General features: G+C 61.4%; 55 protein-coding genes (2 of these 55 cut by a window edge). 25 read left to right on the top strand and 30 right to left on the bottom strand.

From position 1 onward, the window contains the following. Together V9T28_RS14905 and V9T28_RS14900 are read left to right on the top strand one after the other, a co-directional pair. Positions 1–1,281 carry the 3' portion of a DUF1800 domain-containing protein gene (locus V9T28_RS14905; RefSeq protein WP_116399694.1) on the top strand. The gene continues 309 nt to the left of window position 1, outside the view, so 1,281 of the gene's 1,590 nt are visible here — the last part of the coding sequence; its start codon lies off the left edge, out of view; its stop codon occupies positions 1,279–1,281. 2 nt (positions 1,282–1,283) lie between these two features. Beyond that, positions 1,284–2,522 (top strand): DUF1501 domain-containing protein, encoded by a 1,239-nt coding sequence (locus V9T28_RS14900; protein WP_116399693.1) that lies wholly within the window; start codon positions 1,284–1,286, stop codon positions 2,520–2,522. Positions 2,523–2,559: 37 nt separating this feature from the next. Here the strand turns inward: V9T28_RS14900 and V9T28_RS14895 are convergent, their stop codons facing one another. The 5 genes from V9T28_RS14895 to V9T28_RS14875 all read right to left on the bottom strand — a co-directional run bounded on the left by V9T28_RS14895 (position 2,560) and on the right by V9T28_RS14875 (position 6,721). Continuing rightward, complete coding sequence (locus V9T28_RS14895) at positions 2,560–2,898, bottom strand: hypothetical protein (RefSeq protein WP_116399692.1); 339 nt, start codon at positions 2,896–2,898, stop codon at positions 2,560–2,562. A 295-nt stretch (positions 2,899–3,193) separates the two neighbouring features. Beyond that, complete coding sequence (locus tag V9T28_RS14890) at positions 3,194–3,688, bottom strand: GNAT family N-acetyltransferase (protein ID WP_116399691.1); 495 nt, start codon at positions 3,686–3,688, stop codon at positions 3,194–3,196. A gap of 11 nt (positions 3,689–3,699) precedes the next feature. Beyond that, entirely contained in the window at positions 3,700–4,824 is a 1,125-nt protein-coding gene (locus V9T28_RS14885) for an ABC transporter permease (RefSeq protein ID WP_116399690.1), read from the bottom strand. Next, complete coding sequence (locus tag V9T28_RS14880; RefSeq protein ID WP_116399689.1) at positions 4,821–5,738, bottom strand: ABC transporter ATP-binding protein; 918 nt, start codon at positions 5,736–5,738, stop codon at positions 4,821–4,823. The genes V9T28_RS14885 and V9T28_RS14880 overlap by 4 nt, the downstream gene beginning before the upstream one ends. Continuing rightward, the gene (locus tag V9T28_RS14875) at positions 5,735–6,721 is read right to left on the bottom strand and encodes an HlyD family secretion protein (RefSeq protein ID WP_116399688.1); all 987 of its coding nucleotides are present in this window, start codon (positions 6,719–6,721) and stop codon (positions 5,735–5,737) included. Before V9T28_RS14875 ends, V9T28_RS14880 begins: the two co-directional genes overlap by 4 nt. 264 nt (positions 6,722–6,985) lie before the next feature. On the opposite strand from V9T28_RS14875, the gene V9T28_RS14870 reads away from it, so the two are divergent. After that, the gene (locus V9T28_RS14870; protein ID WP_339071770.1) at positions 6,986–7,633 is read left to right on the top strand and encodes a DUF3053 family protein; all 648 of its coding nucleotides are present in this window, start codon (positions 6,986–6,988) and stop codon (positions 7,631–7,633) included. Between the two features lie 16 nt (positions 7,634–7,649). On the opposite strand, the gene V9T28_RS14865 is transcribed toward V9T28_RS14870, so the two are convergent. Then, entirely contained in the window at positions 7,650–7,802 is a 153-nt protein-coding gene (locus V9T28_RS14865; protein ID WP_158554735.1) for a hypothetical protein, read from the bottom strand. Between the two features lie 315 nt (positions 7,803–8,117). On the opposite strand from V9T28_RS14865, the gene V9T28_RS14860 reads away from it, so the two are divergent. After that, positions 8,118–9,320: a pyridoxal phosphate-dependent aminotransferase gene (locus V9T28_RS14860; RefSeq protein ID WP_116399686.1), complete on the top strand. Its 1,203-nt coding sequence runs from the start codon at positions 8,118–8,120 to the stop codon at positions 9,318–9,320. A 204-nt stretch (positions 9,321–9,524) separates the two neighbouring features. On the opposite strand, the gene V9T28_RS14855 is transcribed toward V9T28_RS14860, so the two are convergent. From V9T28_RS14855 to V9T28_RS14845, 3 genes are all read right to left on the bottom strand, one after another. Continuing rightward, complete coding sequence (locus V9T28_RS14855) at positions 9,525–10,001, bottom strand: hypothetical protein (RefSeq protein ID WP_116399685.1); 477 nt, start codon at positions 9,999–10,001, stop codon at positions 9,525–9,527. A 15-nt stretch (positions 10,002–10,016) separates the two neighbouring features. After that, positions 10,017–10,634, bottom strand: a complete 618-nt coding sequence (locus tag V9T28_RS14850) for a glutathione S-transferase family protein (protein WP_116399684.1) — start codon at positions 10,632–10,634, stop codon at positions 10,017–10,019. A gap of 84 nt (positions 10,635–10,718) precedes the next feature. Further along, entirely contained in the window at positions 10,719–11,084 is a 366-nt protein-coding gene (locus tag V9T28_RS14845; RefSeq protein WP_116399683.1) for a hypothetical protein, read from the bottom strand. 76 nt (positions 11,085–11,160) lie between these two features. Between V9T28_RS14845 and V9T28_RS14840 the strand changes: the two genes are divergently transcribed. From V9T28_RS14840 to msrP, 3 genes are all read left to right on the top strand, one after another. Further along, positions 11,161–11,607 carry a MarR family winged helix-turn-helix transcriptional regulator gene (locus V9T28_RS14840; protein ID WP_116399682.1) on the top strand — a complete coding sequence of 149 codons (447 nt, stop codon included), beginning with the start codon at positions 11,161–11,163 and terminating at the stop codon, positions 11,605–11,607. A gap of 248 nt (positions 11,608–11,855) precedes the next feature. Further along, positions 11,856–13,931, top strand: a complete 2,076-nt coding sequence (locus V9T28_RS14835) for an elongation factor G (protein ID WP_116399681.1) — start codon at positions 11,856–11,858, stop codon at positions 13,929–13,931. A gap of 120 nt (positions 13,932–14,051) precedes the next feature. Then, positions 14,052–15,005 (top strand): protein-methionine-sulfoxide reductase catalytic subunit MsrP, encoded by a 954-nt coding sequence (gene msrP, locus V9T28_RS14830; RefSeq protein ID WP_116399680.1) that lies wholly within the window; start codon positions 14,052–14,054, stop codon positions 15,003–15,005. Between the two features lie 280 nt (positions 15,006–15,285). Here msrP and V9T28_RS14825 read toward each other — a convergent pair whose 3' ends face one another. Both V9T28_RS14825 and trxB read right to left on the bottom strand, forming a co-directional pair. Further along, positions 15,286–16,176 (bottom strand): LysR family transcriptional regulator, encoded by an 891-nt coding sequence (locus V9T28_RS14825; RefSeq protein ID WP_116399679.1) that lies wholly within the window; start codon positions 16,174–16,176, stop codon positions 15,286–15,288. A gap of 94 nt (positions 16,177–16,270) precedes the next feature. After that, entirely contained in the window at positions 16,271–17,233 is a 963-nt protein-coding gene (gene trxB / locus V9T28_RS14820; RefSeq protein ID WP_116399678.1) for a thioredoxin-disulfide reductase, read from the bottom strand. 289 nt (positions 17,234–17,522) lie between these two features. Here trxB and V9T28_RS14815 point away from each other — a divergent pair, with 289 nt between their 5' ends. Next, positions 17,523–18,188, top strand: a complete 666-nt coding sequence (locus V9T28_RS14815) for a 2OG-Fe(II) oxygenase (RefSeq protein ID WP_116399677.1) — start codon at positions 17,523–17,525, stop codon at positions 18,186–18,188. Positions 18,189–18,292: 104 nt separating this feature from the next. Here V9T28_RS14815 and V9T28_RS14810 read toward each other — a convergent pair whose 3' ends face one another. Beyond that, positions 18,293–19,309: a mitochondrial fission ELM1 family protein gene (locus V9T28_RS14810; RefSeq protein WP_339071769.1), complete on the bottom strand. Its 1,017-nt coding sequence runs from the start codon at positions 19,307–19,309 to the stop codon at positions 18,293–18,295. Positions 19,310–19,447: 138 nt separating this feature from the next. Here V9T28_RS14810 and V9T28_RS14805 point away from each other — a divergent pair, with 138 nt between their 5' ends. Next, a complete protein-coding gene (locus V9T28_RS14805) occupies positions 19,448–19,924 on the top strand; it encodes an Lrp/AsnC family transcriptional regulator (RefSeq protein ID WP_281024233.1) in 477 nt (158 codons plus the stop codon). A 159-nt stretch (positions 19,925–20,083) separates the two neighbouring features. Beyond that, positions 20,084–22,204 (top strand): hypothetical protein, encoded by a 2,121-nt coding sequence (locus V9T28_RS14800; protein ID WP_116399675.1) that lies wholly within the window; start codon positions 20,084–20,086, stop codon positions 22,202–22,204. Between the two features lie 194 nt (positions 22,205–22,398). Here V9T28_RS14800 and V9T28_RS14795 read toward each other — a convergent pair whose 3' ends face one another. After that, entirely contained in the window at positions 22,399–22,959 is a 561-nt protein-coding gene (locus V9T28_RS14795; protein ID WP_116399674.1) for a hypothetical protein, read from the bottom strand. A 90-nt stretch (positions 22,960–23,049) separates the two neighbouring features. Beyond that, positions 23,050–23,523 (bottom strand): transcription elongation factor GreA, encoded by a 474-nt coding sequence (greA, locus tag V9T28_RS14790; protein WP_116399673.1) that lies wholly within the window; start codon positions 23,521–23,523, stop codon positions 23,050–23,052. A 348-nt stretch (positions 23,524–23,871) separates the two neighbouring features. Between greA and V9T28_RS14785 the strand changes: the two genes are divergently transcribed. Beyond that, positions 23,872–24,237 (top strand): SPW repeat protein, encoded by a 366-nt coding sequence (locus V9T28_RS14785; protein ID WP_116399672.1) that lies wholly within the window; start codon positions 23,872–23,874, stop codon positions 24,235–24,237. Positions 24,238–24,345: 108 nt separating this feature from the next. Here V9T28_RS14785 and V9T28_RS14780 read toward each other — a convergent pair whose 3' ends face one another. After that, a complete protein-coding gene (locus V9T28_RS14780; protein ID WP_116399671.1) occupies positions 24,346–25,545 on the bottom strand; it encodes a YeeE/YedE family protein in 1,200 nt (399 codons plus the stop codon). Between the two features lie 190 nt (positions 25,546–25,735). Between V9T28_RS14780 and V9T28_RS14775 the strand changes: the two genes are divergently transcribed. Continuing rightward, positions 25,736–26,368, top strand: a complete 633-nt coding sequence (locus V9T28_RS14775) for a LysE family translocator (RefSeq protein ID WP_116399670.1) — start codon at positions 25,736–25,738, stop codon at positions 26,366–26,368. 109 nt (positions 26,369–26,477) lie between these two features. Here V9T28_RS14775 and V9T28_RS14770 read toward each other — a convergent pair whose 3' ends face one another. The 3 genes from V9T28_RS14770 to carB all read right to left on the bottom strand — a co-directional run bounded on the left by V9T28_RS14770 (position 26,478) and on the right by carB (position 31,694). Continuing rightward, entirely contained in the window at positions 26,478–27,239 is a 762-nt protein-coding gene (locus V9T28_RS14770) for an ABC transporter permease (RefSeq protein ID WP_199500043.1), read from the bottom strand. Between the two features lie 11 nt (positions 27,240–27,250). Next, a complete protein-coding gene (locus V9T28_RS14765; protein ID WP_116399668.1) occupies positions 27,251–28,177 on the bottom strand; it encodes an ABC transporter ATP-binding protein in 927 nt (308 codons plus the stop codon). Positions 28,178–28,370: 193 nt separating this feature from the next. Continuing rightward, complete coding sequence (carB, locus tag V9T28_RS14760) at positions 28,371–31,694, bottom strand: carbamoyl-phosphate synthase large subunit (protein ID WP_116399888.1); 3,324 nt, start codon at positions 31,692–31,694, stop codon at positions 28,371–28,373. A 323-nt stretch (positions 31,695–32,017) separates the two neighbouring features. Here carB and V9T28_RS14755 point away from each other — a divergent pair, with 323 nt between their 5' ends. Genes V9T28_RS14755 through V9T28_RS14745 form a run of 3 tightly spaced genes read left to right on the top strand, consistent with a single transcriptional unit; the run spans position 32,018 to position 33,110 of the window. Continuing rightward, a complete protein-coding gene (locus V9T28_RS14755; protein WP_116399887.1) occupies positions 32,018–32,266 on the top strand; it encodes a FitA-like ribbon-helix-helix domain-containing protein in 249 nt (82 codons plus the stop codon). Next, entirely contained in the window at positions 32,263–32,682 is a 420-nt protein-coding gene (locus tag V9T28_RS14750; protein ID WP_116399667.1) for a type II toxin-antitoxin system VapC family toxin, read from the top strand. Before V9T28_RS14755 ends, V9T28_RS14750 begins: the two co-directional genes overlap by 4 nt. A gap of 23 nt (positions 32,683–32,705) precedes the next feature. Next, positions 32,706–33,110 carry a GtrA family protein gene (locus tag V9T28_RS14745; protein WP_116399666.1) on the top strand — a complete coding sequence of 135 codons (405 nt, stop codon included), beginning with the start codon at positions 32,706–32,708 and terminating at the stop codon, positions 33,108–33,110. Here the strand turns inward: V9T28_RS14745 and hemF are convergent. The 3 genes from hemF to V9T28_RS14730 all read right to left on the bottom strand — a co-directional run bounded on the left by hemF (position 33,107) and on the right by V9T28_RS14730 (position 35,163). Next, positions 33,107–34,033, bottom strand: coding sequence for an oxygen-dependent coproporphyrinogen oxidase (gene hemF / locus V9T28_RS14740; protein WP_445242130.1), 927 nt, complete (start codon positions 34,031–34,033; stop codon positions 33,107–33,109). The genes V9T28_RS14745 and hemF overlap by 4 nt on opposite strands. 81 nt (positions 34,034–34,114) lie before the next feature. Then, positions 34,115–34,612 (bottom strand): GNAT family N-acetyltransferase, encoded by a 498-nt coding sequence (locus V9T28_RS14735; RefSeq protein ID WP_116399665.1) that lies wholly within the window; start codon positions 34,610–34,612, stop codon positions 34,115–34,117. Positions 34,613–34,671: 59 nt separating this feature from the next. After that, complete coding sequence (locus V9T28_RS14730; RefSeq protein ID WP_116399664.1) at positions 34,672–35,163, bottom strand: tRNA (cytidine(34)-2'-O)-methyltransferase; 492 nt, start codon at positions 35,161–35,163, stop codon at positions 34,672–34,674. A gap of 249 nt (positions 35,164–35,412) precedes the next feature. On the opposite strand from V9T28_RS14730, the gene petA reads away from it, so the two are divergent. From petA to V9T28_RS14700, 6 genes are all read left to right on the top strand, one after another. Continuing rightward, positions 35,413–35,958, top strand: coding sequence for a ubiquinol-cytochrome c reductase iron-sulfur subunit (gene petA / locus V9T28_RS14725; protein ID WP_116399663.1), 546 nt, complete (start codon positions 35,413–35,415; stop codon positions 35,956–35,958). A gap of 51 nt (positions 35,959–36,009) precedes the next feature. Then, positions 36,010–37,287, top strand: a complete 1,278-nt coding sequence (locus V9T28_RS14720) for a cytochrome b (protein ID WP_116399662.1) — start codon at positions 36,010–36,012, stop codon at positions 37,285–37,287. Between the two features lie 10 nt (positions 37,288–37,297). Beyond that, on the top strand, positions 37,298–38,149 hold the full coding sequence (locus V9T28_RS14715; RefSeq protein ID WP_245423942.1) for a cytochrome c1: 852 nt from the start codon (positions 37,298–37,300) through the stop codon (positions 38,147–38,149). Positions 38,150–38,198: 49 nt separating this feature from the next. Beyond that, positions 38,199–38,831 (top strand): Uma2 family endonuclease, encoded by a 633-nt coding sequence (locus V9T28_RS14710; protein ID WP_147306399.1) that lies wholly within the window; start codon positions 38,199–38,201, stop codon positions 38,829–38,831. 73 nt (positions 38,832–38,904) lie between these two features. Then, positions 38,905–39,786, top strand: a complete 882-nt coding sequence (locus tag V9T28_RS14705) for an S-methyl-5'-thioadenosine phosphorylase (protein ID WP_116399660.1) — start codon at positions 38,905–38,907, stop codon at positions 39,784–39,786. A 327-nt stretch (positions 39,787–40,113) separates the two neighbouring features. Next, on the top strand, positions 40,114–42,402 hold the full coding sequence (locus tag V9T28_RS14700; RefSeq protein WP_116399659.1) for a glycoside hydrolase family 3 N-terminal domain-containing protein: 2,289 nt from the start codon (positions 40,114–40,116) through the stop codon (positions 42,400–42,402). Between the two features lie 7 nt (positions 42,403–42,409). Here the strand turns inward: V9T28_RS14700 and V9T28_RS14695 are convergent, their stop codons facing one another. The 5 genes from V9T28_RS14695 to V9T28_RS14675 all read right to left on the bottom strand — a co-directional run bounded on the left by V9T28_RS14695 (position 42,410) and on the right by V9T28_RS14675 (position 46,976). Continuing rightward, positions 42,410–43,399, bottom strand: coding sequence for a MaoC/PaaZ C-terminal domain-containing protein (locus V9T28_RS14695; RefSeq protein WP_116399658.1), 990 nt, complete (start codon positions 43,397–43,399; stop codon positions 42,410–42,412). 145 nt (positions 43,400–43,544) lie between these two features. Next, positions 43,545–44,642, bottom strand: coding sequence for a redox-regulated ATPase YchF (gene ychF, locus V9T28_RS14690; RefSeq protein ID WP_116399657.1), 1,098 nt, complete (start codon positions 44,640–44,642; stop codon positions 43,545–43,547). Positions 44,643–44,756: 114 nt separating this feature from the next. Then, positions 44,757–45,347, bottom strand: coding sequence for an aminoacyl-tRNA hydrolase (gene pth, locus V9T28_RS14685; protein WP_116399656.1), 591 nt, complete (start codon positions 45,345–45,347; stop codon positions 44,757–44,759). 73 nt (positions 45,348–45,420) lie between these two features. Beyond that, the gene (locus V9T28_RS14680; RefSeq protein WP_116399655.1) at positions 45,421–46,077 is read right to left on the bottom strand and encodes a 50S ribosomal protein L25/general stress protein Ctc; all 657 of its coding nucleotides are present in this window, start codon (positions 46,075–46,077) and stop codon (positions 45,421–45,423) included. A gap of 239 nt (positions 46,078–46,316) precedes the next feature. Next, positions 46,317–46,976, bottom strand: a complete 660-nt coding sequence (locus V9T28_RS14675; RefSeq protein WP_116399654.1) for a hypothetical protein — start codon at positions 46,974–46,976, stop codon at positions 46,317–46,319. A 112-nt stretch (positions 46,977–47,088) separates the two neighbouring features. On the opposite strand from V9T28_RS14675, the gene V9T28_RS14670 reads away from it, so the two are divergent. After that, positions 47,089–47,517, top strand: a complete 429-nt coding sequence (locus tag V9T28_RS14670) for a DsrE family protein (RefSeq protein WP_445242171.1) — start codon at positions 47,089–47,091, stop codon at positions 47,515–47,517. Here the strand turns inward: V9T28_RS14670 and V9T28_RS14665 are convergent. Beyond that, entirely contained in the window at positions 47,514–48,356 is an 843-nt protein-coding gene (locus V9T28_RS14665; protein ID WP_116399652.1) for an oxidoreductase, read from the bottom strand. The genes V9T28_RS14670 and V9T28_RS14665 overlap by 4 nt on opposite strands. Positions 48,357–48,458: 102 nt before the next feature. Here V9T28_RS14665 and V9T28_RS14660 point away from each other — a divergent pair, with 102 nt between their 5' ends. The 3 genes from V9T28_RS14660 to V9T28_RS14650 all read left to right on the top strand — a co-directional run bounded on the left by V9T28_RS14660 (position 48,459) and on the right by V9T28_RS14650 (position 51,599). Then, positions 48,459–49,361 (top strand): LysR substrate-binding domain-containing protein, encoded by a 903-nt coding sequence (locus tag V9T28_RS14660; protein WP_116399651.1) that lies wholly within the window; start codon positions 48,459–48,461, stop codon positions 49,359–49,361. Between the two features lie 42 nt (positions 49,362–49,403). Continuing rightward, entirely contained in the window at positions 49,404–49,790 is a 387-nt protein-coding gene (locus tag V9T28_RS14655) for a VOC family protein (protein ID WP_116399650.1), read from the top strand. A gap of 333 nt (positions 49,791–50,123) precedes the next feature. Then, a complete protein-coding gene (locus V9T28_RS14650) occupies positions 50,124–51,599 on the top strand; it encodes a hypothetical protein (RefSeq protein WP_116399649.1) in 1,476 nt (491 codons plus the stop codon). 108 nt (positions 51,600–51,707) lie between these two features. Here V9T28_RS14650 and V9T28_RS14645 read toward each other — a convergent pair whose 3' ends face one another. The 3 genes from V9T28_RS14645 to zwf form a co-directional block, all read right to left on the bottom strand. Next, positions 51,708–53,858, bottom strand: coding sequence for a hypothetical protein (locus V9T28_RS14645; protein ID WP_116399648.1), 2,151 nt, complete (start codon positions 53,856–53,858; stop codon positions 51,708–51,710). Positions 53,859–54,022: 164 nt separating this feature from the next. Then, on the bottom strand, positions 54,023–55,834 hold the full coding sequence (gene edd, locus V9T28_RS14640) for a phosphogluconate dehydratase (RefSeq protein WP_116399647.1): 1,812 nt from the start codon (positions 55,832–55,834) through the stop codon (positions 54,023–54,025). Between the two features lie 212 nt (positions 55,835–56,046). Beyond that, a protein-coding gene (gene zwf, locus V9T28_RS14635; RefSeq protein WP_116399646.1) for a glucose-6-phosphate dehydrogenase crosses the window boundary here: on the bottom strand, positions 56,047–56,248 show its 3' end. The gene runs 1,280 nt beyond the window's last position; the window shows 202 of its 1,482 coding nt (coding positions 1,281–1,482); its start codon lies off the right edge, out of view; the stop codon is at positions 56,047–56,049.

The raw sequence follows: 56,248 nt of genomic DNA, 5'->3' as shown, positions 1-56,248 counted from the left end.
GCGGCGCCCGCCAATTCTGCATCGGCGCAACCCAAGCCGGACACCCCGCCGGCCAATCCCACCACGATGCAGATGCAAGCGGGCGCGGCAGCCATGACGCCGCCCTCGGCGGGCGCCGCGCCCATGATGGCGCCTTCGTCCGATGCCAAGCCGAAGCCGCCCGAACCGCCGATCGAGCAAAAGATCTTCCGGGCCGAGGCGCTGGCGCGGTTCGCGCAACAGATCGCTGCGGACGCCGGTTTTGCCGAGCGGATGGTGGCGTTCTGGTCGAACCATTTTGCGGTGTCGGTGGCTAAGGGCCAGTTCGTGCGCGTTGCGGCCGGCTCGTTCGAGCGCGAGGCGATCCGTCCCTACGTGTTCGGCCGCTTCGCCGATATGCTGAAAGCGGTCGAACAGCATCCCACCATGCTGTTTTATCTCGACAACCAGCAATCGATCGGCCCCAATTCCAAGGCCGGGCAAAGTCAACACAAGGGCCTGAACGAAAATCTCGCCCGCGAGACGATGGAACTGCACACGCTCGGCGTCGGCGGCGGCTATAGTCAGGCCGATGTCACCTCGCTCGCCGCCATGATCACCGGCTGGACATTCGCCGGCCGCGAAGGGCGGATCGGCGAGCCGGGAACCTTCGCCTTCATTCCGAACTGGCACGAGCCGGGACCGAAGATTCTGCTCGGTAAAAGCTACGACCAGGACGGCCTCGCGCAGGGCGAGGCGGCGCTGAGCGATCTTGCGCGCCATCCCTCGACCGCGACCCATATCGCGACCAAGCTCGCGCGCCATTTCGTCGCCGACAATCCGCCGCCCGCTCTGGTCGCGAAGCTCGCCAAGGCGTTTCACGATTCGGATGGCGATCTGAAAATCGTGTCGGCGGCGCTGATCGAGGACGACGGCGCGTGGAAGGCGCCGCTCACCAAGATCCGCAATCCCAGCGATTTCCTGATCGCCGCCGCTCGCGCGCTCGATTACAAGGCGAGCGATCCCAATCCCATCCTTGGCGGCCTCAATGCGCTTGGCATGGGCCTGTGGCAGCCGCCGGGGCCGAACGGCTATCCCGATGTCAGCGAAGCATGGGCCTCGCCCGAGGCGATGAAGGTGCGCCTCGACATTTCCTGGCAAATTGCCCAGCGGGTCAGGGACATGGGCAACCCGCTCTCCGTGCTCGACACGGCCGCCGGCCTCGCAACCTCGCGCGAGACGCGCGAAGCGATCTCCCGCGCCGAGACGCGCCAGCAGGCGCTCGCCATTCTGTTCATGTCACCCGAATTCCAGCGGAGATAGAGATGGCCTTTTTGTGCGAAACCCCTTCGCCGTCGCGCCGTGCCTTGCTGCTCACCGGCGGCGCCATGGTCGCCTGGGCTTACCTGCCGAAATTCGCCCGCGCGGCGGACGGGCGCGATCCGCGCCTTATCGTCATCATCCTGCGCGGCGCGCTCGACGGGCTTTCCGCGCTCGCGCCGGTGGGGGACCCCGATTATGCCCGCCTGCACGGCGACATCGCTCTGTCGCTGACGGGCACCAATGCGGCCTTGCCGCTCGACTCGTTCTTCGCACTCAATCCGTCCATGCCGACCTTCGCCCGGCTCTACAAGGACGGCCAGGCGCTTGCCGTGCATGCGGTGGCAACGAGCTATCGCGAACGCTCGCATTTCGACGGGCAGGATGTGCTGGAGAGCGGCTATCCGGGGCCGGGCCGCGTGGACTCCGGCTGGCTCAACCGGGCGATCGCCAATCTGCCCGCCGGCGACAAGGTGCGGCCGGTGCGCGGCCTCGGCGTCGGCGCCGTCGCGCCGCTGGTGATGCGCGGCCATGCGCCCGTGCTCGGCTGGGCGCCGCAGAACCTGCCGACCGCCGGCGACGATCTCGCCGCGCGCGTGCTCGATCTTTACAAACACCGCGATCCGATGCTGGAACAGGCTCTGCGCGAGGGCCTCGACACCGACAAGATGGCGACCGCCGGCGGCCTCAGCGGCGACATGGCGCGGTCGCGCGGCGCGATGGACCAGCCCGCCGGCATGCGCCAGGCGGCGATGGGCGCGGCGAAATTGATCGTCGAGGACGACGGCCCGCGGGTCGCCGCGCTCGAATTCGACGGTTGGGACACCCATGCCAATGAAGGCGGCGCGACCGGCCAATTGGCCAACCGGCTCTCGGGTCTCGATGGCGCGTTCGACGAGTTTCAAAAGGGTCTTGGCGACAAGTGGAAGGACACGGCCATTGTCGCGATCACCGAATTCGGCCGCACGGCGAGGATCAACGGCACGGTCGGCACCGATCACGGCACCGGGACGGTGGCCTTCCTCGCCGGCGGCGCGGTCAAGGGCGGCCGCATGATCGCCGATTGGCCGGGGCTGAAGGACAACCAACTCTACCAGAACCGCGACCTCGCGCCGACGACGGATTTGCGCGGCGTGCTGAAGGGGCTGCTCGCCGATCAGTTCGGCCTGTCGGCCGCGGTGCTGGGCGACAAGGTGTTTCCGGAGTCGGGCGCGGTGAAACCGATGCAGGGTTTGATCGCGTAGGGCGTCTTCCTTTCACCTTCTGCATGCGCGTGATCGGCTACCATGGCCGCCATAGCGTCATCACCAATCCGCCTGTGAAGATCAACGCGCCGCCGACGAGAATGGACAGATCCGGCTTGACGCCGAACATCGCGAAATTGAGCACTTGGGCGACGACAAAGAACAGCGTTACGTAAACGCCGAGAAGGCGCCCGAAATCCCACGGCGGTGCGTTCACGCAGAGGCCGTAGAGGAACAGCACGGCAGCTCCGGCGAGGAACAGCCCGATCCGCGCCGCGCCCTGATGGCTGTGCAGACCGAGCCTGACAAGCGCGTCGCCGCCCGCCTCGAGGCAGGCGGCAATGAGAAGAAGACCATAGGCAAGGGGTGTTCCCATGTTCGTCCGTTTCATGGCGAAAGAGATAAGTTCAACGAATTGATGCCGTAGGTCATGGAGGCCGGCAATTCGCCGTCCGTCATTACGAACCGCGCTTGCGCGGGTTCGCAACATCTTAAAATGCTCAACTTGGGCAAGCCCAAGTTGAGTGCGAGCGGAGCGAAGCAATCCATCCCCAAATCCGTGTATTTGACATGAGTGATGCGGTTCCGTCGGCGAATTTACCAAGCACATAGGTTGGGAGATGGATTGCTTCGCTTCGCTCGCAATGACGGCAAAGTGATTGTGTCTCAACTCAAAACCGCAACCGCGCCATCATCAGCGTGTCGACATATTCGCCGTTGCGGAACCCGGCCTTCAGGCAGCGGCCTTCGACTTCGAAACCGTGTTTCTTGTAGAGGCGGATCGCCGGTTCGTTGTCGGCGAACACGTCGAGCTCCAACCGCTTTAGCCCGCGCCAATTGTCGGCCACGTCGATCAGCGCGGCAAGCAGCGCGTTGCCGACGCCTCGGCCCACATGCGTGTCTGCAACACCAAGAAAGATCTCGCCGATGTGAGCTGTGCGCGCGGGCGTATAGGCGCGCAGATTTCCCGTGCCGATGAGCTGCTCGTTGATTTCCGCAACGATCCAGGTGAGTTCGGGCCCCGTGTTGTCGAGACGCCTTTTCCAGGACTCGACGCTCTCGAAGGGAATGCGCAACGTTCCGCTGCGGAACCCCGGCAGATTGGCCATCCGCGCAAGTTCCTCCGCGTCGCCGGCGCGAACCGCGCGCAAGGTGAATGACGTCATCACGAAAGCCCCTAATCCAATGTCTCGCGATAGAACCAGATCGCGATGCCGATGACAATCAGGGCGAACAGGCCGATCGGCCATACGTCGGGCCAGATTTCGCTCCAGCCGTTGCCTTTCAGCAGCATGCCGCGCACCATCCGCATGGCGTGCGTGGTCGGCAGAATCTCGCCGATCACCTGCGCCCATTTCGGCATGCCGAGGAAGGGGAACATGAAGCCCGAGAGCAGGAAGCTCGGCATCAGCGTGAATTGCGCGAGTTGTGTCGCCTGCATCTGGTTGTTCGAGATCGTCGAGAAGAATACGCCCAGCGCAAGATTGCCGGCGATGAAGAGGCCGAGCGCGAACAGCAGTAAGGGGATAGAGCCACGGATCGGCAGGTGGAAGAAGACGGTGGAGCAGATGAGGATCATCGCCACTTGCAGATAACCAATCACCATATAGGGCGCGATCTTCGCAATCATGACTTCGAGCGGCCGCACCGGCATGGCGAGCAGATTTTCCATCGTGCCGCGCTCGCGCTCCTTGGTGATCGACAGCGTCGTCACGAAAAGCGTGGAAAAGGTCAGCACGATGCAGATCAGGCCGGGCACGATATTGAGCACCGTGAGCTGCTCTGGATTGTAGCGGGCGTGGACGGTGAATTGAAACGGCGGCTGGGCGGCAACGGTCTGCAGGTTCGGCGGCAGGTCGCGCTGCAAGGCATCGGTCAGATGACCGAGCGCCGCCGTCGCATTGCCGATGGCGGACGGGTCAGTCGCGTCCGCATCGACGAGGATGCTTGGCGATTCACCCCGGTCGACCGCGCGATCGAATCCCGGCGGCATTTGGATCACGAAGAGCAGGGTGCCTTGCGCCAGGGCCTGATTCGCTTCCTCTTCGCTGCGCAGTGGGCGGATGTCGTAATAGCCGGAGTTCTTCATCGCGGCGATGATCGAGCGCTCGTAGGCAGAGTGTTCTGCGACCAGCAGGCCGGCGGGTAGGTGTTTGGGATCGGCGTTGATCGCATAGCCGAACAGAAAGAGCTGCATGATCGGAATGAGGATGATCATGCGCAAAGTCATGGCGTCGCGGCGGACCTGAATCCATTCCTTGCGCAATAGCGCGTTCAGGCGGCGCAGCGAGAAGCCGGTCATGTGCCGTCCCCTTTCACGCTCAGCATGTGGATGAAAACGTCTTCGAGCCGCGGCGGCACCTCTTGCCAGTCGAGTGCCGGTTCGAGCGATTGCAATGCTTTCGTCAATGCGGCCCGGTCGGTGCCGGCGACATGCAGCGCGGGGCCGAACACGGCGGCGGCCTCGACACCAGGCGTGCGGCGCAAAATGCGTGCGGCGGCGTCGACATCGGCGCCGGTTGCCTCGAAGGTGATGAGGCCCGAGTGCTCCGTCACCTCATCGGCCGTGCCTTGCACGACGATGCGGCCGCCGGCAAGATAGACGACGCGTTTGCAGCGCTCGGCTTCGTCCATGTAATGGGTGGAGACGAGCACGGTGAGGCCTTCGCCCGCCATGTCGTGGATGAGATCCCAAAATTCGCGCCGTGCCTTGGCGTCGACGCCGGCGGTGGGCTCGTCGAGCAGCAACAGTTTCGGCTGGTGCAGCACACAGGCGGCAAGCGCGAGGCGCTGTTTCCAGCCGCCCGAGAGGTGTTCCGCCAGTTGATCGCGCCGGTCGGCGAGGCCCATGCGCTCCATGATCTCCGTGACCGCTCGCCGGCTGTTCTTCATCTCGTAGACGCTGGCGACGAAATGGAGATTTTCAGCGACGGTCAGGTCCTCGTAGAAGCTGAATTTCTGCGTCATATAGCCGACATGGCGGCGGATGCTTTGCGCCTCGCGGATGATGTCGAAGCCGATGCAGGTGCCCGAGCCCGCATCCGGCACGAGCAGGCCGCACAACATGCGGATCGTCGTGGTTTTGCCGCTGCCGTTCGCGCCGAGAAAGCCGCAGATCTCGCCTTGCTCGACCTGCAGCGACAGGTCTTCGACCACTTTGCGCGGGCCGAAATCCTTGCGTAGGTTGCGCACGTCGATGACCGGCTCGCCGTTCATGGCTGCGCGCCTGAGCCGAGAGGGCGGACAGTGACGGGCTGGCCGGGATTGAGGCGCAGCGCCGCGCCTTTCTGGGCCCGTGCTTCTAGAAGGACGACGTATTTGGCGTTCTGCGCCTCGGAATAGATCACGGGCGGGGTGTATTCGACCTGCGGCGCAATGAAGGAGATTTGCGCGGTCAGGTCGCGCACGCAATTGTCGCAAACGATCCCGACTTTGTCGCCGAGGTGGAGCTTGGCGAGGTCGGGTTCGGGAACGAAGAAGCGCACGAAGACGTTCTCGGGCGGCAGCAGCGAGACGACGGGGGCGCCGGCACTCACCATTTCTCCGGGCCGCACCATGACATCGGCGATTGTGCCGGCGGCGGGCGCGATGACATGGCGCTGGTCGAGCTTCCAGCGCGCCTGGGCGATCACCGCTTGGGCCGCCTCCACCGCCGCGCCTTGCGCCTTGATATCGCCTTCGCGGCCGTAGGACGAACGCATTTGCGCCAGCGAGGCTTCAAGCCCCTGCACTTTGGCTTCGGCCGAGCGCAGATCGGCTTTTTGATCCTCGACCAATTGGGTCGAAGCGGCGCCGGTTTTCAGGAGATCCTGGTTGCGGGCGAGATTGATGCGCACCTTGTCGCGGGCGGCCTGCGCATCGAGCAGATTGGCCTCGGCGGTCTGGATTTCGGTGTCGCGGGCGGGGGTCTGCAAATTGTGCAACTGATTTTGCGCCTGGCCGTAGAGCCGTGCGGCCTGATCGAGCGCCGCCTTGTCGTTCACGTCATCCTGGTCGAACAGCGGCGCATCCTTAGCCACCACATCGCCGCGCGCCACATGCACCGTCGTCACGAGGCCGGCGAGGGTCGGCCCGACCTTCACATAGTCGCCTTCCGCATAACCCTGCCATTCGGTGCCCAGCGGGCCGCGCTGCGCGGTGTAGACCCACGCCGCGACCACGATCGCCAAAAACACAAGGGGGAGAAAGATGCGCCGCATCAGGGAATTGCTCTGCTAGGGTCAAAACTCGATTATGGATGATGTTCGGCCGCGCCACAGTTTAAATTGACCTTGCTCAAGTCGAACCGGTTAAAAGATACGCAAGCCTGCAAGAGTTTCACAGACCATGGTTAAAATTTAGGCGCGTATCGGTAAAATTAACCAATGGCGGCCTAAACCCGGGTTCCATGTTGAAGTGGGGTGATTGGGTCGATGTCGTATTTTTCTCGTCGTTCTTTTATTGTTCTTGGGCTGGCGGCCTTTTTGGCGGGATGCGGGGACGATTCGGAGCAGCGCAAGGCGTTGATCGATGCGCTCCAGAGCGGGACTTTGGACAAGGCGGGCGCCAATCTGCCCGATCTGAATGCCGACCAGATCAAGGCGCTGGGGCCCTATGCCGAAGATCTCGCGGTGCTGGTCGCGTTCAAGCAGGGGTTCGATGGGCTGCAGGCGAAGGCGATGGACCAATTCCGCGTCTCCGCGCCGTATTTTCGCTCCATCGCGACGCTCGTCCAGCATAAGGACGATTTGACCGCCGCGAGCGCCGCGCTGACCGGCCTCAATCAGGATCTGACCGGGCTCGTGCATGCGACCGACGTCAAACACGCCAGTCTGAAAATGCCGGATGATGTGCGGGAGGTTTTCGATAAAGCCTATGCGCGCGTCGTGACCGCGCCGGGCGATGCCCTATCGGATGTGATCGCGCAAATGTCGGCGCGCACCGCCTCGTCGCTGCAAATGATCGCCTTTATCGAGCAAAACAAGGGGTCGTTCGAAATTGCCGGCGATGCGCCGGTGACGACCGATCCGGCGCTGGAGCCGGATGTGAATGGCCTCATTCAAAAGGTGAACGAGACGAATGCCAAGCTGCTGCCGCTGGTGCAGAAATTCCAAACTGTCGTCCGCGGTTAAAGTCTACTTCCACGGTTCAAAGTCTACTGAAGACGAGCGGGAACGCCACCAGGATGAAGCCGATCAGCAAGGCGGCAGACACATGGAGTTGCCGCTTCGCCAGATAGGCGACATCGAGCGCCGGTTCGCTCGCCGAAAGATCCTTCCCAAAAAAGTCCTTGATCGACATGTTCATCCCCGTCCGTAAAAGACAGGATGACCATGGGATAAAGCCCGCGCGCCCGCTGTGCGCTAGCGCACGCGGCGTGCGGCGGACCGCTTAAACCAGCGCCCCCTGCCTCGGCCTCATGTGACATCAACGATTGTCATCCCGGGTCACGCCCGGGATGACAGTGCGGCCTTCTTGTAGGTCAGAGCTTACGACTGCTGGGATTATTTCCCATGTTGATCGTTTTGATCAGAGCTTTTTGATTGCCCTTCGGGCCTCCGGCCAATATGGTCCCGTCCGCCTTTTGACAGGCGAAATGACCTTTTGGAGCAAATCATGGCCTTTCTTGCCGACGCCCTTTCCCGTGTGAAGCCTTCTGCGACCATTGCCGTCACCCAGAAAGCCCGCGACCTGAAAGCGCAAGGGCGCGAAGTGATCTCGCTCTCGGTCGGCGAGCCGGATTTCGACACGCCGGACAATGTCAAGAAGGCGGCGATCGACGCGATCATGCGCGGCGAGACGAAATATACGCCGGTCTCCGGCATCGCGCCGCTGCGCGAGGCAATCGCCAAGAAGTTCAAGCGCGAGAACGGCCTCGACTACAAGCCGTCCCAGACGATCGTCGGGACCGGCGGCAAGCAGATCCTGTTCAACGCCTTCATGGCGACGGTCAACCCCGGCGACGAGGTGATCATTCCGGCGCCCTATTGGGTGAGCTATCCGGAGATGGTGGCGCTGTGCGGCGGCACGCCGGTCTTTGTCAATTGCACGATCGCGCATAATTTCAAGCTGCAGGCGGCGGATCTCGACCGCGCGATCACGCCGAAGACCAAGTGGCTCGTGCTCAATTCGCCGTCGAACCCGACCGGCGCGGCCTATACCCACGCCGAGCTGAAGGCCATTACCGACGTGCTGGTGAAGCATCCGCATGTCTGGGTGCTGACCGACGACATGTACGAGCACCTGACCTACGGCGATTTCGTCTTCGCTACCCCGGCCCAGGTCGAACCGTCGCTCTACGAGCGCACGCTCACCATGAACGGCGTGTCGAAAGCCTATGCCATGACCGGCTGGCGCATCGGCTATGCCGCGGGTCCCGAAAAGCTGATCAAGGCCATGGACATGATCCAGGGCCAGCAGACCTCGGGCGCCTGCTCGATCGCGCAATGGGCGGCGGTCGAGGCGCTGAATGGGCCGCAGGATTACGTCCACACCAGCAAGAAGGCCTTCGAGGAGCGTCGCGACCTCGTCGTCTCGATGCTCAACCAGGCGAAATACCTCAAGTGCCCGAAGCCGGAAGGCGCGTTCTACGTCTATCCCGACTGCTCGGAAGCCATCGGCAAGACGGCGCCGAATGGCACGGTGATCAAAACCGACGAGGATTTCGTCTCAGCGCTGCTCGATGTCGAGGGTGTTGCAGCGGTGCACGGCTCGGCCTTCGGCCTCGGCCCGAACTTCCGTATTTCCTACGCGACGTCGAACAAGCTGCTCGAAGAGGCGTGCAAGAAGATCCAGAAATTCTGCGCCGAATTGCGGTGAGACGCGCGCGACCGTTGTCGACATAGCGCAAATGAATCGGCGCACCCCTTCTCCCAGAGGGAGAAGGTGGCCGACGAAGTCGGTCGGATGAGGGGACACCCTCGCGAGATTGGCTACGGCAAGAGTTGCGCCAGCGATGATTCCGAGTCCCCTCATCCGTTTTGCTTCGCAAGCCACCTTCTCCCGATGGGAGAAGGGGTGAGCTCAGTCGTTGCGCGAACCTTCGCGGTAGCGGCGCGGATTCTCCGGATCGCTTACATAGATACGCTCGGTCTCGGAGAGGAGGGCTGACAAGGCCTCCGCGTCGAGATCCACGAACGCGACAAAGCTGAAATTATTGCGGCCGGATCGCGTTTCTCCGAGCCTCCCCGCATAGGCACCGACGATCGGCGAACCGTCGATCGTGATGGAAAAATAAGCGCTGATGTAGTTCTTCTGCAAAGCGATGCCGATCACAGGCCAGTCGGTCGATTTGCCGGATTTGATCGCATAGCGAAACCGGCCGTAGCCGATCATGTTCATGCGCATGCCGGCTTCGCCGGCCGGCGTGCCTTGGTGAAAGTAGCGCTTGAGTTGCGGCGCCGCCTTCTTGATGAGCGCGTCGAACTGCAGCAGGTCGGATTTCCGCGCGGGATCGAAGTCGAGATAGGTTTCCAGACTGTCGGCCGTCACGCGGAACATCGCATCCGCCTCCCGCTACGCAGCCGCGCGCGCCTCGGCGATCCGTTGCGGTGCATTGGGCCGTGCGTACATGCGTTCCAGATAGGCGCGCAGTTGCGGAAAGTTGTCGATCAGGCGGAACTCGTTGGCCCAATCGATGAGCCAGGCCGTCACGCAATCGGCTACCGTGATCTTGTCGCCGACGATGAATTGGCGCCCTTCCAGATGCTTGTCCAGGATCGCCGCCATGTCGGCAAATTCCTCGCGTGCCAAAGCCATGTCGGCTGGGAGCCGCTTGTCTTCCGGGTAGAGGAAGCTGTGCCTGGTTATCCGCCAGAGTGGCTGTTCCAATTCAGTGACCGCAAACATGATCCAGCGATAGGCTTGCCCGCGTTCCTCGAGGTCGGTGGGCAATAGGCCTTTGTCCGGATATTTGTCAGCCAGATAGAGAACGATTGCCGCCGATTCGGGAATGATGCGATCGCCGTCAATCAGAACGGGGACCTTTCCGGCCGGATTGATACTCAAGAAATCGGGCAGTTTGTGCTCGCCCTTCAGCAGGTTGACGGGGATAAATTCGAAATCCAGATCGAGTTCCTTGAGGCCCCAAAGCGCGCGTAGCGTACGGGTCGCGGCGAATCCGTAAAGTTTCATCGTTGATCTCCCAAGATCGAGAAAATGTTCCGCGAACGGGCGGCGGTTGCGGCAAGTGCCGTGCCGCCCGCATTCTGATGCGGACTAAGCGCCGGGGATCGGCAACACCGGCATCACCTCAATCGTTTCGCCGGGGAAAATCGTGTAGTGCGGGTGGCCGTCGAATAATTGTGCCGCCTCTTCATGCGACGCGGCGCGCACGACGGTGAAGGCCGTCATCGCATTGGCGATGTCCTGAATGCCATGGTCGCCGATGGCTTTGGTCTTGCCGAGCGGCCCACCCATTTCGACGATCCGCGATTGGTGCTTCTCGACCCAGGCTTTCCACGCCGCCATGCCTGCCTGCATTTTCGCCTGCTGCTCTTGTTCGGGAAGCGCGTCCCACGCCCGTCTGCGTGCGCCAGTTTTGTCGCCGAGGAAAACGGCCAGGAACAAGTTCTGCGTGCTCATGAATCCTCCTGTCATAAGCGAGGCAAAGGGGATTTGCCTCCTTGACAATTTAGGTTGATATCAACATAATTACGTCATGTCAACCGCTGAGTCGCTTCCTTTTGAAACAACCTTGATGGTGCGCGATTGCTGCTTGTGTCTGCACATGCAGCGGGCGGCGCGGAGTCTCGCACGCATCTTCGATGAAGTTTTGCGCCCGCTGGATCTGACGAATGGGCAATTTTCGCTGCTCATGTCGCTCAATCGGCCGCAGCCGGCGGCGATGAAGGATGTGTCGTCGCTGCTCGCCATGGATCGCACCACGCTGACGGCAGCGCTCAAACCGCTGGAGCGGCGCGGTCTCGTCAAAATCGCCCAGGATCTGAGTGACAAGCGCAGCCGCCGGCTCAGCCTGACGCCCGCCGGGCATCGCCTGCTCGCCAAGGCCTTCCCCATATGGCAGCGCACGCATGAGGAGATCGAGAAGCCGTTTGCGCCAGGCGATGTAGATAAGCTGCGCGCACAATTGCGGGCGCTGTCTTGATGCGCGCCGATTGGGCAAAGCAGGGAGGCGTCTCAAACAATTTTTCGTGTGTATAAGCGGCGTGATCGTGTGTGCATCGGCGCGCGGGGCCTATTGCCGAAAATCCGAGCTTTCCGCCACTCGATGCCCGCCCGCATCTTTCCCTTGCGCTTTTCCTCCGAGGCTGAGACGATTATGACCAAAATATAACTGGGCGCTCCGGCGGGGCCGGTCCCATTGGTGCCCCGGTACAACCTTGGGAGAGCGCCATGAACGAAACGGCTAAAACACCCCTAGGCAGAGCGGCGGGGCCGCGATTGATCGCGATCGTCGGCCCCTATCAGAGCGGTAAGACCACCCTGCTCGAAAGCTTGCTGGCGCGGGGCGGTGCCCTGCAGCGGCAGGGAAAAGTTTCGGACGGCACGAGCCTGGGCGATGCGACGCCCGAAGCGCGCGCCCATCAGATGAGTGTCGAGCCCAATATCGCTTGCGTCGATTACATGGGCGACCGCTATACATTCGTCGATTGTCCCGGCTCGATCGAATTCCTGAACGACATGCGCGCGACTCTCGCAGCGTGCGATCTGGCGATCGTCGTGTGCGAACTCGACGAGAAGAAAGTGCCTCTGCTGCAGGTGATCTTGCGCGAGTTGGAAGAGCAGAACATTCCGCGCCTCCTGTTCCTCAACAAAATCGATCTGGCAACGTCGAGCATTCGCGAGTCGCTGAAACTTCTGCAGCCGGCCTCGCGCGCGCCTCTGCTGCTGCGGCAAATTCCGATCTGGCAGAACGGCATTTCGACCGGCTTCATCGATCTCGCTTTGGAGCGTGCCTTCATCTATCGCGAGCATGCGCCCTCGACCGTCGTCGACTTACCGGAAGGCGAATTGCCGCGCGAGAAGGAAGCGCGCTATTCGATGTTGGAGCGTCTCGCCGATTATGATGACACGCTGATGGAGGAATTGATTTCCGACATCGAGCCGCCGCGTGATCAGGTCTTCGACGATCTCACCAAGGATGTGCGCGGCGGACAGATCGTGCCGATCCTGATGGGTGCCGCGGAGCGCGGCAATGGCGTCACGCGGCTCTTGAAAGCGCTGCGGCATGAAAGCCCGGGCGTCGCCGAGACGCGCGAGCGTTTGAACCTTGCGGCAGAAGGTCCGCCGCTCGCTCATGTGTTGCGCACGATGCATACGGCACATGGCGGCAAGTTGTCGTTTGCGCGCGTGCTGCGCGGTTCCTTTGCCGATGGTGCCAGCGTTCTGAACTCGCACGGCGAGGAGGACCGCATTTCGGGCCTGTCGCGGCTCACCGGCGGTTCGCTCGCGAAAGTCGGCAGCGCCGAAGAGGGCGATACGCTTGCCTTCGGCCGGCTCGAACACGCGTTGACGGGACAGACCTTCACGGAGGCGAAGACCAACGCGGAGGCCCCCGAGCCGCTTGCCATGCAGCCCACGCCCGAACCCATCCACGGCTTCGCGCTGGTGGTCAAGGATCGCAAGGACGAGGTGCGCGTCGCCGCCGCCCTTGGCAAATTGATCGAGGAGGATCCTGCGCTGGTCTTCCAGCAGGATGCTGAGGCGAGCGAGTTGCGCCTGCTCGGTCAAGGCGAAATGCATTTGCGCGTGGCGCTGGAGCGGTTGAGCGCGCGCTACAATGTCAATGTCGGCGCGAGGAAGCGCTCGATGTCCTACCGGGAGACGATCCGCGATGCGGTCTCGACCCGCGGCCGGCACAAGAAGCAATCCGGCGGCCACGGCCAATATGGCGATGTGCTGATCGACGTGCGGCCGCAGGCACGCGGCGAAGGCTTTGCCTTTTCCGAGACGGTGCACGGCGGTACGGTGCCGAAACAATATTTTGCGTCCGTCGAGATTGGCTGCCGCGACGGCATGGCACGCGGGCCTTTGGGTTTTCCGGTGGTGGATGTGGCCGTGACGCTCACGGACGGCTCGTATCACACGGTCGATTCCTCCGACATGGCATTCCGCGCCGCGGCAAAGCTCGCCGTGACGGAAGCGCTGGCGAAAGCGCGGCCCGTGCTGCTCGAGCCGATTCTGTCGGTCGACGTGCACGTGCCCACGGACGCGCTGTCGCGGGCGACGGGCATGGTGTCGGCGCGGCGCGGCCAGATTCTGGGCTATGATCCGCGTGAGGGCTGGCCGGGATGGGACACGTTGAAGGCGCTGATCCCCGAAGCGGAAATCGGCGACCTGATCCTAGAACTGCGCTCCGCGACCGCGGGCGTCGGCACCTATGCCGCGAAGTTCAACCATATGGCCGAGCTTTCCGGCAAACCGGCCGAGCATGTGGTGGCGCAGCGCGCGCACGAGCGAGCAGGGTAGGGGAGCCGATCTGCGAGGTTGCCGTGATCCTTATTGATCGCGCGTGCCTCGCAGCCTCGTGATTTGGCTTGAGCGGCGTTTCTCAACTACATTCGCGCTTATAGATTTGAGGAGAATGTCATGTTGATCAAGCGCCGGAAGGGCTGGGAAATCCCTGAGCATCTTGCAACGCCGGAGGCGCTCTTTCTCAACCGCCGCGCCGTGCTTTCGGGTGCCGCGGCGCTGGCGGGCGCGGCGGTCTGGCCGCAATGGGCTGCGGCCGATGCCGATCCGACTGCCTCGCTCTATCCGGCCAAACGCAACGAGACCTACAAGCTCGACCGCGACATCACGCCCGAGGACGTGAACGGCAAATACAACAATTTCTATGAATTCGGCTTCACCAAGGACATCTATCGCACCGTCGACAGTCTGAAGACGCGGCCTTGGACGGTCGCCGTCGACGGGATGGTCGAGGACAAGAAGACCTATGGCATCGACGATCTCATCAAGGCTATGCCGCTCGAGGAGCGTCTGTACCGCCACCGCTGCGTCGAGGCCTGGGGCATGGCGGTGCCATGGACGGGCTTTCCGCTGAGCGCGCTCATCGCCAAGGCCAAACCGCTCTCCTCGGCGAAATATGTCCGCTTCGAAACTTTCCTAGATGCGAAAATGGCGCCGACCCAGCGCCAGACCTGGTATCCCTGGCCCTATGTCGAAGGCCTCACCATGGCCGAGGCGATGAACGATCTCACCTTCATGGTGACCGGCGCCTATGGCAAGCCGTTGCCGAAGCCGCATGGCGCGCCGTTGCGGCTCGCGACCCCGTGGAAATACGGGTTCAAGTCAATCAAGTCGATCGTCAAGATCACTTTTACCGACGAGCGGCCAGTGAGTTATTGGGAGACGCTGCAATCGTCCGAATATGGCTTCTGGGCCAATGTGAACCCGAAAGTGCCGCATCCGCGCTGGAGCCAGGCGACCGAAGAGGTTTTGGGGACTGGCCAGCGCGTGCCGACGCTTCTGTTCAACGGCTACGGGGATTACGTGGCCGACCTCTACAAGGGCTTGGAAGGCCAGCCTCTGTATATGTGAGGTAAGGGGCGAAAGGACCGAAGCCTTCCATGTCGCAGTCCGCTCAAAGCGCTTTGTTTTCAAAAAAGAGGCCGGACACAAGGTCCGGCCAAACCCTTCTAGGGTTCTGAGGGGAACGGTGAGAAACGTGGCGGCCTTGGGGGGCAAGGACGCCAACTCCTTCATCAACCAGGGCCTACTTTGACGGCAAAGTGCCCATGCGACAACCCAAGACTTCGCATGGGAGCCATGCTTGGGGTGATGCGTAAAGGACGAACGTTTCCAGCATCTTAGTCCAAGACTAATAGTGCCAACGCTGCGCATTGGTGACCAAAAAGTCCCGGAAAACCTGGACACGCGCGACATTCTTCATCTCTTCCGGATAGACGAGATAACAGTCGAGCTCAGGCATTTCGGCCTGGGGCAACACGCGCACCAAACCGGTTTCAATTTCGGCGAGATAGTCCGGCAGAACGGCGACGCCGACGCCGCTTTTCACCGAATTGAGGATCGCGTTGATATTGTTGACCGTCACGCTGGTGGGACGCGGATTCTTCGCATCTCGGCCGGCGATGGGGAGCGAGTTGATATTGTTGAGATAGCTCGACCCGCTCGATCCAAACGCGATGATCCGGTGGTGATCGAGGTCTTCGAGGGTGCGCGGATGCCCGTGCCGCTTCAAATATTCGGGCGAGGCGAAGGCATGGAAATGCATGGTGAACAGGCGGCGCTGGATGAGATCAGGCTGCACCGGCTGGCGCAGCCGCAAGGCGACATCCGCCTCGCGCATGCCAAGATCGAGCTCGTCATCGGTCAGAATGACTTGCAGCTTGATTTCCGGATAGAGCTCCAGGAACTCGCCGAGGCGCGGCGTGAGCCAATTGGCGCCGATGCCGGTCGTCGTCGTCACCCGCAATTCGCCATGCGGCTTCTCGCGCGAGTCGCTGAGACGCGTGCGCGCCGCCTCGAGCTTCAGCATGACGTCCTTGACCGTGCGGAACAGCAATTCGCCCTGTTCCGTCAAAATCAGGCCGCGGGCGTGGCGGTGAAACAGCGGTACGTCGAGATCGTGCTCCAGAGCGCCGACCTGGCGGCTGACTGCTGACTGGCTCAGGCCAAGCGCCTCACCGGCGTGCGTAAACGAGCCCGCATCGGCCGCGGCCTGAAAAACCCGCAATTTGTCCCAGTCCACCTCAGACCTCCTTTACCGGATCGTCCGTGTTGCCGTGATCAGGCGCGGGCGCAATAGCTCCCCGCTTGACGATCCGCTCACGTTCCCCTTCGCTCTACTCCGCTGCAGCCGCTTGACTCAAAAGCTGGGTGGAGAGCCAGCGCTCGGCTTCGAGCGCGGCCATACAGCCCATGCCGGCAGCAGTCACTGCTTGGCGGTAGATATCGTCCGTCACATCGCCGGCCGCAAAAACTCCAGGCACATTGGTGGCCGTGGAATCGGGGGCGGTACGAATATAGCCGTTCGGCTTCATCTCGATTTGTCCGGCGAACAGGTCCGCCGCCGGCTGGTGGCCGATGGCGACGAACACGCCGTCGGTCTTCACCTCGGAGACCTGGCCGGTCTTCACATTCTTCAAGCGCACATGGGTTACGCCGGCCGGCGTGCCGCCGCCGCAGATTTCCTCGACGGCGCTATCCCAGATGACGTTGACATTCGGCGTCTTGAACAGCCGCTCCTGCAGGATCCGCTCGGCCCGGAAACCGTCGCGGCGATGCACGACCGTCACCTTGCGGGCGAGATGCGACAGATACAAAGCTTCTTCGACGGCCGAATTGCCGCCGCCGACGACGACCACATCCTTGCCGCGATAGAAGAAGCCGTCGCAGGTGGCGCAGGCCGACACGCCGTAGCCCTTGAACGTCTCTTCGCTCGGCAGTCCCAGCCATTTGGCCTTGGCGCCGGTGGCGATCACGAGCGTGTCGCACGTATAGGTCTTGCCGCTGTCGCCGACGAGATGGAACGGCCGGCGCGACAGGTCGACGGCGGTGATATGGTCCGAGACCATTTTGGTGCCGACATGCTCGGCCTGGGCCTTCATCTGCTCCATCAGCCAGGGGCCCTGGATGGCGCTCGCAAAGCCCGGATAATTCTCCACATCCGTGGTGATCATCAATTGGCCGCCCGGCTCGAAGCCGGCGATCATGACCGGCTCCAGCATGGCGCGCGCCGCGTAGATCGCCGCTGTATAGCCGGCCGGGCCAGAGCCGATGATGATCATCCTAGCATGTAAGCTCATGTCAGTTTGTGCGATGGACACAAAAAGCTCCAAATTTGTCGGGTACATAAAAAGGCCGTTGGGATTGAATCAGAATGGGCCAACGGCAAAGCTATGCAAATTTATAATAACTGTAACGCGGTTCGACAAGGTTTGTGTAGAAAAATGACTGATTCGCTTGTGGATCGCCGCCCAGCTCAGACTCCTTCTAAACGGGACAAAATGATTGTGCCGGACGGGTGGCTCGTGTCATATGCAACCAATTCCTGAGAAATCCGCTGAAAAACAGTGCAATGAGGTGCGACCCTAGATGACTGCTTCTGCTCAAGATGTCGTGAAGACGTTCCGCCAATCCCTCGACGCGCGCGCGGCTTTCGAGGTGCCTTACCGCCATTATACGATCTCCAGGGCGCTGCCGGCCGATGTCATCACGGAACTGAACACGCTGCCGTTCAAGGCGCCGGGGCTCGAAGGTGTTTCCGGCCGGCGCGAATTGCACAACAACACGCGCTCCTATTTCGACGTCGCCAACATGGCGAAATATCCGGTGATGCGCGCGGTCGCCGACGCGTTCCAGGACCAGAGCATCGTGAATTACATCGCCGAGCGGTTCGAGGCGCCGATCGACGACACGTTCCTGCGGCTCGAATATGCGATGGACATCGACGGCTTCTGGCTCGAGCCGCACACGGATCTCGGCGTCAAGAAATTCACCTGCCTGCTCTATCTGTCGGACGAAGCGGGGCACGAGGACCTTGGCACCGACATGTATGTGAGCAAGGAACAGCATTTCGGCCGCGCGCCCTTCGTGCCCGGCAACGCCATGATCTTCGTGCCGTCGGACAACACGTGGCACGGCTTCGAAAAGCGCGCGATCAACGGCGTGCGCAAATCGGTGATCCTGAATTACGTTACCCATGAATGGAAGGCGCGCGAACAGCTGTCGTTCCCGGAAGCTCCTGTGCGCGTGGGATAAGTTTGAATGGACCGTGGCCTCATGCGACCGGGACGGTCGCGGTCCTTTAACGCCTGGCCCGACCTGGGACCGCGACCGTTCCGGTCGCTATTCCCGTGTTCCTCCTACTTCCCGCTCTTCCACGCCGCATAGCGCTTCGCGATCGCGTCGGCGATTTCCTGCGTCGTATCGACGGAGCGGCGCGCATAGGGCTCCATCACGTTCCCTTCAAGCCGGCGGATCAAGCCTTCATCCGTCAGGCGGCGCAGATAATAATTGATCTTTTTGTAGCCGCCGCTCGGTTCGTAGACATAGAGGCTGGCCGTGGTGGTTGCCGCTTCGCCGATCATGTTGACGCTATCGGCGGTGACGAGGATGTAATCGGCATTGGCCATGATCGCGAGATAGGGGTTTTCGCCTTCTCCGGTCCATACGAAACTGAATGCGCCCTCGGGATCGGCCGCCTGCAAATTGGCGGCGATGGCCTTGACCGCGGATTTTGGCGTGCGGCGCGAGGGCGTGACCATCACGCCTTGTCCGTTTTCGATCGCGGCCAAGGCGACCGCGCAGATCCGGGCGACGTCTTGCTCTTGCAGCGAATGATGCCGGCTCATGCCGCCGATGACGAGACCGACGCGCGGTGTGGGCAGATGCGCAATGCGCTTGTCCTGAACGGCGCGGGCTGCAGCAAGGCGCTCCGGCGTCAGGCGGTGCGGCGAGGTGAGGGTCACCAGCACGTTTTCGCCGCGCACCTTGTCGTGTTCCGGCGCCCAGATGAAATCGGCGGTCTCCGGCCCGGTGCGCGGATCTTTCAGGAAAATCGTGAAGGTCTTGCCTTCCGACTTTTCGCGCACATAGCGCAAATAAGGCACCGTGCGGCGGCCCGAGGCGATGGCAATGTCGGGGAAGGGCGGGGCGAGCAGGCCATTGACCTTAGCCGTGCGGTGGCGCGGGTCGATCGGCCCCCAGGGGGCCAGCGGCGAGAAAATCGAGCGGTGGATCAATTTGCGGACCGGTTCGAGCCCGAGCGTTTCGGCAATGCCGAAACAATGCACTTCGTCGCCGATCTTACCATCAGTCAAAATCCAGGCTGTGGTTCCTTGCGGGACGAGGGAAGCGGCGGGCTTAAGCGGTTGTGACAATTGATCCATGGCCTTAAAGAAAGAGTCGCCCCGTTGAATGCGAGAGTTAGCCCCTTTAAACCTTTCGACGGTTTGCGCCAACCCTTGAGCGATACTTTGCCCGACGCCACTTTTCCTTCGCCCGCCAGCAGCCCAAAATTGGACTCCGTCGACCTGATGATCCTCGACGCGCTGCAATCGGACGGGCGCATGACCAATGTGGATCTGGCGCGCCGGGTCGGCATTTCGCCGCCGCCCTGCCTGCGCCGGGTGAGGGCGCTCGAAGAGGCTGGGGTCATCCAGGGCTACCGCGCCCTAGTCGACGCAAAATCGGTTGGCTACGGCATCGTTTCCTTTGCCTTCGTGCATCTGGAGATCCAATCGGAGCCGGAACTCGCCGCTTTCGCCGCCAGGATCAAATCCTGGAAGAATGTGCGCGAATCCTGGACCCTGTCGGGCGATATCGATTTTATCCTGAAATGTATCAGCCCGGATATGGCGGCCTTCCAGGCCTTCGTCGGTGAACTCACTGCCGTGCCGAACGTGCGCAATGTGCGCACATCGCTGGCGCTGACCAAGATCAAGGACGAGCCTTTGGCAGCGATCGATACCGCGGGGCGAGGGGATTTGCCCTGAAACGATAGGGCGTTAGCGAGGATTTCATGGTTTTTTGCGCCGGCATCTGAGTGCCGCGCCCCGCTCTCGTGCGCCGTGCGCACAAAGTGCCGTCACACCGACGTCACCGCCGCAGCCACATATTGTCCACGCAATTGCCCGTATTGATGGAGGATCGAGATGGTTGCGATCAACGATATCAGAACATTTACGACGCCGACGGGTGTCAGCGCACCGGATTCGGTGACGACGGCGGACGGCTCCTACTTTGTAGAATATGGCAACGGCGCCGACTCGACGGGCGCGGGCGGATCGAGCACGATCGTCCAATATGATAAGACCGGACAAGTCGAATATTCCTATTCGATCGCCGGCTCCGTGGATGGCCTGAAATATAATCCCTACACGGGCGAGATCTGGGCGCTGCAGAACCAGGACGGCAATTCGACGATCACGTTGATCAATCCTAAGACCCATAAGGTCTCGGCGCCGCTGAGCTTCGCCAATCCGTCCGCGTCCCGCGGCTATGACGATGTCGTCTTCGCGGGCAATCAGGTTTTCTTGAGCTACACCAACCCGGTCAATCCCGGCGATCCGACGCTGGTCGAACTTCTCAACGGCGACAATCCGAGCGGTACGCTCCTCACCACGTCGATTCTCACCGATGGCGCCACCGGTCTCGATACCGTCACCGGCAAGATCGAAACGGTGCCGCAAAGCGATCCGGACTCGTTGAAGCAGGCGCCCAATGGCGATCTCATCATGTCGAGCGGCGCCGACGGCACGATCATCGACATCCAAAATCCCGGCACAGCCAATCAGGCTGTTTCGTTCACCCCGATTCAGGGCGTGACCGCCGGCAATGCTGGTCTCGACGATGTCATCAAGCCGAGCGCAACCGCCGGGACATTCGTCTTGACCGACACCGCCACCGGCAAGGTCTATTCGTTCCACGCCACGGGCCTCAATCCCAACGATTATTATGCTTCGGTCGGGAGCCTGAAGGCGTTCGGCCAAGTCGATCCGACGACCGGCGCTTTCACGCCGCTCCTGTCAGCTACCAATGCGCCGGGCATGGACTTCAGCTCGCCGCATGGCGTCACGTTCATTCCCGACAAACATGCGGCGTCTGCGCCGCAAGTCGATTCGATCAAGACGTTCGGTGACGCGCCGAGCGGCGTGAGCGGCCTCGATTCCATCACCCAGGCCGGCAAATATATGTTCGTGGAATATGGCAACGGGGTCGATTCAACCGGGGTCATTCCGGGCGACAGCACTATCGTTCAATATGACGACAAGGGAAATTTCGTTCACGCCTACTCGATCAGCGGCTCGGTCGATGGCCTGAAATACAATCCCGAAACCGGGCTCGTCTGGGCCCTGCAAAACCAGGACGGCGACTCGTCGCTCTCCTTGATCGATCCCAAGACGCAGACCGTCACCGCGCATTTCAACTATGCCGACACGTCGGCGACGCGCGGCTATGACGACGTGGTGTTCAAGGGCGATCAAGTGTTCCTGAGCTATACGAACCCGACGGGCAATGGCGACGCGACGATCGTCAAGCTGCTCAACGGCCCGAATCCGACGCCCGGCTCTTTGCTCCAGACCACGCCCGTTTTGCTCGACGGCGCGACGGGCTATGACACCGTCACCGACCAAACCGAGGTTATTCCGCAGAGCGATCCGGATTCGCTGAAGCTTGCGAGCAATGGCGACCTGATCTTCTCGAGCAATGCCGATGGCACGATCATCGACGTGAAAAACCCTGGCACCGCAAAACAGACCGTGGACTTCACGCCGATCCAGGGCATTCCCGCCGCGTCCGTCGGCAATGCCGGGCTTGACGATGTCATCGTGCCGACGGCGACGTCCGGCACGTTCTACATTTCAGATAGCAAAGACGGTCGCGTTTTGGCCGTTCACGCGACGGGCCTCAACCCGAACGATTATTATGCTTCGGTCGGCAGCCTGAACGCTTTCGGTCAAGTCGACAAGACGACAGGGGCGTTCACGCCGCTCGTCTCGCAGGACAATGCGCCGGGCTTCACCTTCGGCTCGCCGCATGGCGTCACTTTCGTTGCGGACAAAAAATCGCAGGGCGACGATGTGTCGAGCCTCGACAGCTGGGCGTCGTTTGCCGCGACACAGCAGGGGGGAACGTTTGGGACGAACGGCGATGGTTCCTCGGTCGGCCGTTATCTTGGCGCGCAAAACGGCGATAGCCCGCTCAGTTCAATCAATGCGACGGATGCTGAGCAACTCCCGCAAATGTCGCAATGGTATCATTACAAGGGCTAGTAACAGCGGCCCGTGGCTGTCCGGGAAAATGTCCGCGATGATTGCGCGCGACCCCTTCTCCCATCGGGAGAAGGGGTTGCTCGGAATCTTGCAGACTTTCAGCGGACAGCCCTCGTCCGAGCCTGCGACGGCTTTTGGCCTTCTTATAGGTTAAAGCTTACGACCAGTCGTACACGCTTCACTCCGTTGACGACCTAGAGCTGCATCTGCCGCTTGATCCACTGGACAAAAATGTCGCACAGCGACGCGGTGCGGCGGTCTTCGTTGTCGGGCAAAAACCAGGCGCCGCCGCTGCCGGGATCCTGGCTCGCGAACAAAGGCTCGTCCGCCAGCACCTTGCCGTTTGCCGCAACGATGAGGCCGGCCCCGTCGATCCAGTCGAGTTCACCGCCGCCACCGCTATGGTCGCTGAAGGTGATCGAGTGGCCGCCGCCGGCGTAGGAGGCGAGTTGGATACTGTCGACGCGGATCACCAGAGTGGGCGCCTGTTTGTCCTGCGGGGCGAGCCGGGGTCCGAAGGCGGCGAGCGCCGACTGCTGCACCATCGGCTTTAGCCGTTCGGCATAATCGGGCAGGCCGCGCTCCGCGATCCGGGACGTATCGACGCGAATGGCGCGGAAGCGCACGCTCGCTGCTTCGGAAGGGTTGAGACGGACGGTCGCTTCGACCGGCCCCGTCGGGTTACAGGCCGAGAGCAAGGCCATCGCGCCGCCCGCCAGAAGCAAGCGCCGCGTGACAAGCAATGATTGCACCATGTTGCCTCCTGCGCCCCGGACGTTCAGATGCGGTGAAAATACGTCGTAAATGGGAAGATTTAAGGGCGCTTAGCGCGCCCCAAACTGTCATCACACGAACGTGACGTTCAGGATCTCGTAGCTCTTCCCGCCGCCCGGCGTCGTCACTTCGATCTGGTCGCCCACTCTCTTGCCGATCAGCGCTCGGGCCGTGGGCGAGGTGATCGAGACGCGGCCGGACTTCACGTCGGCCTCGCTTTCGCCGACGATCTGATAGACCTTTTCTTCCTCGGTATCCTCGTCGACCAGGGTCACGGTCGCACCGAATTTCACCGTGTCGCCGGAGAGTTTCGAGACGTCGATCACTTCGGCGCGCGACAATTTATCCTCGAGCTCGGCGATGCGGCCTTCATTCAGGCCTTGGGCTTCCTTGGCGGAATGGTATTCGGCATTTTCGGACAAATCGCCGTGCGAGCGCGCTTCGGCGATGGCTTGAATAATGCGCGGACGCTCCTCCTGCTGGCGGATCTGCAACTCCTTTATCAGCGCCGCATGTCCGTTTGCCGTCATGGGGATCTTGTCCATGAAAGTCCTCTTACAACTGCCACAAGGCGGCGAGGCATAGGCCTGCCGCCCTCTCTTAAAGAAACAAAACCCCCGCACAACACGCCAAAGTCCGGCGCATCACGGAGGGCTTTACGCGAAATAAGCCCCGTGGCGCGAGGATCGAGCGGTGTCGCTGCAGCATCCTCTACCCTTAAGGCATCCGTATAGAGTGGTATAGGTCCGCGCCCGATGCAAGCAAAAGATGGAGCGCCTCGGCCCGGCGCTCAGGCCCTTGAAAATCGGCACCGCGAGACTACATCCAAGTCTAGAAAAAGCCAGTCCGTTAAGGGACTTGGCACCTCGGGCCTTCTAGTGGAGGAGGTCGTCATGAAAGGAACTGGTTGGACCAGGGAAACGCTCTTCGACATCGTGATGCTGGCGCTTGGAATATTCTTGTTCCTGTCGCCTTCGATCTTCGGCTACGCCGCCCTGGCGGCCGCCGCGTGGAGCGCCTGGATCAGTGGCTTGGTCATCATCGTTCTCGCTTTTGCCGCCCTTGCAGCCTTCGCCGAATGGGAAGAATGGCTCGCATTCGTGGTGGGCATATGGGTCGCGGTGTCGCCTTGGCTCCTCGGCTTTACCACTTATCCGGCAGCCATGAATCTGCATCTGCTCGTCGGCGTCGCGGTGATGGTGGTTTCGGCCGCCTATATCTGGATGGTGCATCACGAACCGCCGCGGATAGCAGCGTAAATATGCGGAGGGCCCGGATGAAGGTTCGGGCTCTGCGCATGATTTGATCTGAAGATTTTTGGCCCCGAAAGTTGCGTGCCTTTGCGGGGGGATTAGTTTTGTGCGCGCTTACGGCAGTTTCAACAGCGGCCGCAGCTTCAAGCCGATGAAGCTGCCGACGAAGGCCGCCGCGACCCAGAGCCAGGCCGAGAGGCTGCCCGAGGCGAGGGCCGAGAAATAGGCGCCGATGTTGCAGCCGTTGGACAGGCGCGCGCCATAGCCCATCAGTAGACCGCCGGCGGCGGCGCCGATCCAGGCGCGGCTCGAGGCTTGGTTGATTCCGCGCCATTCGAACCGCATGGACAGGCCAGCGGCCAAGGCGGCGCCGAGGATGATGCCGAAATCCATCACGCTCGTGATGTCGGTAAAGATGCTGTTGGTCAGCGCCTGGGGATGGGCCTTCCAATAGACCCATTGGGCCGGATCGAGGCCGATCGCGGCAGCCATTTTCGAGCCCCACAGCGCGAAGCCGGACGTTTCGCCCCACGGCCGGCCGGCAAGGACCAGCGTGGTCGCGTTCAGCACGGCGAGGGCGAGCGCGCCCCAGAACAGGGTCCAGGGCCGGCGCAGGGCCGCCAAGACGCCGCCGGACGGAGCCGCCGGTCGGGCAGATGCGTCGGTGCGCGGCGCCGGGATGAGATAGATCAGCGCGCCGAAAATCAGGAGATGGACGGCGAGCGCCACGGGCCAGCCGAGGAAGTCCTGGGTGCTCGCCGCGGGAAGCCCCGGCAAAGAGCGCCAGAAGCCGATATGGGCGGCGCCAAAGGCTGAGCCAACGACGAAAAACGCCAGGGTCAGGAGCAAACGCAGATTGCCGCCGCCGAGGGCGAACAGAGTGCCGGAGGCGCAGCCGCCGCCGATCTGCATGCCGATCCCGAACATCACGGCGCCGACGACGAAGGACACGCCGATGGGATCGATATTACCGCGCAGCGGAAAGCCGAAAATCTCTCCCTGGGCGATGAGCGGGAAGAAAATGATGCTCGAGACCGCCAGCGCATAGGCCTGGGCGCGGAAACCGCCGAAATCCCGCCGCTCCAAAGCCGCCCGGAAGCTGCCGGCAAAGCCGAAGGTCGATTGGAACAGGACATAGCCGATGCCGGCGCCGGTCAGAGCGAGCGTCGTCACCCGCCAGGAATTGCTGTAATAGGCGGTCGCCGCCAGCAGCAGTACGAGCAGGGCGAACGCGGCCCAACTCACTCGGTTCTGGCTGTTCTGGACATTGAGCTCGCGTTGCGAGCCGAAGGCGGCAAGATCGGAAACGGACATCGGGATGCTCGGGGGAAAGAGATTGCCTACTATTTAGCTCTAAATACCATATTTTTCCAGAAAATTATATGATTATACACGTATAAAACGTGTAATATCTGGTCTGCGCCTTGTGATGAGCGTGATCCCTCGTAACGCCCGCTTGCCCATGATAGAGCCGAATTCCGGCTTCACCTTAGAGGGAATCGCTATGCCGGATTTTTCCACACTTATGCTTTTTGCCGCAGCGGCGCTGGTTCTGACCGCGACGCCTGGCCCCGATATGCTCCTCATTGCCTCACGCAGCGTCAGCCAAGGGCGGGCGGCGGGCTTCCTCACCTATGCCGGGATCGCACTCGGCACTTATTGCCATTCGATTGTCGCTGCGCTCGGTTTGTTACGGCTTTTCCTGACCGTGCCGATCGCCTACGAGGTCGTCAGGTTGGCCGGTTGTTTCTATCTTCTGTACTTGGCCTATAAGACGATCCGCGCGCAGAGTTCGGCTTTCGCACCTTCGTCTGGGCTCAAGCACCTATCCGGGAGGCGCATTCTCCTCGAAGGGCTTGCGACCAACCTTCTCAATCCCAAAATGGCCTTGTTCGTCCTGGCGCTCTTCCCGCAATTCGTCAATCCGAACGAGGGCTCGATGGTTCTGCAAATGGTCCTTCTGGCCAGTATCCTGAACGGCATCGGCTTCGTCGTGAATGCATTGGTCATTCTTCTTGCAAGCCATGTGCGTCACCGTCTGTCGACGCTGCGCCGCTTTCCAAACTTGCCGAAATACCTTTTGGCCTCGGTCTTCGCTGGGCTGGCTTGCCGCCTCGCGATCGGAGCGCGAAACTGACCGCACCCAAAACAATCCTGCAGCGCAGCGCGCTGCGGGATCGTTGCCGAGATAGGCTTTGATCCCTTGCGCCGCCACGACTGCACTCGGCAAAGTCGTGGAATTGCGCTTAAGATTTCAGCCGGTATCCCGTCCGGAAGATCAGCCAAAGCAGCGCGAGGCACAGCGCGATGAACACGGCGGTAAAAGCCAGACTGGCGCCAACGCCCACGTCGCCGATACCGTAGAAGCTCCAACGGAAACCGCTCACGAGGTAAACGACGGGATTGAACAGGCTGATGGTGCGCCAGGGCTGCGGCAGCATGTCGATCGAGTAGAAGGCGCCGCCGAGGAAGGTCAGGGGAGTGATGACCAGGGCTGGAATGATGGCGATCTGCTCGAAGCCCTCGGCCCAAATGCCGACGATAAAGCCGAAGAGGCTGAAGGCGATCGACGTCAGCACCATGAACGCCAGCATCCAAAACGGATGCAGGATGGTCACGGGCACGAAGAAGGTCGCGGTCAACAAAATGATCAGCGCCAACATGACGGATTTGGTTGCCGCCGCGCCGACATAGGCAAGGACCGCCTCGACAAAAGAGAGTGGCGCCGACAGAAGCTCGAAAATGGTTTTCGTGAATTTGGGGAAGTAGATCCCGATCGAGGCATTGGAAATGCTTTGGGTCAGGATCGTGAGCATGATGAGGCCGGGCACGATGAAAGCACCGTAGCCGATCCCGCCAACCTGCTGCATGCGGGAGCCGATCGCGCCGCCAAAGACGATGAAGTAGAGCGCCGTGGTGATGACGGGCGTTGCGACGCTTTGCCAGATGGTGCGCCGCATGCGTTTCATTTCGGTGCGGTAGATCGCCCAGACACCGGCGATGTTGATGAGCGGCGGAGTCATGGGGTGCCCTCCAGCAGACCGACGAAAATATCTTCGAGCGAGCTTCTGGACGTGTCGAGATCCTTGAAATCGATACGCAGCTCGCGCAGTGCCCCGAGCAGTTTGGGGATGCCGGTCTCCTCGGCATTGGCATCGAAACTGTAGATGAGCTTGTGGCCATTGTCGTTGAGTTCGAGCCGCCAGGGTTTCAGTTCGGCGGGGAGGGTCTGCATCGGGTGTTGCAGCGTGAAAGTCAGCCGCCGTTTGCCGAGTTTTTGCATCAGCTTTTCGGTCTGTTCGGCCAGGATGAGGCGCCCACGGTCGATGACGCCGACGCGGTCGGACATTTCCTCGGCCTCCTCGATATAATGGGTCGTGAGGATGATGGTGACGCCTTGTTCGCGCAGGCGTCGGACGAGCGCCCACATGTCGCGGCGCAATGCGACATCGACGCCGGCGGTCGGTTCATCGAGAAACACGATCTCCGGCTCGTGGCTCAACGCCTTCGCGATCATCACCCGCCGTTTCATGCCGCCGGAGAGTTCGATGATGCGGCTGTCGCGCTTATCCCAAAGCGAGAGATCGCGCAGCAGGCGCTCGATATAAGTTGGGTTCGGTCCGAGGCCGAACAATCCGCGGCTGAAGCAGGTCGTGTCCCATACGGTGGCGAAAATATCGAGGGCGATTTCCTGCGGCACCAGACCGATCATCGTGCGTGCCGCCCGATAGCTGCGGATGTTGTCGTGGCCGTTGACGAGCACTTGGCCCGAGGTCATGGAAACGGTGCCGCAGATGATACTGATGAGGGTCGTCTTGCCAGCGCCGTTGGGGCCAAGCAGCGCGAATATCTCACCCTTCTCGATGTCGAGATTGATGGTTTCCAGAGCGGTGACGCCGGTTTTGTAGCGCTTGGTCACCGCGGAAACCGATATAACGGGCGGCATGCATGCTCCTCCTGGCGTCAGGACCTAAATCATAGGGCGGTATGGGCCTCTTATCGATCAAATCATCCAAAATAGTCGCGCATCCCTGCTCCCCGCACAGAACTCGGGCTTGCCCGAGTTCAGCATCAAACATGCACAAACCGGATATACCCGGTTTGTGAACGGGGAGAAGGGTAAGCGCCGCGACGTCACCTCACCCAAAATAATCCTGCAGGGCGCGCACTTCGAGATCGCCGCCGAGATAGGCCTTGATCCCTTGCGCCGCCGCCACCGCGCCCGACAAGGTGGTGTAATAGGGCACTTTGTGCAGCAGCGCCGCACGGCGCAGCGCACGGCTGTCGGCGAGGGCTTGCGCGCCTTCGGTCGTGTTGAACACGAGCTGGATCGAGCCGTTCTTGATCGCGTCGACAATATGCGGGCGGCCTTCCGAGACCTTGTTGATCTTGGTCGCGGCGACGCCTTGCGCTTTCAGGAAGCGCGCCGTGCCGGAGGTGGCGATGATCTTGAAGCCCAGCGTCTCAAGCAGTTTCGCGGTCGGCATGATGCGTTCCTTGTCGGCATCCTTGACCGAGACGAACACCGTGCCGGCTTTCGGCACCGACGTGCCGCCGCCGAGCTGGCTCTTGGCGAAGGCGATCGCGAAGGAACGGTCGAGGCCGATTACCTCGCCGGTCGAGCGCATCTCGGGCCCAAGCACCGTATCGACGCCGGGGAAGCGCGCGAAGGGGAAGACGGCTTCCTTCACGCCGACATGATCGAAGTTCTTCGGCTTCAGGTTGAAGCTCGCAAGAGATTCGCCCGCCATGATGCGCGACGCGATTTTCGCGACCGGCTCGCCGATCACCTTGGCGACGAAGGGCACGGTGCGCGACGCACGCGGATTGACCTCTAACACATAGATCTCGCCGTCTTTCAGTGCATATTGCACATTCATCAGGCCGCCGACATGCAGCGCCAGCGCGAGTTTCTTCGTCTGTTCTTCGAGCTTGGCAAGCGTTGCGGCATCGAGCGAATGCGGCGGCAAGGAACAGGCGGAATCGCCCGAGTGAATACCGGCTTCCTCGATATGCTCCATGATGCCGGCAACATAGACATCCTTGCCGTCGCACAAAGCATCGACATCGACTTCTGTCGCATCCGACAGATAGCGGTCGAACAGCAGCGGATTCTTGCCGAGCACCGTGTTGATCTGGCCGGTCTTGTCGTTGGGATAGCGCGCCTTGACATCCGAAGGGATGAGGCTCGGCAACGTGCCGAGCAGGTAATCCTCGAACGCGCTTTCGTCGCGGATGATCGCCATGGCGCGGCCGCCGAGCACATAGGATGGGCGCACCACCAGCGGAAGACCGAGATCCGCGGCGATCAGGCGCGATTGCTCGACCGAATAGGCGATGCCATTCTTCGGCTGCTTGAGGCTGAGCTTGTCGAGCAGGCGCTTGAAGCGGTCGCGGTCTTCGGCAAGATCGATCATATCGGGCGAGGTACCGAGGATCGGAATGCCGGCGCGTTCCAGCGCATGGGCGAGTTTCAGCGGCGTCTGGCCACCGAACTGCACGATCACGCCCTTGAGCGTGCCTGCCTGTTGCTCGGTGGTGAGAATTTCGAGCACGTCCTCAACGGTCAGCGGTTCGAAATAGAGCCGGTCGGACGTGTCGTAATCGGTCGAGACGGTCTCGGGATTGCAATTGACCATGATCGTCTCATAGCCCGCTTCCGACAGCGCGAAACACGCATGGCAGCAGCAATAGTCGAACTCGATGCCCTGGCCGATGCGGTTCGGCCCGCCGCCCAGGATCACGACCTTCTCGCGTGTCGAAGGGCGCGCTTCATCAGCGGGAACGCCGGCAAACGGCGTCTCGTAAGTCGAGTACATATAGGCAGTGGGCGAGGCGAATTCCGCCGCGCAGGTGTCGATGCGCTTGAAGACCGGGCGCACGTCGAGCGCATGGCGGACGCTACGCACATCCGCCTCCGATTGGCCGCTCAGCACCGCGAGGCGGGCGTCCGAAAAGCCGTTGGCTTTCAGCAGCCGCAGGTTTTTCGCGTCCTTTGGCAGGCCGTGCGCGCGGACGCGGTTTTCGAGATCGATGATCTCCTGAATCCGCTCGATGAACCACAGATCGATCTTGCACACCTCATGTGCTTCCGCATGGCTCATGCCGAGGCGCAGGGCCTGGCCGAGCTTCAACAGGCGGTCCGGCGTCGGCGTGCCGAGTGCGGCGCGGATGACGTTGCGGTCGTCGCCCTGGCCAAGACCCTCAATCTCGATCTCGTCGAGCCCATCGAGTCCGGTCTCCAGCGAGCGCAAGGCCTTCTGCAGGCTTTCGTTGAAGGTGCGGCCGATCGCCATGGCCTCGCCGACCGATTTCATCGCGGTGGTGAGGGTCGGCTCGGCGCCGGGGAATTTTTCGAAGGCGAAGCGCGGGATCTTGGTGACGATATAATCGATGGTCGGCTCGAACGAGGCCGGCGTCGCACCGCCGGTGATGTCGTTCTTGATCTCGTCGAGCGTGTAGCCGACGGCGAGTTTCGCCGCGACCTTGGCGATCGGGAAGCCGGTGGCTTTGGAGGCCAGCGCCGAGGAGCGCGACACGCGCGGGTTCATCTCGATCACGATCATCCGCCCGTTTTCCGGGTTGATCGCGAATTGCACATTCGAGCCGCCTGTCTCGACGCCGATCTCGCGCAGCACGGCGAGCGAGGCGTTGCGCATGATCTGGTATTCTTTGTCGGTCAGGGTCAGCGCCGGAGCGATAGTGATCGAATCGCCGGTGTGCACGCCCATCGGATCGATGTTTTCGATCGAGCAGACGATGATGCAATTGTCGGCTTTATCGCGCACCACCTCCATCTCGAATTCTTTCCAGCCGAGCACGCTTTCCTCGATCAAAACTTCCGAGGTCGGCGAGGCGTCGATGCCACGCTCCACGATGTCGATGAATTCGCCCTTGTTGTAGGCGATGCCGCCGCCCGTGCCACCCATGGTGAAGGAGGGGCGGATGATCGCCGGCAGACCGATGTCCTCGAGCGCCTCGAGCGCCTGACTGAGCGTCTTCACATGGTGCGAGCGTGGCGTGTCGAGGCCGATCTTGGTCATGGCCTCGCGAAACAACTCGCGGTCTTCCGCCTTGTCGATGGCCTCTGCCGTCGCGCCGATCAGTTCGACATCGAATTTTTCCAGCGTGCCCATCTTTTTGAGCGACAAGGCGCAGTTCAGCGCCGTCTGGCCGCCCATGGTCGGCAGCAGAGCGAAACCGCCCGGATGCGCGTAGCGCTCCTTTTCGATGATCTTGGTCACGACTTCCGGCGTGATCGGCTCGACATAGGTGCGGTGCGCCATGTCCGGATCGGTCATGATGGTCGCCGGATTCGAATTGACGAGGACGATACGGTAGCCTTCCTCCTTCAGCGCCTTGACCGCCTGGGTGCCGGAATAATCAAATTCACAGGCTTGGCCGATAACGATCGGGCCGGCGCCAATGATCATGATCGTTGAAATATCTGTCCTTTTCGGCATCATATCCTCGCCGCCCACATGCTGCAGGCACAAAAAAAGGCCGCGCTGGCCCAAAGGGCCGGGCGCGTCCGTGGCGATACCCGAGAAAAGCAGGAGCTGGAGACGCCCAGCCAGAAAGTCGCGGGTTAGTAGCGCAGAATCGGAGCGGGGGGAACCCCTCGTGATGCTTACGCAACAGGAAAGACATGGGGGCGACGGGCCGGCACCCAAATCGAACTGGCCCGTCGTCCGCGGATTTCCTGCTTCCATCTGATTGCAGTGCAATCATTGCAATCATTGCAATCGTCGATTAAGGTGTAGCCCGGACTATCGTGGAGGACGATGTGGCAAGTCTGACGATCCGAAATCTCGACGAAACGCTCAAGGTCCGCCTTCGCGTGACCGCCGCTCAACACGGGCGCTCGATGGAAGACGAAGCGCGGGTGATCCTGCGCGCGGCCCTGATGCCGCAGGACGAACCGCAGGAGCATGTCGCAACGACCATTCACCGGCGCTTCGCTGCTCTCGGCGGTCTGGATCTGATCGTGCCGCTGCGGACCGTGCCGCGCGATCCGCCGGACTTTTCGTCATGATGATTCTGGATACGAATGTTCTATCCGAACTCATGCGTTTGGAACCGGAGCCGCGCGTGATGCAATGGATCACTAGCCAGGCGTCGCGCATGTTGCACACGACAAGCGTCACGAAGGCAGAAATTTTGCACGGGATTGCGTTGATGCCGGACGGACGCAGAAAATACGGCTTTCTCGAATCCGCCCGGCAAATGTTCGACATGGACTTTGCCGGCCGCGTTCTGCCCTTCGACGAGGCGGCCGCCGAAGACTATGCCGAGTTCCTCAGCCGCCGGCGCAAGATCGGTCGCCTGATGAGCGCCTTCGACGCACAAATCGCGGCCATTGCCCGCAGGCATCAGGCATCCGTGGCGACACGCAATGTCGAAGATTTTGAGGGCTGCGGCTTGGCGCTCTTCAATCCTTGGGACGCTTAACAATTCAAAGGCGATCGCGTCGAATGAAAGTTTCCACAGTGCAAGTTGAGCAGCTCGCCCGCCAATTCGTTACCTATTTCGGCGCGATGCTGATCGCGCTCGCTGTTGACTACGGCTCCTACATCAGTTTGGTCAACGCCTTTACCGTGCCGCCGGTTCCGGCCTCGCTCGTGGGGGCCGTGGCGGGCGGGATCGTCGCTTATCTCGTCAACCGGGCGCATGTGTTCGACACGGAGCGCTCGCATGCCGAAGCCGGCTGGCGCTTTGCGCTCGTCGCACTCGTCGGCCTTGGCCTCACCGGCTTCTTCATGAATATCTTCATCAATCATTTGATGCTGAATTATCTCGTCGCGCGCGTGATCACGAGCGGCATCACCGTGATCTGGTCGTTTTTCGCGCACAAGCTGTGGTCATTTGGCGAGCGTTAGGGCCATTTCACGCTTGGTGGCATCGAGGACAGAATCGACTCTACATTGCCGCCGGTCTTCAGGCCGAAAATCGTGCCGCGGTCATAGAGCAGGTTGAACTCGACATAACGGCCGCGCCGCACGCATTGTTCGTCGCGCTCGGCCTCGCTCCAGGCTTTGTGCATATTGCCCTGCATGATCTCCGGATAGATCGCGAGGAAGGTTTCGCCGACATCCTTGGTGAAGGCGAAATCCTTGTCCCAGGCGCTGTTGTCCGCATCGTTCGCCGAATTGAGATAATCGTAGAAAATGCCGCCGATGCCACGCGGCTCGTTGCGATGCTTGAGGAAGAAATACTCGTCGCACCAATTCTTGAATTTCTCATACGGCGCGACATCGGCATGCCGCGCGCAAAGGGCCTGCATCGCCGCATGAAACGCCTTGGCATCCGGATCCTCCTGCACGCGGCGCGCGTTCAGCACCGGCGTTAGGTCGGCGCCGCCGCCGAACCAGGCTTTGCTGGTGACGACGAAGCGCGTGTTCATGTGCACGGTCGGGGCATGCGGATTCCAGGGATGGGCGATGAGCGAGAGGCCCGAGGCCCAGAAGCGCGGGTCCTCCTCCGCGCCGGGGATCTGCTTCGCGAATTCCGGCGCGAATGTCCCGAACACGGTCGAGGTATGGACGCCCGCCTTTTCGAACACCCGGCCCTTGAGCATGGCCATCGTGCCGCCGCCGCCCGGCGCGCCGGAATGGTCGGTCCGCTGCCAGGGGGTGCGCACGAACCGGCCGGGCGCCGTGGCGGAGGGATCGTAGGGGCCAGCGCACGCGTCTTCCAGCGCCTCGAACGCGCCGCAGATACGGACCTGCAGGGCTTCGAACCAGGCTTGGGCTTGCGATTTGCGGGTGTCGAGCAGGGTTTGGTCGGTCATGGCGCCTTTCATAAGGGATTTGCGGCGGTATGGGAGCCTTCTTTTCCCGTAAAATTGCCTTGACCCGCTTTGATGAAGATCAATCGGCGGCGATCAGGCCAGCGCGCGGACATAGAACCGGGTGTCGACCGCCATGCGCGGGAAATTGGCGGGCAGGGCCTCCGCCGTGACCTCCCGGAACCCCTGCTTCTCATAAAACCGGTGCGCGGCGTGAAATTTGTCCGTCGTGCCGAGGAAAATCTCGCGAAAGCCGCGGTCGCGCGCTTGCGCCAGCAGGTGGTCGAGCAAACGCGCGGCGATGCGGTGCGGCTGGCCGCGATAGGGCGCGGCGACGAACATTTTGCGCAGCGCGCCCTGACCCTGGCCGATATCCTTCAGCGAAATCGTCCCGACGATCCGGTCCGCGACTTTCGCCACCCAGAAATCGCCCTGGCCCGATTGGTAGAAGGTGGGGATGGCGAGCAGGTCCGGCTGGTCGGCGGCGCTGATGGCAATACCGAATTCGTCCCGCTGAATCGGCACGATCAGGTCGATGACCGCCTGTTCCTCACCGGGTTGGAAGGGCGTGATAAGGGCGGATTGGTCGGTCACGTCGGTCTCCGGCGGCAAAGGAAGCGAGACCGCTATATATGTCGGCCGGCCGGCGGCTTTTAGTCCCCCGGTGGCCGCGCCCGCATTTGCCGCACCGCCTCGCCGAGCACGATGGCGGCCGAGACGGCGACATTGAGGGAGCGCATGCCCGGCTGCATCGGAATGGTGATGCGGGCCTCGGCTGCGGCGTGCACCTCCTCGGGCACACCGGCGGATTCGCGGCCGACCAGCAGAATATCGCCCGGTTCGAAGGCGAAATCCCAGCACGGCTGCGCCGCCTTGGTGGTCAACAGTACCAGGCGCCGGCCCGCGCCGGCCCGCCAATCGGCGAAGGCGGACCAGGAGACATGCCGGTCGATTCGCACGTGGTCGAGATAATCCATGCCGGAGCGGCGAAAATGCCGGTCCGAGGTCGGAAAGCCGGCAGGCTCGATGATCGCGGCCGAGACGCCAAGACAGGCGCAAAGCCGCAGCATCGTGCCGGTGTTCTGAGCGATATCCGGCTGATACAGGGCAAGACAAAGCGGATCGGATCGGGAATCGGGTGACATCGGCCCATTCTAGCCGCACGCCGCACCCCTGTCGCCGGGCAGAAACCTAGCTGGACAAGCGCCGCGAACGATGCGATGTAGCGAAACGAAAGACGTGAGGCCGGGGGGCTTTAACGCGGTAAATTGGCATGTGCGAGAGTGGCGAAGGGTCGCATTGCCTGGCTTTCAGCCCCTCCTGTATGTCAGATTCAATGGGATTTCCCTGAGGTTTCGCATCTCAGGTCATCAAAAGAGGACTGGGAGCAAAACGTGTCCAGCGCATCCACCACCGCATCGTCGACGACACTCGAACCGACCCGTCGGGACTTTCTCTACATAGCGACCGGCGCGGTGGCTGCGGTGGGGGCGGCATCCGTCGCTTGGCCATTGATCAGTCAGATGAATCCCGATGCCGCGGTGCTCGAGGCCGGCGCGCCGACCACCATCGATATTTCCTCGGTTGCCGAAGGCGGTATCCTGACCGTGCTGTGGCGCGGCAGCCCCTGGTTCATCCGCCACCGCAGCAAGAAGGAAATCGATGAGGCGGTGAATGCGCCGTTCAACGAACTCAAGGATCCCCAGCTCGATTCCGATCGCGTGAAGCCGGGCAAGGCGCAATGGCTCGTCATCAGCGGCGTGTGCACCCATCTCGGCTGCACCCCCATCGGCCATAAGGGCCCCTATGACGGCTGGTACTGCCCGTGCCACGGGTCGATCTACGACACGTCCGGCCGCATCCGGTCCGGCCCTGCACCGAAGAACCTGCCCGTGCCGACCTATGCCTTCCTATCGGACACCAAGATCCAGCTCGGCTGAGCTTGACCGCTTTTCCTTAACCTTCGACGCATCGCACCAGAGATTGCACCTATGAGCGGACCTTCCACTTACGTTCCCAAAAGCGCCATCGGCCGCTGGTTTGAGAGCCGCCTGCCTCTGATGGGGCTCATCCACTCCTCTTTCATCGCCTATCCCACCCCGCGCAACCTCAATTATTTCTGGACCTTTGGCGGCATCCTCTCATTGATGCTGGCCTCGCAGATCATCACCGGCATCGTGCTCGTGATGCACTATACGCCGGACGGCGCGTTGGCTTATGCCAGCATCGACAATCTCGACCGCAACGTGAATTACGGCTGGTTGCTGCACAATTGGCATTCGGTCGGCGCGACCATGTTCTTCTTGGCCGTCTACATCCACATGTTCCGCGGCATGTATTACGGCTCCTACAAGGCACCGCGCGAAGTCTTGTGGATCCTCGGCGTCATCATCTATCTCTTGATGATGGGCGCGGGCTTCATCGGCTACGTGCTGGTGTGGGGCGGCATGTCGGCCGGCGGCGCGAAGGTGATCACCACCATCCCGACGGCCTTCCCGCTGGTCGGCCAATATATCTCGACCTGGCTGTGGGGCGATTTCGCGCCGGGCCCGGTGCTGCTCAACCGCTTCATGTCGTTGCACTATCTTCTGCCCTTCATGATCGCGGGCGTTGTCGTGCTGCATATCTGGGCGCTGCATGTCGTCGGCCAGAACAATCCCGATGGCGTTGAAGTCAGCAATGTCGGCAAGGACACAGTTGCGTTCACGCCTTATGCGACCATCAAGGATGGCTTCGGCATGGTGGTGTTCCTGCTGGTGTTCGCCTATGTGATCTTCTACATCCCCGGCATCGTGCAGGACCCGGACAATTACTACCAGGCCGTGCCCGGCAAGACCCCGCCGGAAATCGTGCCGGAATGGTACTTCCTGCCCTTCTACGCCATGCTGCGCTCGATCGATTTCGACCTGCATCTCCTGATCGTGACGATCCCCGGTAAATTGCTCGGCGTCATCACCATGATCTCGTCGATCGCCATCCTGGCCTTCCTGCCGTGGCTCGACACGTCGCGGGTCAAATCGGCAAAATACCGCCCGACCTATCGGATCTTCTTCTGGATTTTCGTCGTTGTCTGCATCGGGCTTGCCTATCTCGGCTCGCAGCAGCCGACCGAAGGCTTGAAGCTGATCGCGCGGCTGTTCACGGCCTGGTACTTCCTGCACTTCCTGGTGTTCCTGCCGTTGCTCGGCATTTTCGAAAAGACCAAGCCGGTGCCGGCATCGATCGCGGATGCGATTCTGGCCAAGAACGGCAAAACGGCTGCGGCGTGAGGGGATGAAGATGAAGATGACGTCCCTGTTCAAAACGCTCAGCCTCACCGGGCTCCTGGCGCTCGGCCTCGCAGGTTCTGCGATGGCGCAAGAATCGGATGAGCCGGCCCAGCCGGTGCGCCAGAGCTGGACCTTCGCCGGTCCGTTCGGCAAGTTCGATACGGCGCAATTGCAGCGCGGCTTCATGGTGTTCCAGAAGGTCTGCGCCAACTGCCATTCGATGAAATATGTGTCGTTCGGTTCCTTGAGCTGGCCGGGCGGTCCGGAATTTTCCGACGGGCAGGTGAAGGCCTTGGCCGCGACCTACCAGATCCCGGACATCGACATGGACAGCGGTAGTTCCATCCAGCGTCCTGGCGTTCTGTCCGACCATTTCCCCTGGAACTTCCCGAATGATCAGGCGGCGCGCGCAGCTTTGCACGGCGCCTTGCCGCCGGACATGTCGCGGCTTGAGAAGGCGCGCGGCTATTCGCGCGGCTTCCCGCAATTCGTGTTCGATATGCTGCCCTATCCGATGTATCAGGAGCACGGCGCCGATTACATCTATGGCGTGCTCACCCATTACGAGAAAGCGCCGCAGGGCGTGGAAATCGGCGACGGGCAATATTACAACCCCAACGTGGCGAACCATAAGTTCGCGATGCCGCCGCCTCTGAGCGACGGGCTCATATCTTACACCGACGGCACGCCGCAGACGGTCGATCAATATTCGCGCGACGTTACGGCTTTCCTGGCTTGGACCGCCGATCCGCACCTCGTCGAACGCAAGGAAATGGGCCTCAAGGTCATCATCTTCCTCTTCGTCTTCGCGATCCTGATGTATTTCACCAAGAAAAAGGTGTGGTCGGACGTGGAGCATTGAGTGCTGCGCATAGATCTGAAATGAGAAGGGCTCCTGCGGGAGCCCTTTTTTGTGGCTGTCGTTGCGTGAATGGACAGGGCGATTTGCACACTTCGGCATTTCCGCTATCCTCGCTGTTGAGGAGTGTGACATGGGTGCGCTGCCAAAGCCGATGACCATCGACGAATTCCTGGCTTGGGAAGAGCGCCAGGAATTGCGACATGAATATGACGGCATCCAGACCTATGCGATGACCGGCGGCACCCTTGCTCACGCCGCGATTCAGATCAATCTGACCTCAGCTTTGTCGCGCCACCTTGAAGGCAAGCCATTTCGTCCATTTGGCAGCGAGCTGAAAATTAGAACCCAGGCAGGAATCCGCTATCCCGACGCTTTCGTGACATGCACGGAGGGCGATCTTAACGCGACGATCGCACCTGATCCCGTGGTCATTTTTGAAATTCTCAGCAAGAGTACCGCGTGGCAGGATCTTGGTGTGAAGACGATTGAATATCGCGATATGCCTTCGGTCAGGCGTTATGTCGTCCTGCAACAAACCCACCGGGCGGCGGAGGTTTTCTATCGCACGGAAGAGGGCGAGTGGGTTGGCGAATTTGCTGGTGCCGACAGCGTGCTCGCCATGCCCGAAATCGGTATCGCTCTACCGCTAAGCGAATTCTATCGCGGATTGGCGCTGCCCTAAATCTCCGTGTCGCCTTGCAAAGCGCAGCCGGCACGTTAACTTTGCGGCACTGAGCACTGGCGCGGGAAGACATATGACCAAAGCGATTGTCGGAATTATCGGTGGGTCAGGCATCTATGATTTGCCGGGCCTGAGCGACGTGCGCGAAGAGCATGTCACAACGCCCTGGGGCGAGCCATCGGATGCGTTGCGCTTCGGCAGGCTCGGCAATACCGAGGCGGTCTTTCTGCCGCGCCATGGCCGCGGCCACCGGCTCTCGCCGTCGGGCATCAATTATCGCGCCAATATCGATGTGCTCAAACGCGTCGGCGTGACCGATATCATTTCGCTCTCGGCCTGCGGCTCCTATCGCGCCGAACTCTATCCCGGCATGTTCGTTCTCATCGATCAATTCGTCGACCGGACCCATTTGCGAGCCTCCAGCTTCTTCGGCAATGGCTGCGTCGCCCATGTCTCGCTCGCCCACCCCGTCGCGCCGCGCCTTGCCGCGCGCTTGGCTGATGCTGCGGAGGAGGCAGGTGTCGCCTATCAAAAGGGCGGCACGTACATTTGCATGGAAGGGCCGCAATTCTCCTCGCGCGCGGAATCTCTGACCTACAAGTCACTCGGCTACGACGTCGTCGGCATGACGGCGATGCCGGAAGTGAAACTCGCGCGTGAAGCCGAGATTTCCTATGCGACCGTTGCCATGGTGACCGATTACGATTGCTGGCACGAGGAGCACGATGTGGTCGATGTCGCCTCGGTCATCAAGGTGATGCACGCGAACAGCGCCAATGCGCAAAAGATCGTGGCGTCGCTGCTGCAGAATTTTCCGGCCGAGCACGAGCCTTGCCCGATCGGCTCCGACCGCGCGCTCGATCACGCGATCATGACCGCGCCTGCGGTGCGCGATCCCGAATTGGTGAAAAAACTCGGTGCGGTCGCCGGCCGTGTGCTGGGTGCGGGTGGGTGAGGTTGTTTGTGCTGAATGATGCCGCGCGAGTCCTTCTCCCACAGGGAGAAGGTGGCCGCCGGAGGCGGACGGATGAGGGGACGCCCTCGCGAGATTGGCCACTGCGAGAGCTCAGCCAATGATGATTCCGAGTCCCCTCATCCGTCATGCATATGAACTTGGGCTTGCCCAAGTTCATCATTCTTGATGATCAAATCGGGTATACCCGATTTGATTGCATGCCACCTTCTCCCTTTGGGAGAAGGAGCGCGCGGAACGAATGTTGCCTTTTTTCGATGGTTCATTCGTCGCGTATGAAGACAAGCAGCATAAGGTAATTCAGTCTGTATGAAGAGTTTTGCGTTTCAAAATGCGTGGCGACGCGGCTGCGGCATGTTGTGTGCGATCGCCCGCCGCCACCAAGCGCTGCCGCGCACGACAAAGAAGCGTCTCGCCGGCGCGCTGTTTCTCGCGCTTCTCTGTCTCGCTTTCATCCAGTCGGGCCATCTGACGACCGAAGAGAAGATCGATGCGTTGATCGCGCAGATGACGATCGAGGAGAAAGTCGGGCAATTGAATCTCGTCGGCCGCGAGCAAAGCGTGTCGCCGGACAATGCGCGCGCGGGGCGGCTCGGCGGCATCATGAATTATGTCGATCCGAAAGAGGTGCGCGCGTTTCAGGAAGCCGCCGCACAATCGCGCCTGAAAATTCCGCTCCTTGTCGCGCTCGACGCGGTGCATGGTTTCAGCACCGACTTTCCCTTCCCGCTGTCGCAGGCCTCGTCCTGGAACCCGTCTTTGATCGAGCAATCATCGCATTGGACGGCGCGCGAAGCGGCGGCGGTTGGTATCAACTGGACCTTCGCGCCGATGGTCGATTTGAGCCGCGATCCGCGCTGGGGCCGCGTGCTCGAGGGGGCGGGTGAAGATCCCTATCTGGGCTCGGTCATCGCGGCGGCGCGCACGCGCGGCTATCAGGCGGGCGGCGTTGCCGCGACGGTGAAACATTTCGTCGGCTATGGCGCGGTGGAAGCCGGCCGCGAATATAATGCCGTCTGGATTCCGCCGGCCGAATTGCATGACATGTATCTGCCGCCCTTCAAGGCGGCGATCGATGCGGGCAGCATGACGCTGATGCCGGCGTTCATCACGCTCGACGGCGTTCCGGCGACGGCGCATCGCGGTTTGCTCACCGATCTGCTGCGCGGCAAATGGGGGTTCGACGGCGTCGTCGTCTCCGACTTCCTGTCGATCCACGAATTGCAGCAGCACGGCATTGCGAAGGACGATGCGGATGCGGCGCGCGAGGCCCTTCTCGCCGGCGTCGACATGGACATGATGGCGCGCGTCTATATCGACCATCTTCCCGACGAAGTGCGCGCCGGCCGCGTGCCTATGCCTGTGCTCGATGAAGCGGTGCGGCATGTGCTGCGACTGAAGTTCCGCCTGGGGCTGTTCGACAAACCGATGGTCGACCCGACGGCCGTCGCTGCGCAATTGCAGACCGACGGCGCGCTGCAGGCGAGCCATGCGATGGCACGCGAATCTTTGATCCTGCTCAAGAACGACGGCGTGCTGCCCTTAAGCAAAGCCGTGAAACATGTCGCCGTGATCGGCGCGCTCAACGGCATGGACGAAGGGGTCTATTGGACCGATCCCGCAGGCTTCCCGCGTCGCCCCATCGAGGCGCTGGACCAGGCCCTCAAACGCCTTGCGCCGCAGCTCGATGTGACGTTCGCACCCGGCGTCAAGAATACATGCGGCACCGAATGGGGCGACCGCGATGCGGCCTTGCGTGCGGCGCGTGAGGCCGATGTCATCGTCGCCTATCTTGGCGAGGATTGTAAGTTTCTCGACGAGGCGGCATCGCGCACGAACCTGAATCTGCCTGGCGTGCAAGGGGATCTGCTGCGCGCGTTGAAGGCGACCGGCAAGCCCGTGGTACTGGTGCTCGCCACCGGCCGCCCGTTGGTGCTCACCGATGCGGTCGAGGAGAGCGACGCGCTCATCCAGACTTTCTACACCGGAACGGAAGGGCGCATCGCCATCGCCGAGACTCTGCTCGGCCTCGTCAATCCGAGCGGCAAGCTCACCATGAGCATGCCGCGCTCGGAAGGGCAGATCCCGGTCTATTACAATCATCTGCCGACCGGCCGGCCGGAACTCGTCGGCAAGCGCTACCAATCGGTCTATATCGACGCGCCGAACGATCCGTTGTTTCCGTTCGGCTTCGGCCTGAGCTACAACCATTTCGTGATGTCGGATGTGCGGGTCATGGATGCGCAAGTGCCGCGCGACGGAACGCTCGATGCGCGCGTGACAATCCGCAACGACAGCGATGTCGCGGGGCAGGATGTCGTGCAGCTCTACACCCATCAACTCGTCGCCAGCCGCTCGCGCCCCGTGCGCGAACTGAAAGCCTTCACCAAAGTGTTGCTGCAACCGCATGAAAGCCGCGAGGTGACATTGCAGGTGAAGGCGACAAGTCTCGGCTTTCATGACGACAAGGGCTGTTACAGGGTCGAACCGGGACCGTTCAAACTCTATGTCGGCGATAGTTCGTTAGCCGATCTCGCCGCGGATTTCGAACTCGTCGACGATGGCAAGGAGCAAAGCGCCGAGTGCACGGGGTTCTAGGCAGGGGTCACGGCTTCGTCGGCCAGAACACCACGCCTTGAAACTCGAACACCTGTTCCCCGTGCTGGTTCACCCCGGCGCTCTGCTGCGCGACGAGCCCCCAGCCGGGGTGCGAGGTGACACGCTTGCCGGTGATGCGGCTGCTATAGGTCACGACATCGCCAGCAAAGACCGGTTTCAGCCATTTCAAATCCTTGAAGCCGGGCGAGGGCGCGGTGGGCGCGACATCGATGCCGGCGGCTTTGCGCTCCGCCACGATCTTGCGATGGTTGGCGAGGTGCGTGCGCATCCATGCGGCGGCCGTGTGCCAGCCGGAAGCGGCAAGTTGGCCGAATGGGCTTTTCTTGGCCGCTTCCTCGCTCAAGTGAAACGGCTGCGGATCGAAACTCGTGGCAAAGCGGATCATATTCTCCGTATCGAATGTGTAAGTTCCCAGCGTCGTCCCGCCCTTATCGGGCATATCCTCGAACCACAGCGGTGTCATCGGCCATTGCACTTCCGTGAACGGCTCGAATTTGATGGGTTTGACGATGCGTGGCGGTGGCGGCTCCATGCCTCTGCGGCCGACCATGATGAAACAATCCTGATTCATCACGATCTCGCCGCTCTGATTCAGGACCTCGAAGAAGAAGCGCACGAGGCCGGTTTCGGGCCGCGACTGCGACACGCGCCTTTCGCGGATCGTGCTGCGGCCGGACAGAATATCGCCGGGCCGCACGGGCTTCAGCCAATTGAGCTCGATCACGCCAGGGCTGCCGAGCGAGGCCATATCGGCGACGAAGTGGTCGCAATTCATCCGCATCAGCATGGCGGCCGTATGCCAGCCCGACGCGGCGAGGCCTTTTAGCAGCGAATGTTTCGCCAGTTCCTCGTCGAGATGGAATGGTTGCGGATCGAATTCCTTGGCGAAGGCGATAATTGCCTCCTTGGTCACCGGATAGGCGCCATAGGTCGCGACGTCACCGGGCTCGAAATCTTCAAAGAAAAGCTTGGGCATGGAGTCCTCGCGCAAAGCATGCGCGAGATTCCACGGTTTTGCGCGGAAAGGCAAATGCGGGCTTGAGCGGACGGAAATTCGGGAAAGCTGGCCGCGCGCAACCCCTTCTTCCGCGCGTAAGCGCGGGAGAAGGAAAAACGCACCCTTATGTCGCGAATCTGAAATGCATCACGTCGCCATCGGCAACCACATATTCCTTGCCTTCCAGGCGGAACTTGCCGGCGTCGCGCGCGCCCGCTTCGCCCTTGCCGGAAACATAATCGTCGAAGGCAATGGTCTCGGCGCGGATATAGCCTTTTTCGAAATCGGAATGGATGACGCCGGCGGCCTGCGGACCTTTGGTGCCCTTCTCGATCGTCCAGGCGCGCGCTTCCTTCGGGCCGACGGTGAAATAGGTGATGAGATGCAGCAGGTCGTAGCCGGCGCGGATCACGCGGTTGAGGCCGGGTTCCTCGAGGCCAACCGCTTCGAGATAATCCTTCTGCTCAGCGCTCGGCAGAATCGCAATCTCGCTTTCGATCTTGGCCGAAACCACCACGGCGACAGCGCCTTCCTCGGCGGCGCGCTTCTTCACTTGGGCAGAGAATTCATTGCCCTTGTCGGCGGCGGCTTCCTCGACGTTGCACACGTAGAGCACCGGCTTCGACGAGAGCAGGCCCAGCGCCGCAAAGGCTTTGCGTTCCTCCACATTGTCCATGGCGACGCGCGCGGGGCGGCCTTCGCGCAAGGGCACGAGGCAACGGTTGACGAGGTCGAGCGTCTCCTTCGCTTCCTTGTCGTTGCCCTTGGCCTTCTTTTCCAAATTCGGCTGGCGCTTTTCCAGGCTCTCCAGATCGGCGAGCATCAATTCGGTCTCGATCGTCTCGATGTCGCGGATCGGGTCGACGCCGCCTTCCACATGGGTGACGTCGCCGTCCTCGAAGCAGCGCACCACATGGGCGATCGCGTCGCATTCGCGGATATTGGCGAGGAACTGATTGCCGAGGCCTTCGCCCTTCGACGCGCCGCGCACCAGCCCGGCGATGTCGACGAAGGTGAGGCGCGTCGGGATGATCTCCTTCGACCCGGCGATCTCAGCCAGCGTGTCGAGCCGCGGATCGGGCACGGCGACGTCGCCGACATTCGGCTCAATCGTGCAGAACGGATAATTCGCCGCCTGCGCCGCCGCCGTCTGGGTCAGCGCGTTGAAAAGGGTCGATTTGCCGACATTCGGCAGGCCGACGATGCCACATTTGAAGCCCATGGGTGCAGTCTCGTTCAAACTTGAAAATCGTTGCCCGCCGTATGCGGTGTGGCCGCGAAAAAGGCAAGGCTTGAATGGAGCGCGACCGGGACGGTCGCGGTCCTTTGACCCCAATCACTTCTCGGTGTGGAAGCCGTTGGCGTTCATCGCGACATGCACTTTGCTCTGGAAGGTCGCGTCCTTGCCTTCGACCAGCAACGGCAAATGTTCGTTGATCGCGTCGCAGAGTGCATTGACCCACGGGTGCTCGCTTTTCGCGAAATCGCTCAGCACGTAGTGGTGCACCAGATCCTTGTTGCCCGGATGGCCAATGCCGAGGCGCACGCGCTTATACTCGTTGCCCATGTGCGCGGTGATCGAGCGCAGGCCATTGTGGCCGCCATTGCCGCCGCCCACCTTTACCCGCAACTTTGATGCCGGCAGGTCGAGCTCGTCCTGGAACACGACGATATTTTCGAGCGGAATTTTCAGGAAGCGCGCCGCGGCGCCGACACTCTGCCCGCTCTCGTTCATATAGGTTTCGGGCTTGAGCAGGATGATCTTTTCGCCCGCGATGGTGCCTTCGGCGGTCACGCCTTGAAAGCGGCTCTTGAACGGGGCGAAGCCATAGGCCCGCGCGATCTGCTCCACGGCCATGAAGCCGATATTGTGCCGGTTGAACTTGTACCGGGAACCGGGATTGCCGAGGCCGACAAAAAGAAGCACGGGAAAAAGAACTTAAGCGGTTTGATCCCTATCCCCGCAGCTTCGCCGCGGGGATAGGTGATGATTTTGACGATTACTTCTTCGCCGGAGCAGCCTTGGCGGCAGCAGCCGGGGCAGCAGCGGCAGGTGCCGCGGCGGCGGTCGCGCCGGCTTCGTCCTTGTACACGGTCGGCGGCGCGATGGTCAGCACCGTGAAGTCACGGTTGGTGATCGTCGGCGTGCAGCCTTCCGGCAGTTTGAAGGCCGAAATGTGCATCGAATCGTTGATGTCGAGCGTCGCCAGGTCGGCAGTGAGGCCTTCCGGAATACTGTCGGCCGGAACCCACATTTCCACCGCGTGGCGCACGATGTTGAGCGTGCCGCCCCGCTTGATGCCGGGCGAGATTTCCTGGTTGATCACATGCACCGGGACGTCGACGCGCAGACGCGAGCCGGCCTTCAGGCGCAGGAAATCGACGTGCAAGGGCGTGTCCTTGACGACGTCGAGCTGGTAGTCGCGCGGAATGACGCGCTCTTTCTTGCCGTCGACATCGAGTTCAATGATCGTGGTCAGGAAGTGACCGGCGTAGATCGCCTGGTTGGTTTCCTTGTAGTTCAGCGAGATCGGCTGGGGCGCTTCGCCTCCGCCATAGATCACTGCTGGTACCTTACCTTCACGGCGAACGCTGCGGGCGGCCCCCTTGCCTGTCCCGCTGCGGACCGTGGCCTTCAATTCTTTGATCGCGGCCATGCGATTGGTCCTTCTTAAAACGCTAAATGGCCGCGACATGCGGCCACTCCAACCGGCGCCTCCAAGGGTGTCGAAACCGGTTACGGCGCGGCTTATAGCGGGGAAGGGCGCGGAAAACAAGGGGATTGGCGCGGGAAGTCAGGGGAGGAGGGTTGCGCAAGCGGCGGTTCTCCTGCGGTTGGGGCACGCCCGGATCCTCTTGGTTCGCTCGGCTCAAGTCCCGGTTTTCCGGCAGGAGTTCACTTCGCCGGGGCTTTCTCGCATTCCTCCACCGGCGCTCGGGCGAGGCGGAACAGGTGGTCGTCGGCATGTTCGCTCGGCTTTCCTCCCTGCCCATCCTCCTGCGGATCGTAATTCGGATTGGCGAGATCCCCGTGGGCGAGGCCGAAGAGCGCCGACTTGCCGTCGGGGCGTACCCGCAGCGTATCGCCGGCATCGCATTCGATGTTGCATTCGAGCGTATAGTCGGCGTGTCCATTCTGCGGGTCAGGGTGGTCGAACCGGCAATTGGCGTCGCTCACGTTGTGGCGGAGCTTCCCGTCGCGCTGGCGCGCCTGGACGGCATAGGTCCATTTCCACTTCGTGCTGACACGGGTCGTCGGGTCGTCGCTCGCCTGCCAAGGCTCCGAGGTCACGAGAATGCTGATGCTCGTCACTTTCTGATAGGGATGGGCTTTGAGATGGGCCGCATCATAGTGCCGCACGAAACAGGCCGCATTGTGCGACGGCTGGGCGTCCGGAAACAAAATCTCGCCGAACTTTTGTTCGTCCGCCAAAAGCTGGCGCTTCCAGCTTTCGTCGATCGGGTTGGCATCCTGGGCCCGGCTCAACGTGCCGATTGTGATCAAAAATACGGTGCCGAACGCGAATAGGCTGAAAACATTGAGCCTTCCTTGCATGGAAGCCTCCTTACAAAGGGCCGGCAAGGGTATAATATCACTCTTCGAACGCCATGGCGATCAGCCGGCACTCCATGTGCCACCGGTCGGAAGAGGAAATGTCATGGTTCATGTGCGGCGGCGCCAGGCCCTTCTCGTGGCCCTCGGTTTTGGATTGGCGGGTAAAAGTGCGCTTGCGCAGACCGCTTCTGTTCCCAAAGTCGTCTATCACCTGTCCGATTTCGGCAAGGTCGGGTTCGTCCTGGGCAATATCCGCCACCATTTTGAGGGCATGGGCGGGCCGGAGAAGGTGCGTATCGCCCTGGTCGTCCACGGGCCGCCGCTCGCGCAATTCCGCAACCTGCCGGAAAATGCGCAAGTCGCGACGGAATTGCAGGCGTTGACCGCGCAGGGCCTGACCCCCTATGCCTGCAGTCACACGATGGCGGCCATGAAACTGACGCTCGCCGATCTCATGCCGTCCTTCGCGGTGGCCGAAAAGGGCGGGGTTGTCATGCTGGCCGAGCTGCAGCAACAGGGCTATGCCTATTTGCGGCCTTAAGTTTCGACCCGCGTCTCGCGCCCCACTTTCTCCCACGCCGCCATGTCCTTCAGCAATTGTTCGGCATGGCCGCGCACGGCGTCGATGGAATCGGCGCCGAGCTGCAGGCGCAGCGGTGTCGTTTCCGCCTTGAGCGCCAGATCGATGGCGCGGGCGGCCTTGGCCGGATCGCCGTCCTGGGTGCCGTGCATGGTGCGGGCAAACTCGCGCGTGCCGCCGACGATATCGCTGTAGGCGTCGATCTCCGGCATCTGCTTCAGGCTCTCGCCCGCGAGATTGGTGCGGAATTGGCCGGGCTCCACGATCAGCACCTTAAGGCCAAAGGGGGCGACCTCTTGCGCCAGCGCCTCCGAGAGGCCTTCGAGCGCGAATTTCGAGGCCGAATAGGCGCTAAAACCGCTGAACGAGAGCTGGCCGCCGAGGCTCGAGATGTTGACGATGGCGCCATGCCCCTGGGCGCGCAGGACGGGCATGGCGGCGCGGGTGACAGCGACTGCGCCGAAGAAATTGGTCTCCATCTGGGCGCGCAATTCGTGTTCCGGCGTTTCCTCGACCGCGCCGACGATGGCATAACCAGCATTGTTGATCAGCACGTCGATGCCACCGAAGCGTGCGACCGCCGCCGCGATGGCGGCTTCGGCCTCGCCTGCGGCCGTCACGTCGAGCTTGTGCACGAGGACCCGGTCCGGCGCGCTGGCCGCGAGGTGTTCGAGCTTGCCGGTCGAGCGGGCGGTCGCGACGACATTGTAGCCTTGGCCTAAGGCATATTCGGCGAAGGCGAGACCGAAGCCGGACGAGGCGCCGGTGATGAACCAGGTGGGTTGAACGGGGCGGGGCATGGTCGTCTCCAGAGTTGCGGGTTGTTGGAGGCGACTATGGGCCGAACCGGATCGAATGATAATATGGTTCAAATGGCATGATTTATGCGATATTATGCATGAATGGATCGCGATCTCTTGAGCCATCTGCCCATCGTGCTGCAGGTCGCCCGGCATCAGGGCTTCGCCAGCGCCGCGGCGGCGTTGGACATGAGCCCATCGGCGGTGAGCCATGCGGTGCGCACGGTCGAGGATCGGTTGGGCGAGCCGCTGTTCGCCCGCACCACCCGCAGCGTCGCCCTGACGGAGGCCGGCCAGCGTTTCCTCGCCCGGATCGGCCCGGCACTGGACGAGATCGGCGCGGCCTTCGAGGCGCTGGCGGCCGAGCGCGGCGACGTGACCGGCGTGTTGCGCCTCAATGCGCCGCGGGTCGCGGTGCACATGGCCTTGACGCCGATTCTGGCGGCGCTCGCGGCAAAACATCCGCGTCTCACGGTGGAACTGCACACCAATGACGCCTTCGTCGATATTGTCGCGGAGGGTTTCGATGCGGGCGTGCGGCTCGGCGTCGCCGTGCAGCAGGACATGGTGGCGCTGCGGCTGGCGCCGCCGTTCCAGGCGATTCTCGTCGCGTCGCCCGCCTATCTCACGGCGCATGGTGCGCCGCAGACGCTGCGCGACCTTGAGCGGCACAATTGCATCGGCTTCCGGTTCGTCGGCTCGGGCGGGGTCTATGATTGGGAGTTGGAAGAAAACGGCCGCACGATCGCCGTGAAGACATCCGGCACCTTGCGCGTGACCGATGGGACATACGTGCGCGATCTGGCGCTCGCCGGCGTCGGCATCGGCTATATTTTCGAACCGCTGGTGCGCCAAGAGCTCAAGCACGGCCAGCTCGTGCAACTGCTGCCGCACAGCGCCATCGAAGAGGACGGGCTTTTCCTCTATTATCCGCGCCGCGCGTCGCTCGCGCCGAAATTGCGCGCCTTCGTCGAGGCGGCAAAGGCGGTGGCGCACGCGAAATGATTTTGCAAGATATGGAATTTGTCCAACGGAGAGACATGCGCCATGATCGATCACATCGGCTTTGCGGTTTCTGATTTCGAACGGTCCAAGCACTTTTATGCCGCGGCCTTGCAGCCGCTCGGCATCGCGCCGCTGATGGAGGTGACGGCAGAGCAAACCGGCGCCGAAGCGCATGCCGGCTTCGGCGCGGCGGGCAAGCCGTTCTTCTGGATCGGTACCGGCACGTCGCCTGCAACCAGCGTGCATGTCGCGTTCGCGGCCGCTTCGCGTACCGACGTGGATGCATTCTATCACGCGGCCCTTAAGGCCGGCGGGCGCGACAACGGTCCGCCCGGTTTGCGGCCGCATTATCACGCCAATTACTACGGCGCGTTCGTGCTCGATCCGGACGGCAACAATATCGAGGCCGTATGTCACCGGGAGGCATGACGGCGGAGATATCGTTGGCGTTATGATGCGGGTCAAATTAACGCTGACACTCGGGGTTTTCCCTCAGCTCAGCCAAAACCACTTGCATAATAGGTATAAATGGTAAAGATCGTCTCCATGTGGGAATGATGTGTTTCCGGGGGCGAAATGAAAATGGCTCTGTTTTCGCGATCGCGGCAACGCGGCGATAACGGTTTTGTTTCGTGTTTCGTGCGGCTTATCTCGAGCGGATCGACGTGGTCGATGACCGCTGCGCGCGTGACTATTCAGGCTTCGTCAGACGGCTAAACCCACGAGGAGGTGAGGACTATTCGGGAGGGGGCGTTTATACCGATGGATCGAACGTATACGAGCCAATCGCGAGGGCTCAATTTTCTCGTCGATTTCTTGATCGTTATTTTTGTCAGCTTGCTCATCGCCAATAAATTGGCGCCGTACATGAATGCGGATGTCATGATGAATTCCATCATGTCGCTGCAGAAGGTGACGCTGTTCTATTGGGGCCAGGATCGGCTCCTCAATGTCCTTCCCCTTGCTCTGTCCGTGGTCCGCAATGCGCGGCTGAATGTTTATTTGAACAGCATCTTGTCGTGTCTGTGCTTTTGCTCGCTGGCCTGGGCCTGGGCGCGCGGGATAGCGCGATCGTTCGAGCCCGTGCAGGACCGGTTTGCCTTTCGCCGCCTTGTCTTCCTCGTCACTGTGCTTCTCTTCATTCTCGTGCTGCATGAATGGCAGTTCGTTGACACTTCCATTTCCCATATCGAATACACGCTGTCCTACACCCTGTTCGCTTGGATTGTGTTCGATCTGATTCTCAAACCGGAATTCAAGCCGATCGATTACGTCAGGGTGGTCATTCTTGTCGTCATCGGCACGGGCTTGAACAATAGTTTAGTCATTCCTGAATGCAGCGCTTTCTCCGTAATCGCATGGATGCAGCGTAAAGTTTCGGCGCCGCTGATCGTCTTCGCGATCGTTTCGCTGTTATCCTTCAAAGCCTGGTTGCTGATTAGCAGCTTCTATCCACATTCGGGAATCTCCTATTCCGATTTCGATATTCAGAACGTAGAAGAATATTCGCACGCGACCGCCAGAAATCTGGTGCGCGGCCTGGATTTGCCGCGGCTTTGCGCCGTCGTCGCTTTCGCGCTCGCCTTGCGCTTGCTGCGGTTCAATTTTCCCGCTTACGTCAAAATGGGCCGGATTGCGCACTGGGGCGAAATCTGCGGGGCGCTGGCGCTTTTCTGTTTAGCCTGGTTCTTGCTGTTCTCGGTCAATTCCTGGATCAAGGCCAGTCACTTTCACACTCGTTATTTCGTGCCGATCATCTTCGTCGCGGTTGGCATTCTTGCGGTCAAGTTTGCTGAATATTTTCTTTTTCTCAAACCGATGCTGCAAAATATCCTATGCTTGTTGGTAGCCGCGTTCCTCGGCTATTTCTTGGCAGCCAAATTTACGCCGTTAGAAAAATACCCTGTCTTTGCGCAGGTTGCGCCAAGCGCGGCGGTCGATGCCGACGGTTATGCCGGAGATTATTGGCGGGTATGGCCGGCCGTGCTGCGCGATCTCGTCCATCACAAACCGGCCGTCGGCTTCGCCGATCGGGCAGATGCCAATCGGAATGCGGTCATCAGGCAATTTTCCGCGGCGCGGCACCCGAACGGCGATCTCAAAGTCGTATGTTACGTGGAGGCAACGGATGTCTGCGTGAAGCAGATTCAGTTGTTGTTGCCAGATTACAACCTGGCTAGCGCCGAGCCTCTGGACGCGGAATCTTCGGTTTTGCGATTGATGCGCATGCCGCCGTAAGAACGAGTGTGTCGCTTCCGCGGGGCCGGCAGTTATCGGATTGTCAAACGGTCTGGCCTCGACGTGCTCGTCTTGAAAGGCGCTGTGCCGCAGGAATTTGTTCGATGATCAGTCCACCTTGATCGGTATCGGCCAAACCGCGAGCGCCATGCCCTCGCGATGAAACCAGAAGCCACCTTCTTCGACCATGGAGACTTCGAGACGGTAAAGTCCCGCTTTTTTGGGCAAAGGGGTCGCAATCGTTTCAGTTCGCATTCCGCTGGGCGCGATGTCGTCCAGAAGGTCCTGCCTATCCCAAATGTCCGGATGGATTTTTTCCGCGACGATTGGGCTCTGTTCTGATGATCCATCGAGTGGCACGAAGCGCCAGACCAGTCGCAGCGGCTTTTGCAAGTTCTGCCGTATCCAGTCCTGACTGCCGTTCTTGACATCCACTTTGAACACAATAGCCGCCTCGCGCCGTTCGACCGACGCGACGGACAGGCTCACGAGTGGTGCGATCGCGGCGTCGGGGGGCGTTGCCAAGGCCGGAGAGATATCCATCGCGGACGGCTGCCAATGGCGCCAATCACGGTCACAATCATCCAAGCCGACATAGATCGTTCGCCGCATCAGATCGCTCAAATCGATCTCTTCGCTGTGTTTGCGGTCCCACGTCCGATAGGCACGATATTGCCGCAGGGCCATGCCGCAATCGAGGGTGCCTTGCCCGGGAACCATACTGCCCGAATAGCCATTGACCGTTGGCCATCCGAGGCGTTGCGCCGCAAGGCTGGCATCGATCTCCGTAAAAATATATTGGATATCCGTATCGGCCAGGGTCACGGCCAGAATGGGGCGCTCAACCGCCGCCCCCCGCATCCGCGCCGCGGCGACGATCGGCTTGATCCTGGCTTCAGATTGACTGACGAGATAGGTATTTTTGTCCGCCATCCCAATTTCGAAGCCGCAAACGAAAAGCAGAACAGTGCAAACCGCGTAGCGGACGGGCGCCGCCACGCCGTCGCGCCATAATGTTTCTATTCCCTTCACGGCCACCACGGAGATGGGAAACACCAGAATCAACATGACGCGTGCCACGGCGCGTATGGCATGCAGCCCGGGCAACGTCCCGATCATCCGGTAGAGCGTGAAATGGGCAAATTGCGTGACGCAAAACGCCACGAGGAGGGCGGCGATCAGCGCATATTGCGCGAACGTCACGTCGCATCGTGTGCCCGGCTGCGATCTTAAACCGAAAAGCCCCGCAACGAACAGCCCGAGCGTGCCTACACCCACGAACAGATTATGTTCTTGCGGCAGCGGAATGCCCGCGCCCAGGGACTGGGTCAGGTCACGATAATAAGGCAAAATGCTCGATATGAGATAGCTCGCCGGCCGGGGCAGCATCATGCGGACGTCTTCAAACGGGCGCTTCAGTCCGTAAATTCGGCTGACCTCCTGATATTTGTGCAGGATAAAAATTGTCAGCGCTGCGACGGCGATCCAAATTGCCGCGGCAAGATAGTCGCGCCAGGCGATATTTGGCAGAACATTGCGGACATCGGGAATGGCGCGCAGCGCCAGCCAGCGGCTTGGCGACAAGATGATGAAAGTCACATAGAACAGCACCATCAGCATGGCGAGGAAAACGCCGAGATAGACGCTGATCAGCATCTGAACATTGAGCCAGAAGATGCTGCGCAACAGCAGCTTTATGCGCCCCGTCTGACACCATTGCCAAAATGCCAGCATGGCCAAGGGCACGCAGCAGCGATAAACGAGCTGCGCATGTCCGATTTGTGCGACACTCGGCAAACTGAATGTGAAGAGTGCCGCGCCGACGGCGGCGATCCATGGCCGCGTGCCGAGCCGAAGGAAGACGTAATAGCTGGCGGCGTAAGTCAAAACATAGCCGGTAAAGAACCACGCTTTGAACGCCATATAATCGTCGAGGCCGAGGGCTCGGAAAATGCTGTAGATCCAGGCCGTGCCGATATGCGTGTCGCTGAAGAACAATGTGCCGGGATAGGGATAGAACATATGCGGCGAGGCAAAGGAGACCGCGCTGCCGCTGAGCCGCCGGAAAAAATGCTCCAGCACATACATATTGAACCGGGCATCGCCCAGATCGCCCGGCATGGCCTCGCCCCAGCCGATCGGCCATCCGAACAGGGCAAGGAAAATCAAAAGGATCAGCGTCGCGCCCGCAATCTGCAGGATCATGTCACTTCGGCCGCGCTGTTGCCCGGAGGAGTTCAGCGGGCCGGCAAATGACATGGGGCGCTCAAGCATGACGTGTCGTTTCTAAAAGGATTTATGGGTGGCAAAAGCGATTGCGCGCCAGATGCCGAGCCGTGCGAGCGAATGCATCGCACGATGAAACCGTCCAGACCATATCCCATGTTGGTCCTTACCCCGGATAGGCTGACCCTGCCGTGGTCTCACCCAAACACGCTCGCGCCCGCATCCGCGCCGCCGGCGATCGCGCGGAAGGCGCCGAACAATTCGCGGCCGGTGCCATGCTGATGGTCGCGCAAATCGCAGGTGGCAAGCTGGCGTTTCGCCCATTCATCGGGGTCGACTTCCGCCACCAGGATGCCGATTTCCGCATCGAGCGTGATCATGTCGCCGTCGCGCAGCAGTGCGATCGGGCCGCCGTTGACCGCTTCCGGCGTCACGTGAATGGCGGCGGGCACTTTGCCCGAGGCGCCGGACATGCGGCCGTCGGTGACGAGCGCGGTCTGGAAGCCTTTGCCCATGACCGAGGACAGGAACGGCGTCATCTTGTGCAGCTCCGGCATGCCGATCGCGCGCGGGCCCTGGAAGCGCACGACCGCCACGAAATCGCGGTAGAGTTCGCCGTGCTTGAAGGCTTCGGCGAGTTCCTCCTGCGAGTGGAAGATGCGCGCGGGCGCGCGCACCTTGCGGTGCTCGGGCTTCACGGCGCTGATCTTGATCACCGCGCGGCCGAGATTGCCGGTCAGCATCTTCAGGCCGCCGTCTTCCGAGAACGGCTCCGCCGCAGGGCGCAGCACGCTCTCGTCCAGGCTCTTCGCCACTGTCGGGCGCCATTTCAACGTGCCGTTGTCGAGCCACGGATCGCGGCGGTAATCGCCGAGCGGCGTGCCGGAAATGGTCGCCGCATCCTCGTGTACGAGGCCGGCATCGAGCAATTGGCTGATGAGGAAGCTCGTGCCGCCGGCGGCGGTGAAATGATTCACGTCGGCGCTGCCGTTGGGATAGATGCGGGTGAGCAGCGGCACCGCCTCCGACAGGATGGCGAAATCCTCGAGCGTGACGATGATGCCGGCGGCCTTTGCCATGGCGACGAGATGCATGACATGGTTGGTCGAACCGCCCGTCGCATGCAGCGCGACGACGCCGTTCACGAAGGCGCGCTCGTCGAGCATCTTGCCCACCGGCGTATATTCGTTGCCGAGCGCCGTGATCGCGAGCGCGCGCTTCGCCGCTTCGCGCGTCAGTTCGTCGCGCAGCGGCGTGTTCGGGTTGACGAAGGACGAACCGGGCAGGTGCAGGCCCATCGCTTCCATCAGCATCTGATTGGAATTGGCGGTGCCGTAGAAAGTGCAGGTGCCGGCCGAATGATAGGCGGCGGATTCCGCCGCGAGCAGATCGGCGCGGCTCGCCTTGCCTTCGGCGAAGAGCTGGCGGATTTTCGATTTCTCGTCATTGCCGAGGCCCGATGGCATCGGCCCGGCTGGCACGAAGACCGCCGGAATATGACCGAAGGTCAGCGCGCCGATCACGAGGCCCGGCACGATCTTGTCGCACACGCCGAGGTAAACCGCTGCGTCGAACATATCATGCGAGAGTGCGATGGCGGTCGCCATGGCGATCACTTCGCGCGAGAACAGCGAGAGTTCCATGCCGGCGCGGCCTTGCGTCACGCCGTCGCACATGGCCGGCACGCCGCCCGCCACTTGCGCGACCGCGCCGACTTCGCGCGCCGCTTCCTTGATGATGTCGGGGAAGCGCTCGTAGGGCTGGTGCGCCGAGAGCATGTCGTTGTAGGCGGTGACGATCGCGAGATTGGGCACCACTGCATCGCTCAGCAGGCCCTTGTCATGGGCGTTGCAGGCGGCAAAGCCATGGGCGAGATTGGCGCAGCCCATGACGCCGCGGCGCGGCCCCTTCTCCGCCGCTTTTTCGATGCGCGCCAGATAGGCCTCGCGGCCGCCGCGGCTGCGCTCTCTGATCCGTGCCGTCACATCGGCAATGCGCTTCTGCACCATGGGAGAACTCCTTAAACCTTTGCCGCGCATCCCCCTCCCGCTTGCAAGGCGTGATGCCCCACGAAGCGGGGTGGATGAAGGCGGCCCTGATCGTGATCGGTAGAGTAGGGAAGAGGCGACACTCCCGCAAGTTTTCCGGAAGCCCGCGAATGTTGCGACATTGAAGAACGCAAGTATTGCCTTCTCCCTGTTTCACAGGGAGAAGAAGGGTTTTATGACGTCAATTCCTCGTTCCACGTCCGCCCGTCGCGCTCGATCAGTGCAACCGAGGCGTTCGGCCCCCACGTGCCGGCGAAATAGGGCTTCGGCGCCTCGCTCGAATTGGCCCAGGCGTTGCGGATCGGGTCGATCCAGCGCCAGGCGGCCTCCACTTCGTCGCGGCGCATGAACAGAGTGGCGTTGCCGCGGATCACA

This window comes from Methylovirgula sp. 4M-Z18 (assembly GCF_037890675.1).
GTDB lineage: Bacteria > Pseudomonadota > Alphaproteobacteria > Rhizobiales > Beijerinckiaceae > 4M-Z18.
The sequence above is the reverse complement of the archived record's forward strand: the minus strand, read 5'-3'. Positions and strand labels throughout refer to the sequence as shown.

Bases quoted from the DNA above. Each gene is read 5' to 3' on its own strand.
- V9T28_RS14900 (WP_116399693.1), top strand. From the start codon at position 1,284: ATGGCCTTTTTGTGCGAAACCCCTTCGCCGTCGCGCCGTGCCTTGCTG.
- V9T28_RS14895 (WP_116399692.1), bottom strand. From the start codon at position 2,898: ATGGGAACACCCCTTGCCTATGGTCTTCTTCTCATTGCCGCCTGCCTC.
- V9T28_RS14890 (WP_116399691.1), bottom strand. From the start codon at position 3,688: ATGACGTCATTCACCTTGCGCGCGGTTCGCGCCGGCGACGCGGAGGAA.
- V9T28_RS14885 (WP_116399690.1), bottom strand. From the start codon at position 4,824: ATGACCGGCTTCTCGCTGCGCCGCCTGAACGCGCTATTGCGCAAGGAA.
- V9T28_RS14880 (WP_116399689.1), bottom strand. From the start codon at position 5,738: ATGAACGGCGAGCCGGTCATCGACGTGCGCAACCTACGCAAGGATTTC.
- V9T28_RS14875 (WP_116399688.1), bottom strand. From the start codon at position 6,721: ATGCGGCGCATCTTTCTCCCCCTTGTGTTTTTGGCGATCGTGGTCGCG.
- V9T28_RS14865 (WP_158554735.1), bottom strand. From the start codon at position 7,802: ATGTCGATCAAGGACTTTTTTGGGAAGGATCTTTCGGCGAGCGAACCG.
- V9T28_RS14860 (WP_116399686.1), top strand. From the start codon at position 8,118: ATGGCCTTTCTTGCCGACGCCCTTTCCCGTGTGAAGCCTTCTGCGACC.
- V9T28_RS14855 (WP_116399685.1), bottom strand. From the start codon at position 10,001: ATGTTCCGCGTGACGGCCGACAGTCTGGAAACCTATCTCGACTTCGAT.
- V9T28_RS14850 (WP_116399684.1), bottom strand. From the start codon at position 10,634: ATGAAACTTTACGGATTCGCCGCGACCCGTACGCTACGCGCGCTTTGG.
- V9T28_RS14845 (WP_116399683.1), bottom strand. From the start codon at position 11,084: ATGAGCACGCAGAACTTGTTCCTGGCCGTTTTCCTCGGCGACAAAACT.
- V9T28_RS14840 (WP_116399682.1), top strand. From the start codon at position 11,161: ATGTCAACCGCTGAGTCGCTTCCTTTTGAAACAACCTTGATGGTGCGC.
- V9T28_RS14835 (WP_116399681.1), top strand. From the start codon at position 11,856: ATGAACGAAACGGCTAAAACACCCCTAGGCAGAGCGGCGGGGCCGCGA.
- msrP (WP_116399680.1), top strand. From the start codon at position 14,052: ATGTTGATCAAGCGCCGGAAGGGCTGGGAAATCCCTGAGCATCTTGCA.
- trxB (WP_116399678.1), bottom strand. From the start codon at position 17,233: ATGAGCTTACATGCTAGGATGATCATCATCGGCTCTGGCCCGGCCGGC.
- V9T28_RS14815 (WP_116399677.1), top strand. From the start codon at position 17,523: ATGACTGCTTCTGCTCAAGATGTCGTGAAGACGTTCCGCCAATCCCTC.
- V9T28_RS14800 (WP_116399675.1), top strand. From the start codon at position 20,084: ATGGTTGCGATCAACGATATCAGAACATTTACGACGCCGACGGGTGTC.
- V9T28_RS14795 (WP_116399674.1), bottom strand. From the start codon at position 22,959: ATGGTGCAATCATTGCTTGTCACGCGGCGCTTGCTTCTGGCGGGCGGC.
- greA (WP_116399673.1), bottom strand. From the start codon at position 23,523: ATGGACAAGATCCCCATGACGGCAAACGGACATGCGGCGCTGATAAAG.
- V9T28_RS14785 (WP_116399672.1), top strand. From the start codon at position 23,872: ATGAAAGGAACTGGTTGGACCAGGGAAACGCTCTTCGACATCGTGATG.
- V9T28_RS14780 (WP_116399671.1), bottom strand. From the start codon at position 25,545: ATGTCCGTTTCCGATCTTGCCGCCTTCGGCTCGCAACGCGAGCTCAAT.
- V9T28_RS14775 (WP_116399670.1), top strand. From the start codon at position 25,736: ATGCCGGATTTTTCCACACTTATGCTTTTTGCCGCAGCGGCGCTGGTT.
- V9T28_RS14765 (WP_116399668.1), bottom strand. From the start codon at position 28,177: ATGCCGCCCGTTATATCGGTTTCCGCGGTGACCAAGCGCTACAAAACC.
- carB (WP_116399888.1), bottom strand. From the start codon at position 31,694: ATGCCGAAAAGGACAGATATTTCAACGATCATGATCATTGGCGCCGGC.
- V9T28_RS14750 (WP_116399667.1), top strand. From the start codon at position 32,263: ATGATGATTCTGGATACGAATGTTCTATCCGAACTCATGCGTTTGGAA.
- V9T28_RS14745 (WP_116399666.1), top strand. From the start codon at position 32,706: ATGAAAGTTTCCACAGTGCAAGTTGAGCAGCTCGCCCGCCAATTCGTT.
- hemF (WP_445242130.1), bottom strand. From the start codon at position 34,033: ATGAAAGGCGCCATGACCGACCAAACCCTGCTCGACACCCGCAAATCG.
- V9T28_RS14730 (WP_116399664.1), bottom strand. From the start codon at position 35,163: ATGTCACCCGATTCCCGATCCGATCCGCTTTGTCTTGCCCTGTATCAG.
- V9T28_RS14720 (WP_116399662.1), top strand. From the start codon at position 36,010: ATGAGCGGACCTTCCACTTACGTTCCCAAAAGCGCCATCGGCCGCTGG.
- V9T28_RS14715 (WP_245423942.1), top strand. From the start codon at position 37,298: ATGAAGATGACGTCCCTGTTCAAAACGCTCAGCCTCACCGGGCTCCTG.
- V9T28_RS14705 (WP_116399660.1), top strand. From the start codon at position 38,905: ATGACCAAAGCGATTGTCGGAATTATCGGTGGGTCAGGCATCTATGAT.
- V9T28_RS14700 (WP_116399659.1), top strand. From the start codon at position 40,114: ATGAAGAGTTTTGCGTTTCAAAATGCGTGGCGACGCGGCTGCGGCATG.
- V9T28_RS14695 (WP_116399658.1), bottom strand. From the start codon at position 43,399: ATGCCCAAGCTTTTCTTTGAAGATTTCGAGCCCGGTGACGTCGCGACC.
- ychF (WP_116399657.1), bottom strand. From the start codon at position 44,642: ATGGGCTTCAAATGTGGCATCGTCGGCCTGCCGAATGTCGGCAAATCG.
- V9T28_RS14680 (WP_116399655.1), bottom strand. From the start codon at position 46,077: ATGGCCGCGATCAAAGAATTGAAGGCCACGGTCCGCAGCGGGACAGGC.
- V9T28_RS14675 (WP_116399654.1), bottom strand. From the start codon at position 46,976: ATGCAAGGAAGGCTCAATGTTTTCAGCCTATTCGCGTTCGGCACCGTA.
- V9T28_RS14665 (WP_116399652.1), bottom strand. From the start codon at position 48,356: ATGCCCCGCCCCGTTCAACCCACCTGGTTCATCACCGGCGCCTCGTCC.
- V9T28_RS14660 (WP_116399651.1), top strand. From the start codon at position 48,459: ATGGATCGCGATCTCTTGAGCCATCTGCCCATCGTGCTGCAGGTCGCC.
- V9T28_RS14655 (WP_116399650.1), top strand. From the start codon at position 49,404: ATGATCGATCACATCGGCTTTGCGGTTTCTGATTTCGAACGGTCCAAG.
- V9T28_RS14650 (WP_116399649.1), top strand. From the start codon at position 50,124: ATGGATCGAACGTATACGAGCCAATCGCGAGGGCTCAATTTTCTCGTC.
- V9T28_RS14645 (WP_116399648.1), bottom strand. From the start codon at position 53,858: ATGTCATTTGCCGGCCCGCTGAACTCCTCCGGGCAACAGCGCGGCCGA.
- edd (WP_116399647.1), bottom strand. From the start codon at position 55,834: ATGGTGCAGAAGCGCATTGCCGATGTGACGGCACGGATCAGAGAGCGC.